A 57671-nucleotide genomic window follows, 5' to 3' on the forward strand; every position below is an offset into this window, starting at 1 on the left:
GCCGGCGGCAAACCGAAGCAGGGCGGTATCACCGGTCTCGCCGAATATTTTCCGCGCATCCGCAAGGCCTATCTGATCGGCGAAGCCGCGCAGGAATTCTCCGGCACGCTCGGCGAGCGCGTGCCGCACGAGATTTCCGAAACGCTGGATGTCGCGGTGGCCAATGCCGCACGCGACGCCGAAGCCTCTGGGATCGCCGATCCGGTCGTGCTGCTGTCGCCGGCCTGTGCCTCGTTCGACCAGTACCGCAATTTCGAAATCCGTGGCGCCAGGTTCCGCGATTTGGTGACGGCATTGCCGGGCGTCAAGCCGGTGGTGTGAGGATGCGGATCGCGTAGATGGGTAGAGCGCAGCGATACCCATCGCTGCGGTGCTGGATTGATGGGTTTCGCTGCGCTCTACCCATCCTACATCCTGCTCCTTCGAGGGCGTCGTAAATGGCAATTCATGCTCCCTCACGTAACCTTGTTCGTTTCGCGGTTGCGGTGCTTTCGGCGACCGTTGCGCTTCATGCCGTCGCAGGTACGGCTTCGCTGGCGTCTGATGGCGTGTCGCTCAGCGAGTCGACGATTTCGTGGAGCACTGTCAAATACGCGACCTCTGCGGAGAACGGATTCGTCGGCGGGTCGCTCGACAAGAAGACCATCGTCGATCGCACGTTCAAGACCCACGTGCTCGAGAATCGTTATCTGAAGGTAACGCTCGTGCCCGAATTCGGCGGTCGCATTCTTTCCATCGTCTACAAGCCGACCGGCCACGAACAACTTTATCGCAACGAGGTCGGCGTCCCCTATGGCATGACAGCCGGCGTCTTTTATTACGACTGGCTGATGGTGTATGGCGGCATCTTCCCAACCTTCCCGGATCCCGAGCACGGCAGGACGTGGCTGAAGCCGTGGGATTTCAAGGTCGTGAAGGAGAGCGCCGGCGAAGTGACGGTGTCGATGTCGATTAAAGATGATTTCGCGTATCCCGCAGCGCCGGCGCAGTTTTTCAAGGAGGTGACGGGTATCGAAGCGACTTACTACGTCACGCTCAAAGCCGACCGCGCCGCGCTCGATGCGCGCGTGGTGCTGAGAAATCCGCAAGCCCGGACGATCGACTACGAGTACTGGACGTGCACGACGCTCGCGCCGGGATCGGACCCGAACAACCCCAAGACGACCGGCGGCGCCGAGATCATCGCGCCGATCCAGGCCTACAGCACGCCCCGCTGGTCGGCCAATCTGTCCGAAGGCGACGAGAGTGCAGGCGCGGGCAGGAGCCGTTTCGAAAAACTGCGCCACTTCAGGAACTGGCCGACGATGGGCATCGCATACGCGGCGCCCGATATGCAGGGCGGGAATTTCTGGGGTGTGATCAACCACGATAACGAAGAGGGGATCATCCGCATCGCCGACAACACGGTCACACCGGGCCTGAAGATGTGGACGTGGGGATTTCCGTCGTTCACGAACGAAACGGATGCACGCAAGGACCCGAACGAAGTGCGGCCTTACGTCGAATTGTGGGCCGGCGTGTCGGACCAGTTTTTCCACCGCGCCCAGCTGCCCGCGCAGGGAGAGGTATCTATCCCGGAGACCTACAGCCCGACCGTCGGCATGAGCAATGTGACGGCCGCGAACGAGAATATCCTGATCAATCTCTCGGCTGAGGCAGCGAGCGTGAATCTTCAGTTCTTCAGTATCGAACCGGCCATGCTGTTGCGCGTCAGGTTGAGACGCGGCGATGCGATATTGTTCAACGACGCCGTGACAGCCGACCCGAAAAACGGAAATCGCATTTCCGTAGGGGTTCCCGCCGGCGGCAGCGGCGAGCAGGTGCGGCTGACGATCACGACCCCGGAAGGCAAAGAGCTGATCGCGGCCGAGACAAAGATAAAGTGAATGGTTGCCAACCGGAAATCGGGCGTTTCGGTGCCGTTGCGAAACCGATCACCTCATAAACGCCAATTGATAGGTTCGCTCGCTCCGTCCAAAGAGCTGTCGTCACCCGCGAAGGCGGGTGATCCAGTATTCCAGAGGCGTCAGCGATAGAACCGAAATGCCGCGGCGTACTGGATACCCGCCTTCGCGGGTATGACGACTACTCGTGAGGAGCCACTACGCTGTCATAAATGATAATGGTCTCATTAACGCTTTCTCGACGCTGGCCATTTCTCAACCAAACTTGATGGGTATCGCTTTCGCTCCACCCATCCTACGCACCGTCGCCCGATCCCTCAAAAGTTACCGTCCCCATTAACCCCCCGTAAACCATCCTGCTCCACCAATGGGCGTTACCTCTGCCATTTTGGGGACGCCCATGCTCGCCCGTGACCAACGCACGCCGTTTTCGGACTGGTGGTGGACCGTGGATAAGCTGCTGCTCGGCGCGATCATGGCGCTGATGCTGGGTGGCGTCATCCTGTCGCTGGCGGCGAGCCCGCCGGTGGCGACGCGGATCGGGCTCGATCCCTTCCATTTCTTCGGCCGGCACGTGCTGTTTCTGCTTCCGTCCTTGATGGTGCTGATCGGGGTGTCGTTCCTGTCGCCGAAGCACATCCGCCGCCTGGCGCTGCTGGTATTCGTGGTCTCGATCCTGCTGATCGTGGCGACGCTTGTCTTCGGCGCAGAGGTGAAGGGATCGCGGCGCTGGATCACGCTGCTTGGCGTCAACATCCAGGCTTCCGAGTCCGCAAAGCCCGCTTTCGTTGTCATGGCGGCGTGGCTGTTTGCGGAATCGACCAAGCGGCCGGAAATGCCGGCGACGTCGATGGCGATCGTGCTGCTGCTGACGCTGGTGGCGCTGCTGGTGATGGAACCGGATTTCGGCCAGACCATGCTGATCCTGATGGTGTGGGGCGCGCTGTTCTTCATCGCGGGCATGCGGATGATCTGGGTGGCCGGCCTTGCCGGCGTCGCGGCGGCCGGATTGTTCGGCGCCTATCTTCTGGTCCCGCACGTCGCGGGCCGCATCAAGCGCTTCATCAATCCGGCCTCCGGCGACACTTTCCAGGTCGACATGGCGATGGAAGCCTTCTGGAACGGCGGCTGGTTCGGGCTCGGACCGGGCGAGGGGATTGCAAAACGCAGCCTGCCGGACAGTCATACCGACTTCGTGTTCGCGGTGGCCGCCGAAGAGTTCGGCATCATTCTCTGTCTGGCGCTGGTTTCGCTGTTTGCCTTCGTCGTGATCCGGACGCTGACACGCGCCTATTCGAGCGAGGACATGTTCGCGCGCTTTGCGGCGTCGGGGCTTGCGATCCTGTTCGGCGTGCAGGCCGCGATCAACATGGCGGTCAATCTGCAACTGATTCCCGCCAAAGGCATGACGCTGCCCTTCATCTCCTATGGCGGCTCGTCGATCATCTCGCTGGCTTACGGCGTCGGCATGATGCTGGCGCTGACACGGCAACGCCCGCGTACCGAGGTGGAATCGATGAACGCGGCCGGCGTGTCGCGCGGTTACGCGTAGAACCTTATCGATTCTGAAAACGCTATGGGGCGTGACTAGCCTCGCCGCGTCGGCTATTTGAAGCCATGGACAACGCACCTCTCATTCTACTCGCCGCCGGCGGCACCGGCGGTCATCTGTTTCCCGCCGAAGCGCTCGGCGTCGAACTCATCAAGCGCGGCCTGCGGGTGCGTCTGGCAACCGACGACCGCGCGCTGCGCTACAGCGGCCTGTTCACCCGGGATAATATCGATGTGGTGCCGAGCGAGACCGTGCGCGGCCGCTCGCTGGTGGCGCTGGCGCGCACCGTCTACACGCTTGGTTACGGCACGCTGGTTGCTGCCAGGCTGGTGCGGCGGCTGAAACCTGCCGCCGTGGTCGGCTTCGGCGGCTATCCGACGCTGCCGCCGCTGATGGCGGCAAGGCTGCTCGGCGTGCCCGGCATCATTCACGACGCCAATGCCGTGCTCGGCCGCGCCAACCGCTTTCTCGCCCGCCGCGTCAACGCCATTGCCACCTCGCTGCCGGGCGTGCTCGATCGCGATCCTGATCTCGCGGGCAAGACGGTGACCGTCGGCACGCCGATGCGGCCCGCGATCCTCACGGCCGCCGCCGTGCCGTTTGCCTCTCCCGAACCGAACGGGCCGCTGCGCCTGCTGGTGGTAGGCGGCAGTCAGGGCGCGCGGGTCATGAGCGATATCGTGCCGGGCGCCATCGAAAAGCTGGAGCCGATGCTGTGGAGCCGCCTGGTTCTCACTCAGCAGGTGCGCAAGGAAGACATGGGGCGGGTGCGCGCGATCTATGAGCGACGCAGGGTCAATGCCGAGCTCGCGCCGTTCTTTTCCGACCTGCCGGCGCGGCTGGCGTCCAGCCACCTCGTGATCTCGCGCTCCGGCGCCGGCACGGTGGCGGAACTCGCCGCGATCGGCCGGCCTTCGATTCTGGTGCCGCTGCCCGGCGCGATCGACCAGGACCAGTTCGCCAACGCCGGCGTGCTGGCCCAGGTGGACGGCGCGCTGCGAATTCCGCAAGCAGAGTTCACGCCGGACCGGCTGGCCGCGGAAATCTCCGCCTTCGCCGCCGAACCCGCTCGGCTGACCGCGATGGCATCAGCCGCACGCAGTGTCGGCAGGCTGGATGCTGCCGAGCGGTTGGCCGATCTGGTGATGAAAGTGGCCGGAATCTAGGCCGTTGCGTGCAAAATTGCCCCTTGTCATGCCACGCGAAAGCGGGGCATCCAGTACCCTGCGGTGCCTGATTTGAGCCTCGGCTTCGCGGGATACTGGATCATCCGCTCCCGCGCGCAATTGCGCACAAGGCGGATGATGACGATAGGGGATACTCCATGAGACTGCCGCGCGAGATCGGACCCATTCACTTCGTCGGGATCGGCGGCATCGGCATGAGCGGCATCGCCGAGGTCTTGAGCAATCTCGGCTATACCGTGCAGGGCTCGGACGCCTCCGAGAGCGGCAATGTCGCGCGGCTGCGGGAGAAGGGGATTACGGTTTCGGTCGGCCACAAGGCCGAGAATGTCGACGGCGCCGACGTGGTGGTGGTCTCGACCGCGATCAAGCGCGACAATCCCGAATTGATGGCGGCCCGCGCCCAGCGCATTCCGGTGGTGCGCCGGGCCGAAATGCTCGCCGAACTGATGCGGCTGAAAAGCTGCGTCGCGATTGCCGGCACCCATGGCAAGACCACGACGACGACGATGGTGGCGACACTGCTCGATGCCGGCGGTCTCGATCCGACCGTGATCAACGGCGGTATCATCAATGCCTATGGCTCCAACGCGCGGCTGGGCGCGGGCGACTGGATGGTGGTCGAGGCCGACGAGAGCGACGGCACGTTCCTGAAGCTGCCGTCCGATGTCGTGATCGTCACCAACATCGATCCCGAACATCTCGATCACTTCAAGACTTTCGAGGCGATCCAGGACGCATTCCGCAATTTCGTCGAGAACGTCCCGTTCTACGGCTTTGCCGTGATGTGCACCGATCATCCCGTGGTGCAGAGCCTCGTCGGCAAGATCGAGGACCGCCGCATCATCACCTATGGCGAGAATCCGCAGGCCGACGCGCGGCTGGTCGACCTGACGCCGACCGGCGGCGGCTCGACATTCAAGGTCGTGTTCCGCAACCGCAAGACCGACGCCACCCATGAGATATCAGACCTCATGCTGCCGATGCCGGGGCGGCATAACGCCTCGAATGCCACGGCGGCGATCGCGGTGGCGCATGAGCTCGGCATGTCCGACGAGGCGATCCGCAAGGCAATGGCAGGTTTTGGCGGCGTCAAGCGGCGCTTTACCCGGACCGGGGAGTGGAACGGCGTCACCGTGATCGACGATTACGGCCATCACCCCGTCGAGATATCAGCCGTCCTTAAAGCGGCGCGTGAATCCACCAACGGCAAGGTCATCGCCGTGGTGCAGCCGCATCGCTTCACCCGCCTGCAATCGCTGTTTGAGGAATTCTGTACCTGCTTCAACGACGCCGATGCGGTCGTGGTCGCCGAGGTCTATCCGGCCGGCGAGGCGCCGATCGAGGGCATCGATCGCGATCATTTCGTGCTCGGTCTGCGCGCCCACGGCCATCGCGAGGTGATCCCGCTGCCGAATGCGGGCGAACTCGCCAAGGTGGTTCACGGTCTCGCCGGCACCGGCGACCTCGTCGTCTGCCTGGGCGCCGGCAACATCACCCAATGGGCCTACGCCCTGCCGGGCGAGCTGAAGGCGTTGGGGTGATGGCCGGTCTGTCAGACAACCGATAATGCCTGGTGCGCGCCGGCATCGACGATCGATTTCAGCGTATTCAGTGCTTGGTCGAGCCGAATGATTGACTCGGCGGCGCCCAAGCATATCCGGACGCCGTTGATAGGATGATGGCCGACGATGACAGCCTCGGTGGGCGTGATCGTAATTCCGTGACGCTTCGCCGCTGCCACGAACTCGGAAGCTCGCCACCGCTCCGGCAAATCGAGCCAGACATGATAGGTCGCCTTCGGCAAAGCGAATATGTTCTTTCCGAACAGCTTGCGCACGAGAGCCACCCGCGCGATGGCTTCCTGCCTTTTTGCCTCGATGAGCGAGTCGGCCGTGCCGTCCTCGATCCACCGGCTGATGATTTCCGCCATCACGGGCGTCGCCATCCATGCGGTCGCCCTTACGCCTGACACCATACGATCCATGTATTGAGGGGGTGGCGACACGAAGCCGATGCGTAAACCCGGCGCCAGGCTCTTCGAGAAGCTCCCGACGTAGAAGGTCCGCTCCCGGGCGTATTCGGCGATCGGATCCAAGCGCTTGTTCAAGAGGAAATCGTACACGTCTCCTTCGATCAGGTGGAGCGCATGCCGCTCCATGATGTCCGCTATCGCTCGCCTGCGGGATTCCGGCAAAACCGTCGCCGACGGATTCTGCAAATTCGGAATGAGATACAACACGCGGGCGCGCGTCTTCTGGACAAGTTCCTCCAGCTTCTCGGGAATGACACCATCACGATCCAGCGGCGCGCCGACCAGACGCAATTGTGCGAAGTTAGCCAAAGCCTTAATCCCGGCATAGCTCATTGACTCGCATATGACGGTATCGCCGGGTTTGGTCAGCGCGGCGATGGCCAAGGCCATTGCGTGTTGTGCGCCCTGCGTCAGAACCAGACAATCCGGGTCAACGTGACTGCCCTTCCACCATTTGGCGATTGCCTGCCTATGTCTCGCGAGCCCGCTGTGAGGCAGATACTGCATGAGCTGGGAAAGATCGTCCGTCTTCGACAAATCGGAAAGCGCCTTCTTCAAGGCGGCCTCGGACCGACCTGTCGGCGGCAGGTTAAGGCTAAGATCGATTGATCCAAGATCGCCGCGCCCATCCCCGTAGAAGCGAGCGTCCGACTTGTCGGGTGTCCGTACAAAACTACCGCGACCGACTTCGCCAGAAATGAGACCACGCTTCTGCGCAGTCTGATAAGCGCGAGTAACGGTCCCAACGCTGATTCCGAGCTGATACGCGAGTTCGCGCATTGGCAAAAGCCGCATACCGGGCTCCGCGCGACCGGTCTGGATGTCCCGCTCCAGCGCATTAACGAGAGCTTCATACCGCGGCCCCTGGGAAGAGATCTGCTTAGGGATCCAAATTGCCATAAGATAATGTCTCTGTTGTCTCGCTAATACAATGTTGCCGGCCCTTGCTGCGCTTTTCAACGGGCGTTGCGCCGGCCACGGTGTTCGCGGTCGAAGCCGAAGCAGCGAGTCCCCGCGCCCCATCGCACGAGATTCATCCTGAGCGCTTCACCATGACCGACGTTGATTCGGGATGCGCCCGTCCGCAGACCGCGCGGGCCGCCGAAATCCAAAACCGTGAATCGTGCGATGCGAACAGGAAGCGGTGCGGTGCGCAGATTGTCCTAGCGCAATGTAACAATTGAATCAAGAAGCAATATGAGCATAGTTCGTGAAGTTCTTTCAGAGAGGGAATTCGAGCATGAATGCACCACAGGCGGACCGGCTGAAATTGCAAATTCAAACCGGCCAATATGGCGGCGTCCAAAAAACCCATCCGAGGACCAATTCGAGGCCCGGCGACCAACTTCCCCCGCTTGAACTGTGCTCGACCGCCGGGAACACGGTTCACCTCGATCAGCAAGCGCGAAGCAGTCACCTGGTTCTGTTCTTCTATCCAGGGGACCTCGAGGGCCTTCGGTATCAGGAGATGTCGGGATGTACGCCCGAGGCCTGCAGCTTCCGCGACAGCGTGACTGATCTGCGCAAACTTGGTGCGGAAATTTTCGGCGTCAACTTCCACGCCACGTCACGCCAAAAAAGTTTTGTTGCAAGAGAGCATCTCAACTTTCCATTGCTGTCGGACGAAGCCGAGCAGTTGACGGTGGCACTGGGGATTCCTGTGTGGACTACGGAACACGGCGAGCGCTTCGTTACGCGGACCACCGTGATCGTGAGGAAGGGAGGCACGATCGCAGAAATCTTCGACGACGTGCGACCAGACGGGCACGTTGCGGCTGTGTTGGCCGCCGTCGAGAAACTCTCGACTGATGGAGCCTGACTCCATGGACGACTCAGCCGTCGAGCGCGTCTTGATTCTGGGGGCGGGGCCCGCCGGCTACACCGCCGCGGTTTACGCCACCCGCGCAAACCTCAGTCCGCTGTTGCTGACGGGTAGTCAGCCCGGTGGTCAGCTGACTACGACAACCGAAGTTGAGAACTGGCCATCGGAAGTCTCCATCTCGGGTCCTGAACTGGTAGAGCGGATGTACAAGCAGGTGGAGCATCTCGGCGCCCGCATTGTCGTGGATTCCGTGACTTCGGTCGACCTGACCCGGCGTCCTTTCATCTGCGTGGGGGAAAGCGGAACGAACTACCGAAGTGACGCGCTGATCATCGCGACGGGCGCGCGGGCCAGGCTGCTCGGGTTGCCAAGTGAGAGCGAATTTTTCGGGTACGGCGTATCCGCATGCGCCACTTGCGACGGCTTCTTTTACCGAGGCAGGCGTGTCGTAGTGATAGGCGGCGGAAGCGCAGCGGTCGAAGAAGCTCTCTATCTCACCAAACATGCCTCGAAGGTGATCCTCGTCCACCGCCGCGGGACGCTGCGAGCGGAAAAGGTGCTGCAGGCGCGGCTGTTCAACCACCCGCAGATCGAGGTCATCTGGAATAGCGTCGTGGAGGAAGTGATTGGCAGGAAGAGTCCTAGTGCCGTCACCCATGTTAGGCTTCGCAATGTCGATACCCAGGCGCGACAGGATATCGCGACGGATGGAGTGTTTGTCGCCATCGGCCACGATCCGGCCACCGACCTGTTTGCAGGCCAACTCGCCCGCGATGACCACGGTTATCTCATCACCAAGCCGGACTCGACTGCAACCGCAATCCCCGGTGTCTTCGCTGCGGGTGATGTCAAGGACAGGATATTCCGACAAGCCGTAACTGCCGCCGGAATGGGATGCATGGCGGCGATCGAAGCCGACCGCTTTTTGTCGGTGGAACGGGAAAGCCGTGATGCGAACTCCGGAAGTGTCGGGTCGCAGTACTGCTTCGTCTGACCACACGGAACGATTTGGATTATCCAACATCTCAACGGAGGCGCGCATGACTGACACGAAAGCAATTGAAGTTCGAGTATCGCCTGTTGGCAAAGCTGAAGATGGCCGGTGGTCCATCTTCGAGCGCGCGCCCGGTCTGTTGAACGGGCTTCGCTCGCTGTCAGGCGACCTGACGATCGGGACTATCGGGCAGGGACTTGTTGCGGGAATATTCGGAACTGCCGTTTCACTCGTTATCCTCAATGGCGCGACCAAGGCTGGTCTCGGTCCAACAGAAGCGACGTCATGGATTTTCGGCGTCTACTTCATCGGAGGACTCGTAACCATTCTCGTTGCGTTGATCTACAGGCAGCCGATTTCCTTCTCGTGGAGTATTCCCGGGACAGCGCTCGTCGTTGCGGCCCTGAAGGACTATTCGTTCGCTCAGCTTATAGGGGCGTATTTGATCGTGGCGGCCCTTGTCACGACGATTGCCTTGACGGGCGTTGTAGGAAGAATCGTCAAATACCTTCCGTTTCCGATCGTCGTGGCCATGATCGGTGGTATCCTCCTGCAATTCGCCATCGGCGTCGTCGGCGCCAGCCAAGCGCAGCCCGTAATCGTTGGTGCTGCGATCATTGGCTATTTTCTGACGGCGAAGGTCCTAAAGAAGGTGCCCGGCGTGCTCGGCGCTCTCGTCTTCGGAGCCGTTGCTGCATTCCTCGCAGGGAAGCTCAATTTCGGATCGATCGAGCTGCATCTCGTGATGCCAACTGCTACTGCTCCGGACTGGTCGTCATCGGTGATTCTCTCAGTTGCCGTTCCTCTCGCGCTTCTTATCATCTGCGCCGAAAACACGAAGGGCGTCGGTATCCTGTTGTCGGCCGGATATGTGCCTCCGACCAACAGCATGCTTTTCGCCAGCGGGATCGGAACGCTTTTCAGCGGAATGTTCGGGGGACATAATCTCAACGTTGCGGGTCCGATGACGGCGATCTGCTCGAGCCCGCAAGCCGGAAACATCGGCACGCGATATGCTGCGTCGGTGGTTCAAGGTGTCATTTACGTCGCGTTCGGACTGGTTGCGAGCATGGCAGTGAGTACCGTCCGGGCGTTGCCTTCAGAACTCGTCGGGGCAGTCGCTGGGCTGGCGATGATCACACCGCTGGTTGTCGCCTTAAATGCTGCATTTGCCGCCGGAAAATTCCAGGTTGGCGCTCTCGTTTCGCTGGTGGTCGCGAGTACAAGCTTGACGATTTTCGGGATTGGATCTCCCTTATGGGCGCTCGCAATCGGGACGCTGGCTTCGTGGATTGTCGAGCCGGAGTCGTTCCGAGCCGAAACTTAGGTTTGTTGCCCGTCGGAGCGGAAGCCCGAGACGCTCGCGCAAGCCATTGAAATCTCGTTTCGATGCGTTCCCTGCCGTAAGGCCGCCATCCTTTGTGGATGGCGGCCAATTTTTGTCGCGCAGAATTTTGACCGTCATCCGTTATTGTCAGGTGCACATCGGTTCGTCACAAAGCGTTATTGTGCTGGAACAGGAGTTCGCTTAAAAAAATCGCGAAAATGGCTCTTCTAAATAGTTGGTGTCGGTGAAGAAATGGGGTCTGAATTTGAGCCGCTACAATGCACCCGGCCTGCAAAGGAAGGGAACGAAGTGGACAGGCCCGGCGGTGACCAAATTGGTAGGCCGCGACATACCGAGGACGTTTAGTTGACCTTCCCCGACATCACACCCGATCTCAAGACCGCGATGCCGCAACTGCGCGGGCGGTTGCTGGCGAACCAGTCGCTGGCGGAGCTGACGTGGTTTCGCGTCGGCGGGCCGGCGCAGGTGCTGTTTACGCCGGCGGATGAAGACGATCTCGCGTACTTCTTAAAGCTGCTTCCGAAGGCATTGCCGGTCTATGTCGTCGGCGTCGGCTCCAACCTGATCGTGCGCGACGGTGGCATGGCGGGGGTGGTGATCCGGCTGTCGCCGCGGGCGTTCGGCGAGACATCTGCGTCGGGCGATATCGTCAGCGCGGGCACGGCCGCGCTCGACAAGCGCGTGGCGGAGACCGCGGCTGCCGCCAACATCGGCGGCATGGAATTTTTCTTCGGCATTCCCGGCACCATCGGCGGCGCGTTGCGGATGAATGCCGGCGCCAATGGCAGCGAGACCAAGGACGTTCTGATCGAAGCTGTCGGCATCGGCCGCGACGGCACCAGGCATGTCTTCAGCAATGCCGACATGAAGTTCGTCTATCGCAACAGCGGCGTCGATCCTTCCGTGATTTTCACCTCTGCGCGTTTCCGCGGCGCCATCACGGACGCTGAAGCCATTCGCGCGCGGATGAACGAGGTGCAGACCCATCGCGAAACCGCTCAGCCGATTCGCGAAAAGACCGGAGGATCGACCTTCAAGAACCCGCCCGGCAACAGCGCCTGGAAACTGATCGACGCCGCCGGCTGCCGGGGCTTGCGCGTCGGCGGGGCGCAGGTCTCGGAAATGCACTGCAATTTCCTCATCAACACCGGTAATGCTACCGGGCATGATATTGAAACGCTGGGTGAAACCGTGCGCGAGCGGGTTAAAGCGAATTCTGGAATCGAGCTACACTGGGAAATCAAGCGGATCGGAATCGAGCGAGGCTGATGCGGACGACCGTTCTCTTTGGCGGCACCAACAAGGAGCGGCTGGTCTCGGTCGCGAGTGGCCAGGCGCTGCATCGGGCGTTGCCGGAAGCCGATCTATGGTTCTGGGACGTTGCTGATACCGTGCATGAGGTCGCGTCGCAGAAACTGCTCTCTCACGCGCGTCCGTTTGAGGATGAATTCAAACCCGGCAACCGCGGCCTGTCGCTCGAAGCCGCGCTCGACAAGGCGAAATCCGAGGATCGCGTGCTGGTGCTCGGCCTGCACGGCGGCCGGGCCGAGAACGGCGAATTGCAGGCAATGTGCGAACTGCGCGGGATTCCCTTCACCGGCTCCGGCTCGGCGTCGTCGAATCTCGCTTTTGACAAGGTGGCGGCAAAACGCTTTGCGGCCTATGCGGGCGTCGCAGCGCCGGCCGGCGTCGCCCTGGAAAACCTCGACGCGGCGTTTGCGGAATACGGCAGGCTGATCGCAAAGCCGGCGCGGGACGGATCGAGCTATGGCCTGATCTTCGTCAATGCGAAGCAGGATCTCGTCGCCGTGCGCAACGCCGCCAAAACAGAGGAATATCTGATCGAGCCGTTCGTGTCGGGCGTGGAGGCGACCTGCGGCGTGCTGGAGCGGCCCGACGGCTCGGTGCTTTCACTGCCGCCGATCGAAATTGTTCCGGCGGAAGGCGCGTTCGACTACACGGCGAAGTACCTGCTCAAATCTACCCAGGAGATCTGTCCGGGACGATTTTCGCCCGAGATCAGCACAGCCCTCATGGACCAGGCGCTGCGGGCGCACCGGGCGCTGTCGTGCAGCGGCTATTCCCGGACCGACTTCATCGTCTCGGCGAAGGGGCTGGTTTACCTGGAAACCAACACGCTGCCGGGCCTGACCGCCGCATCGCTCTACCCGAAGGCGCTGAAGGCGCAGGGGATCGAATTCCCGGATTTTCTGCGCGACCAGATCGCGCTGGCCGAACGGCGCAACCGGGAACGGGTTTGACCGGCCGACCGGCCAGTTAACAGGCCGTTAACCCGGAACTAACCTCGCCACGAGAATTGTTGCTAAAATCCTAAGAATTACCCGGCAAACCACTCAAAAGACGCGTCAAAACGCGTCACCGGTGCCCCGAATTTACACTTTGTTTACCAGGAAGTCCGAAGGTTAACGCTGGCGGCGCATGTGGCGCTTGGCTGCCGGGGCGTGCGCTGTTCCGACTTCAGATCAGCACCAAGTCCGGCAAAACCGAGGCGTCACATGGGCCGGAACCCGCAAAAACGCTTGCGGGAACAACACTTGGACAGGCTCGTGCAATGGATGGTGCAGGACGCCTCGCTCGGTCGCTGAGATCGCTGGGGCCCCAAGCTGACCTGAAAGCGGCTGCTATTGGAGCGGCCGTGCTGCTGCGCGAGCGGATGGGCCTTCGTGCCCGCGTCCCGGCAAGGCCCGTGATCGATCGTGAGCCGTCGAATCGCCTGGTCCTGCTGGTCGAACGTTACCTTCCGAACCGCGCAGGCGTCGCCTTGACCGTGCTGATGCTGCTCGGCAGCGCAGGCCTGGGCATCGTCAAGGGCGGCCATGTCGACGACTTCATGGTGGCGCTTGACGATACCCGCAATGCGCTGGCCAATTCGGCCGGATTCCGCATCACCACGGTTGCCATCAATGGCCGCAAGCAATTGAGCCAGGACGAGGTGCTCGCGATCGGCGGCGTCAACGGCCGTTCCTCGCTGTTGTTTCTCGACGCCGTCACCGTGCGCGACAGGCTCAAGGCCAATCCGTGGATCGCTGATGCGACCATCCTGAAGCTTTATCCCGGTCAGCTGCAGATCGACATCGTCGAGCGTACGGCGTTCGCGCTGTGGCAGCAGGAGGGCCGGCTGTCCGTGATATCGGAGGACGGCGTGGTGCTGGAGCCCTACGTGTCGCGCCGCTTCGTGACGCTGCCGCTGGTGGTGGGCAAGGGCGCCGACGTCAAGGCCCGCGATTTCCTCGCGCTGCTCGACCGTTATCCGCAGGTTCGCATCGCGACCAAGGCTGCGATCCTCGTCGGCGAACGGCGCTGGAATCTGCGGCTGAAGGACGGCCTCGACATCCGCCTGCCGGAGAACGACGTCGGCAATGCGCTTGCCGTGCTGAGCAAGCTGGACAAGGACGACCGGCTGTTCTCGCGCGACATCGTCGCGGTCGACATGCGCCTGCCGGACCGCTTGACGGTGCAATTGTCTGATGACGCGGCCAAGGCCCGCGAAGAATTGTTCAAGGACAAGAAACCCAAGAAGAAGGCCGGTGACGCATGACCGGCCTCGATCGCAACCAGACCCCGAAGACGCGCCCCGTCGATCATAAGCGCACCGCGCTGGTGGCGTCGCTCGATGTCGGCACCAGCAAGATCGCCTGCATGATCGCGCGGCTGAAGCCGTCGCCGGCGAACGACGCGCTGCGCGGCCGTACCCATGCGGTGGAATTGATCGGCTACAGCCAGATCCAGTCGCGCGGCGTCAAGGCCGGCGCCGTGGTCGATCTCGCCGAATGCGAACAGGCGGTGCGGCAGGCGGTGGCGCTGGCCGAGCGCATGGCCAAGGTCCGCGTTGAGTCAGTATTGCTGTCGGTTTCCGGCGGCCGGCTGCAGGGCCAGCTGGTCGAGGCCGCCGCCGATATCAGGGGCGGCGCCGTTACTGCCGATGACGTCACCCGGGTGACCTCCACCGGCATGCGCCACGCCACCGGCGAGGGCCGCACCGTGCTGCACGCGCTGCCGGTCGGCTACGCGCTGGATGGCGTCAAGGGCATCCGCGACCCCCGCGGCATGGTGGCCCGGCAGTTCGGCGTCGACATGAACGTGGTGACGGCGGATGCCACCGTTGCCCGCAATCTGATGCTGGTGGTCGAGCGCTGCCATCTCAATGTCGAAGCCATGTCGGCGAGTCCTTATGTCGCAGGCCTTTCCGTGTTGACCGACGACGAGGCCGATCTCGGCGCCGCCGTGGTCGAAATGGGCGCCGGATCGACCACGATTGCGACCTATTCGGCCGGCCGCTTCGTTCATGCATCAGGATTTGCGCTCGGCGGACAGCACGTGACCATGGATCTTGCACGCGGCGTCGGCGCATGCATTGCAGATGCCGAGCGAATCAAGACTTTATACGGGACCGTGCTGACCGGCGGGTCCGACGCGCGCGAGTTGATGTCTGTTCCGACTGCAGGTGAGGAACACGATGCACCGCAGATCGTCTCGCGCGCCACGATCGCGAACATCGTCCGGCATCGCGCCGAGGAGATTTTTGAAATGGTCCGGGACCGGCTCGCGGATTCCCCCTTTGCGGCAGAGCCGCGTGCGCGGGTTGTCTTGAGCGGCGGCGCGTCCCAGCTCACCGGCACCGTCGAACTCGCCACCCGCATTCTCAACCGGCCGGTCCGGATCGGCCGGCCGCTCGGTTTCGGCCGGCTGCCCAGCGAGGCCAAGAGCGCCTCGTTCGCGGTGCCGACCGGCCTCCTGGTCTATCCGCAATACGCTCATCTGGAACACGTCGAACCGCGGCATACGCGGCAGCTCAGGACAGGGACTGACGGCTATTTCGGAAAGGTCGGACGATGGCTTCGCGAGGGCTTCTGATGACCGATCCAGTGACCAAACGATTTTCACCAAATGCCGCGGCCGCCGGCCGGGGCGAACCAAAGCGCGCGTCGTAAGAGAGGCAACCATGGCACTCAATCTGACCCCCCCTGACATCAGCGAGCTGAAACCGCGGATTACCGTCTTCGGCGTCGGTGGAGCAGGCGGCAATGCCGTCAATAACATGATCACTGCCGGGTTGCAGGGCGTCGATTTCGTCGTCGCCAACACCGACGCGCAGGCGCTGACCATGTCGAAGGCGCAGCGCATCGTGCAGATGGGCACACAGGTGACGCAGGGCCTCGGCGCGGGGTCCCAGCCTGATGTCGGCGCGGCGGCCGCGCAGGAGGTCATCGACGAACTTCGCGACCACCTCTCGGGCGCCAACATGGTGTTCGTCACCGCCGGCATGGGCGGCGGCACCGGCACCGGCGCAGCCCCCGTCATCGCCAAGACCGCGCGCGAAATGGGCATCCTCACCGTCGGCGTGGTGACCAAGCCGTTCCACTTCGAAGGCATGCGCCGCATGCGAACCGCCGAGTCCGGCATCGCCGAACTGCACAAGGTGGTCGATACGCTCTTGATCATCCCGAACCAGAACCTGTTCCGGGTCGCCAACGAAAAGACCACCTTCGCCGACGCCTTCGCGATGGCCGATCAGGTGCTCTATTCGGGCGTTGCCTGCATCACCGACCTGATGGTCAAGGAAGGCCTGATCAACCTCGACTTCGCCGACGTGAGGGCGGTGATGAAGGAGATGGGCAAGGCGATGATGGGCACCGGCGAAGCTACCGGCGAGAAGCGCGCGCTGACCGCGGCCGAAGCTGCGATCGCCAACCCGCTGATCGACGACTCATCGATGAAGGGGGCCCGCGGGCTGCTGATCTCGATCACCGGCGGCAAGGACCTCACCCTGTTCGAAGTCGACGAAGCCGCCACCCGGATTCGCGAGGAAGTCGACCAGGACGCCAACATCATCGTCGGCGCCACCTTCGACGAGACGCTCGACGGCATCATCCGCGTCTCCGTCGTCGCCACCGGCATCGAGCAGGCGCAGATCGCGCGCAATGCCGCCGCCGCCCCGGCGGCCGCGACCACTGCCACTGCCGGCGCCACGTCCTCGCCCGACAACCGTCTGGCCGAACTGACCGCTCGCCTGCGCGCCGACAATGCGCGGCTGGCCGAACGCGCCCAGAAGCTCGAGCCGGCGCCCGCGTCGCAGGGCATTGCTCCGGCTCCCGCGCAGGCCTCTGCCGTCGCGTCGGCGCAACGTCAGGCCAACAACGTCGAGCGTGCAGCGCTTGCTGCGATCGCAGCTGCGGTTGATACGCCGCAACAGGCTCCGATCCAGCCGGCTTCCTATGGCGACGTCACGGTCCGCCCGATCGCGCAGAAGCCGACCCTGTTCCCGGATCATAACGAGGCCGCCCGCATCGAGCCCGAGCAGCCTGCGACCCCCGAAACCTTCATCCCGCAGGCGGCCGAACGAGCGCCGGCCCGCTCGCCGCGGATGCCGAAATTCGAGGATCTGCCGATGCCGGCGCAGGCCGAAATCCGGCAGGCCCGCGGTGAGGCCGAGGAGGAGCACCCGCAGAAGTCCAAGCTCTCGCTGTTGCAGCGGCTCGCCAATGTCGGGCTCGGCCGCCGCGACGAAGAGGCCGAGCCGCCGATCGCGGCCCGCGCCTCCGGTCCGGCGATGGCGCCGCTGCCGCCGCTGCCCGATCGCAAGCCGCAGCGGACCGTCGCCCAGCAAATGGCGGCGAATCATGAACCGGTATCGGAGTACGCAAAACGCCCGGCGCCGCAAGGTTTGGACGTCCATGGCCGCCCGGCACCTGTTGCCTCAACGCCACAGGGCGACGATCATCTTGATATCCCGGCCTTCCTCCGACGCCAGGCCAACTAAGCTTTTGTAACAATTAAGGCGACCCAAGGGGCCCCGGCTGACCCAGCCGGGGCCCCTCTCTTTGGCTGGGTGCCGAGGCGCGGTTGACCAGTCAAGCAACTGATTTTAAATGATTAATTATTCATTCCGTGATCAGCTATTGCAGCTGAAACGGCCTTCGGCCGTGCCGGAATTTGGTTAACCCTTGGCGCGATTGCGGCAGAGATAGGGTAACAATCCGTAAAGAAGCGTGAGTTGGCGCGCTTTGGGAAATAGTTATGGTCTGCCGTGACTTGGGGATGCCTAGAACGCGAATCGCCACTTACGCGCGGTTCCCGTCTTTGGGTTAAGTCAGGGTAGTGGGCAGTTATCGATGAAATTCAGCCGGCAAACCACGCTTCGGTCGCAAGCCACCGTAACGGGCGTTGGCGTTCATTCCGGTTTACCTGTCAGCCTGACGCTTGGACCTGCTCCTGTGGATACGGGTTTTATTTTTGTCCGTACCGGCCTTGATGAGGCCGACCGCGAAGTTCCCGCCATCGCCGAATCCGTAACCGCCACCGATCTTGCAACCGTTCTCGGCGACCGCGAAGGCCCGCTGGTTTCCACTGCGGAACATGTCCTCGCTGCCTTGCGCGGCATGGGCGTCGACAACGCCATCATCGAAGTCGATGGTCCCGAAGTTCCGATCATGGACGGCAGCGCGGCGGCCTTCGTCGCCGCCATCGATCAGGCCGGCATTGTCACCCAGTCGGCCTCCCGCCGCTTCATTCAGGTGCTGAAGCCGGTGCAGGTTGCGATCGGCGACAGCTTCGGCGAGTTGAGGCCGCATGCAGGCGGGTTCCGCGTCGAGATCGAGATCGACTTCGCCAATCCCGTGATCGGCCGCCAGAATTTCTCGCTCGATCTCAATCCTGAAAGCTTCCGCCGCGAGGTGTCCCGGGCCCGGACCTTCGGCTTCATGAACGATGTCGCGCGGCTCTGGAGCGCCGGTTTTGCGCGCGGCGCCTCGTTTGAAAATACAGTGGTGCTCGACGACGCCCGTCTGCTCAACACCGAAGGCCTGCGCTTTTCCGATGAATGCGCCCGCCACAAGGCGCTGGACGCGGTTGGCGATCTGACCCTGGCCGGCTTGCCGCTGCTCGGCGCCTATCGCTCGGTGCGTGGTGGCCACAAGCTGAACCACGCCGTACTGACGGCCCTGTTGGCCGATCCCAGCGCCTGGCGGGTGGTCGAGGCCGAACCGGCACGCCGTACCCGCGGCCATGTTGAGGCCGGCGCAGGCATGGTGGGCGGTTTGATCGCCCCGGCCTATGGTCCGGATGTGTCCTGACTTTCGCTTTGCGAAATGTCCTGACTTTCGCTTGTGAAATCCACTGACCTCGGCTTGCGAAAGGCCGGGCTTTTTGTGCCGTACACAGACGCGTTTTCCGTAGTAACCACAATTGGTAACGATGCCCGTTCCGCCGCCTTAATCCGGGCGAATTGGCTGCGTATTCGGTTGGTTGAGGACCATTTTTCGGCTACAGAGGCTCGCGGTTGCACGACAAGCGCTACGGGCCTCTGAGGAATTACGCATTGGGCACGGGAAATATGGCTTCCATGACCGCGGTTCATGGGCAGGCGGGCTCCAGTCATCAACCGCATCAAAGGCGTCAGGTCACAGATTCAATGTCGGCACAGCGTATGACGCTTGAACCACGCAAATCACTACGGTTGCTGCGGCTGGCGGCGGGCCTGATTGCGCTCACCATTCCCTTAAGCGGATGCGGCACCGGCGCGCTCTGGGACAAGTTCACCGCCAAGGACGACACCTTCAACGAGGAACCGGCGGACAAGCTCTACAATGAGGGCTTGTACCTGATGAACCAGCGCAAGGATAACAAGGCGGCCTCGAAGAAATTCGAGGAAGTCGATCGCCAGCATCCCTATTCGGACTGGGCGCGCAAATCGCTGCTGATGTCGGCCTATTCCTTCTACAATTCCGGCGACTACGACAGCTGCATTGGTGCTGCGACCCGTTACGTCACGCTGCATCCCGGCAGCCCGGATGCGGCTTATGCGCAATATCTGATCGCGGCCTCGCATTACGACCAGATCCCGGACATCTCCCGCGACCAGGGCCGCACCGAAAAGGCGATCGCGGCGCTGGAAGAGGTGATTCGCAAATATCCGACCTCGGAATACGCCAACTCCGCCAAGGCCAAGCTCGAAGGCGCGCGCGACCAGCTCGCCGGCAAGGAATTGGATGTCGGCCGCTATTATTTGGATAAGCGCGACTTCACTCCGGCGATCAACCGTTTCAAGACCGTGGTCACGCGCTATCAGACCACCCGCCACGTCGAGGAAGCGCTCTACCGCCTCACCGAGGCCTATATGGCGATCGGCATCGTCGGCGAGGCGCAGACGGCGGCGGCCGTACTTGGGCACAACTTTCCTGACAGCCGGTGGTACAAGGACGCCTATAATCTTGTAAAGTCGGGCGGTCTCGAGCCGAGCGAGAACAAGGGTTCCTATATTTCCAGGGCCTTCAAGAAGATGGGTCTCGGCTAGGAATTTACTTCGCATGCTGGCGCGTCTGTCGATCCGTGACATCGTCCTGATCGAACGGCTCGATATCGAATTCTCCCGTGGCCTCGCGGTGCTGACCGGTGAAACCGGCGCGGGCAAATCCATCCTGCTCGATGCCTTCGCGCTGGCGCTTGGCGGCCGCGGCGATTCGGGCCTGGTCCGCCACGGCGCGGAGCAGGGCCAGGTGACGGCCACTTTCGACGTCCCCAAGGACCATCCGGCGGCAAAGATTCTGTCCGAGAACGGCCTCGACGATGCGAGTTCTGAAGAATCCTGCGAAATGATTCTGCGCCGTGTGCAGCTCGCCGACGGCCGCACCCGCGCCTTCATCAACGACCAGTCGATCAGCGTGCAGACCCTGAAAGCGGTCGGCGCTGTCCTGGTCGAGATCCATGGCCAGCATGACGAGCGCGCGCTGGTTGACGCCTCGACGCACCGGCAGTTGCTCGATGCCTTTGCCGGGCTGGAGAAAGAGGTCGCGGCGCTGGAAACGCTATGGGAGGCGCGGCGCACTGCGAATCAAGCGCTCGACGCGCATCGCGCCAGCATGGAACGCGCCGCGCGCGAGGCGGACTATCTGCGCCACGCCGCCGACGAGCTGAAGACGTTGAAGCCGAAGGAGGGCGAGGAGACCGCGCTCGCCGGACGCCGCACCACCATGATGCAGGGCGAGAAGATCGCAAGCGACCTGCGCGAGGCGCAGGAGGCGGTCGGCGGCCCCCATTCGCCGGTGCCGGCGCTGGCCGCCGCAGTACGCCGTCTCGAACGCCGCGCCGCCAATTCGCCCGCGCTGGTCGAGCCGGCGGTGAAGGCGATCGATATCGCGATCAACGCGCTGGAAGAGGCCGACCAGCATCTCAGCGCAGCCTTGGTCGCGGCCGATTTCGATCCCGCCGAGCTGGAGCGCATCGAGGAGCGGCTGTTTGCGCTTCGTGCCGCCTCGCGCAAATATTCGACGCCGGTCGATGGGCTGGCGGCGCTTGCCGCCAAATTCGTCGCCGACGTGGCACTGATCGATGCCGGCGCGGATCAGTTGAAGAAGCTGGAAGCCGCCGCTGATGAAGCCGACCAGCGCTACGGCGCGGCGGCGACCAAGCTGTCTGCTGCCCGCAATAAGTCCGCCGAGAAGCTCAACAAGGCGGTTAACGCCGAACTCGCGCCGCTGAAACTCGAGCGCGCAAAATTCACGACGCAGGTTGAAACCGACGCGAATTCGCCGGGGCCGCAGGGCATCGACCGGGTCGAGTTCTGGGTGCAGACCAATCCGGGGACCAAACCGGGGCCGCTGATGAAGGTCGCCTCCGGCGGCGAGCTGTCGCGGTTCCTGCTGGCGCTCAAGGTGGTGCTGTCCGACCGCGGCTCGGCGCCCACGCTGGTGTTCGACGAAATCGATACCGGTGTCGGCGGCGCGGTGGCGGACGCGATCGGCGCGCGGCTTTCGCGGCTGGCCGGCCAGGTCCAGGTGATGGCGGTGACGCATGCGCCGCAGGTCGCCGCACGGGCCAGCACGCACCTGCTCATTTCCAAGGATGCGCTCGACAAGGGCAAGCGCGTCGCCACCCGCGTCAACGCGCTCGCCGCCGACCACCGCCGCGAGGAAATCGCCCGCATGCTGGCCGGCGCCGAGATCACGGCGGAAGCGAGGGCGGCGGCGGAGCGGCTGTTGCGCGCGGCGAGCTAGGCTTTCATGGCCAAGACAGCAAAAACAAAAACCCTGACCGACGTTGCCAAGCTCACCAAGGCGCAGGCCAAGGTCGAGCACATGCGGCTCGCGCTGGAGCTCGAAGGGCACGACAAGCGCTATTATCAGGAGGACGCTCCCAGCGTCAGCGACGCCGAATATGACGCCCTGCGGCAGCGCTACAATGCCATCGAGAAGCGGTTTCCCGAATTCGTCACGGCGGAATCGCCGTCGCAGAAGGTCGGCGCGGCGCCGTCGGGGCGTTTCAAAAAAGTTCGCCATGCGGTGCCGATGCTGTCGCTCGACAACGCGTTCGCCGAACAGGACGTGCTCGACTTCGTCGGCCGAATCGAGCGCTTTCTCAAGCTCAGTGACGACAAGATCAACTTCTCCGCCGAGCCGAAGATCGACGGTCTGTCGATGTCGCTGCGCTATGAGGGCGGTGAACTCGTCACCGCCGCCACCCGCGGCGACGGCGCAGAAGGCGAGGATGTCACCGCCAATATCCGCACGCTCGAAGATGTGCCCGAGAGGCTGAAAGGACGCAGCGTCCCGGACGTCTGCGAGGTGCGCGGCGAGGTCTACATGACCAAGAAGGCCTTTCTCGCACTGAACGAACGCCAGAAGGCCGCGGGCGATACCATCTTCGCCAACCCGCGAAATTCCGCCGCGGGCTCGCTGCGCCAGAAGGACCCTTCCATCACCGCGTCGCGGCCGCTCGGCTTCTTCGCCTATTCCTGGGGTCAGATGAGCGCGATGCCGGAGGGCACGCAAACCGGCATGATCCACTGGTTCGAGCGCTGCGGCTTCAAGACCAACCCGCTGACGAAGCTTTGCCACTCCGTCGAGCATCTGATCGCATTCCATCGCAAGATCGAGGAGCAGCGCGCCGAGCTCGATTACGACATCGACGGGGTCGTCTACAAGATCGACCGGATCGACTGGCAGGAGCGGCTCGGCTTCGTCTCGCGCACGCCGCGATGGGCCATTGCGCACAAATTCCCGGCCGAGCGCGCCATGACGGTGCTCAAGGACATCGAAATCCAGGTCGGCCGCACCGGATCGTTCACGCCGGTCGGCAAGCTGGAGCCGGTCGGCGTCGGCGGCGTCATCGTGCAGAACGTCACGCTGCACAATGAGGATTACATCAAGGGCATCGGCAACAAGGGCGAAGTGCTGCGCGAGGGGCGCGACATCAGGCTTGGCGATACCGTCGTGATCCAGCGCGCCGGCGACGTGATTCCGCAGGTCGTCGACGTCGTGATCGACAAGCGGCCGAAGGGCGCGAAGGAGTTTCACTTCCCGAAGAAATGCCCGTGCCCGCTGCACACCGACGTCGTGCGCGAGGAAACGGCAACCGGCGAGGAAGGCTCGCGCGCCCGCTGTACCGGCGAGTTCGCCTGTCCGTTCCAGAAGATCGAGCACTTAAAGCTGTTCGTGTCGCGCCGCGCCTTCGACATCGACGGACTCGGCGAGAAGCAGCTCCAGTACTTCTTCGATCGCGAATGGGTGCGGGAGCCCGCCGATATCTTCACGCTGCCGAAACGTAACGCCAAGCTGAAGCTCGAAGAGATCGAGGGCTATGGCGAAACTTCGGTGCGCAACCTGTTCGCCGCGATCGAGAACCGCCGCCGCATTTCGTTGGAGCGCTTCATCTATGCGCTCGGCATGCGCCATGTCGGCGAGACCACGGCGCTGGCGCTGGCGCGCGGCTACGGCTCGTGGGATGCCTTCCACGATGCCTGCCTCAAGGTCGCCAAGGGTGACGAGGACACCATCGCCGAGATGGATGCGCTCGACCAGATCGGCGACACCGTAATCAAGAGCGTCGCTGCCTATTTCGGCGAAAGCCATAACCGCGGCATCGTCGAGCGGCTGGTCAAGGAGCTCAACGAGATCATCGACGCGGAAAAGCCCAAGAGCAATTCGGCCGTCGCCGGCAAGACCGTGGTGTTCACCGGCTCGCTGGAAAAGATGACGCGCGACGAAGCCAAGGCGACGGCCGAACGGCTGGGCGCCAAGGCAGCGGGTTCAGTCTCGAAGAAGACGGATTACGTCGTTGCGGGACCGGGCGCCGGTTCCAAGCTCGCCGAAGCGAAGAAACACGGCGTTGCCGTGCTGACCGAGGATGAGTGGCTGAAACTGATCGGGGAGTGAGGCGGGCGCCGCATATTCCGTTGTCGTCACCCGCGAAGGCGGGTGACCCAGTATTCCAGAGGCGGAAGTGGCAGATCGAGAAGCCGCGGCGTACTGGATCGCCCGCCTTCGCGGGCGATGACAGCAGACAATGAGGCGCTGACGTCGTGGATTGCTCTCTCAGCATCCCGACTCTTCCTCCTCCGTCTGCTCGATCAATTCCTCACAAGTGTTCAGCCGTCAGTTGAATTCGAGCTGCTGATATTTCTCCCACGATCGGAAGGGCGAGACCACACGTCCCCTGCGGTCGATGCGTCCCCATTGTCCGCCCACGTACCAGCTACGCTCGCCTTCAGTGACAGTGCGGTCATATTCAATAGTGCAAGCCGTGCAGACAACAGCAACTCCATCCCTGAATGGATAGGCTCCGTCATACCTCGCCGGGATCACGAGATTGAGTTTGCGGTCGATGTATCCAATCTTGCCGCCGACCCGCGACCGCGCGAGACCATCCTCGAAATAGTCCGGGCCGTTGTCCATTGATTCAACCGGCACTGGGATGACGCCACGTCGAACGTAGAACCATTGGGCTTTTCGTTTGTCAGTCCCACCGAACAACAAGACCGAAGCCAGCCCATCACGGTCATATCGAAGTCGAGCCAAATAGGATCGCTTCAAGCGCGGCCGCCCGTCGGGGCCGGTTGCCGCACATTGCTTGAACGTGCGCTCCGGCTCCCAGCAATCGAAGACGCCTGGCGCAACCGTGCCTTGATCCATTGCCACGACCGGTTTTGACGAGAGTGTGAGCAGCGCGCTCAGCGCAAGAATCTTGAGAAAATCAGGCATGATGCATGCGTTCGTTCCAACCGTCATTGCGAGCGTAGCGAAGCAGTCCATTGCGGCGTAACAAAGTATGATTGATTTCCCTTGTGCGGCGAGGTGGATTGCTTCGCTTCGCGCGCAATGACGGGGGCGGCAACTTCGCGCATCTCACAACATTCCCGATTCTTCCTCCTCCGCCTTCTTCACCAGCTCCTCGCTGACCACGACACTTCGCCGCGGCACGATGAAGAACATCACCGAGATGCAGGCGATCGACAGCGCGAAGATCGCCGCCGTCAGCGGCAGCGTCGTGGTGGAGTGGCCGCCGAGATAGGCGCCGAATTGCGAGACCAGCGCGCCGATGCCCTGTTGCAGAAAGCCCATCGCTCCGGAGGCGGTGCCGGCGGCCTCGGGACGCGCGCTGATGGCGCCGGCCGCGGCGTTGTTCATCACGAAGGCGTTGGCGACCATCACGATCATCTGGGTGCCGAACAGCCAGAGCGGCGCCTGGTTGATCCCGGCAATGCTCAAGACGAGGTTCAAGAGGGCGCCGCCGAATTGCACCGCGAGTCCGAACCAGATCAGCTTCTCCAGCGAATGCCGCGGCGCGAAACGGACGCAGAACACATTGCCGATCAGATAGGCAAATCCCGTCGTCGCGAACCACGCGCCATATTCGGCCGTGGTTCGGCCCATCTGCGTCACCACAATGTAAGGTCCGCCGCCGGCAAACATGAAAATAATCTGGGAAGCCAGGACCTGGCACAGCACATAGCCGATGAAGGCGCGGTTGCGGATCAGCTTGCCGACGTCGCCGCGGAAGCTGCTGCTCTCGCTGCGTTCGCCGCGCGTCTCGGGCAGCGCCAGCGCGATCAGGACCGCGACGCTGAGCGAAGCCGCCGTGATGAAATAGAAGATGGCGCGCCAGCCGAACGCGGTCTCCAGGAGGCCGCCGACCAGCGCGCTGAGCATCTGCGCCATCATCATGACGGCAATCACGAGGCTGATCATGGAGCTGATGCGGTCGCGGCTGTAGAGGTCGCGGATGATGGCGCGGCTCACCACCATGCCGGTCGCGCCACCCAGCGCCTGCAGGAAACGCGCGGCAATCAGTTGCGGCAGTGTCTGCGCCAGCGAGCAGCCAACGCTCGCCGCCACCATCAGGGCAAGGCCTGCGAGCAGCACCGGGCGGCGTCCGAACTTGTCCGACAGCGGCCCCATGATGAGCTGCGAGCAGGCGATGCCGACCATGTAGAGCGACACCGTCATCTGCGCGACGGAAATGTCACCACCGAACGTCGTCGCCAGCACGGGAAGCGCCGGCACCAGCATATAGAGCGAGATCGGCGCGACGCCGGTCATCGCCACCAGCATCAGCAGCATGATCTTGGAGGTCGCGACGGCGCTCGCCGCCGCGTCGGGCGGCTTGCCCACGACGCCGTGCATTCAGTTCAGATCCTGTTTTGCTTGGATTGGACTTTTAACCAGATGGTTCAGCACGAACAGGGACGTTTTGGCATGCGGCCATGCTGAATTGGGGAGGCGGGTACGAGACTGGGCCGCTGGATTCTACTTTGCATGGGGTTGTTTTCGCGGTTTTTGTGTCCGGCGCCCGCGCCGTATCGCTCTAGCGGTACCGGATCCTCCGCCGTCGCCGGGGCGACTGGTGGAAAGTAGGATGGGTGGAGCCAACGGGTCGCGCGAATGCGCGCCCGATGACAGGCTCCGCGATACCCATCGTCTCACCACGCGCACCGGCATTGATGGGTATCGCTGCGCTCGACCCATCCTACGGCTTTAGTCAACGATTAAAGCGGCAGCATCGCCGCCGTCGCCTCATCGAGCCACAGCTTCGTGGCGTTGTCGTCGAGATGCGGGCGCACCGCGCGATTGACGCGCTCATGGTAATCGTTCAGCCATTTCAGCTCTGTCGGGCTGAGCATGTTCACATCGATCAGGCGGCGGTCGATCGGCGCCAGCGTCAGCGTCTCGAACGCATTCACCGGCTTGTCGGCACCTGGCACGTCGGTGCCGATGACGAGTTCGAGGTTCTCGATCCGGATGCCAAAGGCGTCGGTCTTGTAATAGCCGGGCTCGTTGGAAAGGATCATGCCGCGCTTGAGCGGCGTGGTGCCGAGTTTTGAAATCCGCGCCGGGCCTTCGTGCACCGAAAGATAGCTGCCGACACCATGGCCGGTGCCGTGCTCGAAATCGAGGCCGGCCTGCCACAAAAATTGCCGTGCAAAGGAATCGATCTGCGCGCCGGTGGTGCCGTCGGGAAAGATCGCGCGTGCGATCGCGATGTGTCCGCGCAGCACGCGGGTGAAGCGGTCGCGCATTTCGTCGGTGGGATTGCCGATCGCGATCGTGCGGGTGACGTCGGTGGTGCCGTCTTCATATTGCGCGCCGGAATCGATCAGCAGGAGATCGCCGGGCGAAATCCGCCGGTTGCTCTTGCGGGTGACGCGGTAATGCACGATCGCGCCGTTCGGCCCGGTCCCGGCGATGGTCGGAAACGAAACATCCTTCAGCGCGCAGGTCTGGCGCCGAAAGGTTTCCAGCGCCTCGACGGTGTCGATCTCCGTCAGCGCGCCGGATGGCGCCTCGCGGTCGATCCAGGCGAGGAAGCGTGTCAGCGCCACCGCGTCGCGCTGGTGCGCGGTCCGCGTGCCCTCGATTTCGGTGCTGTTCTTCACCGCCTTCAGCAGGCTCACCGGATCGTTGCCGCTCACCGGTTTTCCGCCGGCGCCCGCGATCAGGCGGCTGAGCGCATCGGCGGCCGTGGCGCTGTCGAGGGCGATCGCGGCGCCGCTGCGCGCGAGTTCGGTCAGATCGGGCACCAGCGCATCGGGATCCCGGACGTCGGCTGATTGTTCGAGATGGTCGCGCGTCAGGTTGGAAAGCTTGCGGTGGTCGATGAAGATGGTGGGGCGGCCGTCCTTCGGCACCAGCGCGTAGGACAAAGGCAGCGGCGTGTGCGAGACGTCGGCGCCGCGGATGTTGAAGGTCCAGGCCACCGCGTGGCTATCAGACAGAACCAGCGCCTCGGCCCCGAGCTTGCTGATCTCAAGCCGGATCCGCCTGAGTTTTTCGGCTTCGATCTCGCCGGAAAACTGCACGCCATGAACGGAAACGGGGCCGAGCGGCGGCGCCGGGCGTTCGGTCCACACCTGGTCCAGCGGGTTGCTGTCGACCGCGATCAGCTCCGCGCCCGCCTTGGTACAGGCAGCGGCCAGACGCTCGGCTGCCGCGGAAGTGTGCAGCCACGGGTCAAAACCGAGGCGGTCGCCGGCCGCAAGGTGCTTGGCCAGCCAATGTTCCGGCGGCGGATCGGCCAGCGGCGCGATATGCCAGGCCTTGCGGTCGACCTGTTTGGCGGCCTGCAGCGTATAGCGGCCGTCGACGAAAACGGCGGCCTCGCGCGTCAGGACGATCGCCATGCCGGCCGAACCGGTGAAGCCGCTCAGCCAGGCCAGCCGCTCTTCGGAGGCTGCGACATACTCGTTTTGCTGCTGATCGGCGCGGGGAATGACGAATCCCGTCAACTTCCGCCGTGCCAGCTCCTCGCGAAAGCGGGCCAGCCGTGCGGTCAGCGCCACGCCGCCTTCGGGTTCTTCGAATGTCTGGAAATGGGCTTCGAACATCGCCTTGTCACTTTAGGGTTCGGTGGAGCGGTCCGCAATGCAGCGCGGCTGGCCACAATTTGGCATAATCCGTGCTTCATTATATCCGTCCGTGTTAGTCGGATGGAACGGTTTTGCGGTGCTGTTCGGCTCAGGATACCGGGAGGCCCGAGGAGTGTTTCAACTCAACGAAGAGGGGATACACCATGCCTGCTTTCACGTTTGAGAAGATTTCGCCGCCGGCCGACCGCGGCCCGGTTCCGCCGGTGGCTAACAAGAAACAGCGCGGCGTCATCGTCCAGATGCTGGACCGGTTCGCGGAAGCGCGGGTCAAACGGACGTTGAAGGCAGAGAAGGGCGTGATCGCCCGCAACCCGCGTCCCAAACCACCCGAGTAGAGTTTTCAATTCACCTTGCGCAGCAAGAGGCTGCTCCAGCCCTCGATGCGAAGGTGCCGCACCGGCACCAGCCCGCGGGCGCGGTAGGCGGCGATGACCGCGGGCGCCTGAGGCGTCAGCAGGCCCGACAGTATGACCAGCGCCGATGGCGCCAGATGTCGCGTCATGGGCGCTGCCAGTTGCCGCAACGGATTGGCAAGAATATTCGCCAGCACCAGGTCGAACGGCGCGGCATCAGCAAATTGCGGCGCCGCGAAGCCGGTGGCGCGGATCGCCTGCACCAGATGCCCTGACACGTTCAGCCGCGCATTTTCGCGGGCGACCTGCACCGAGGGCGGATCGATATCGCTCGCCAGCACCTTGTCATGCAGCGCCTTGGCGGCGGCGATCGCCAGCACGCCGGTGCCAGTGCCGAGATCGAGCACGCGGCGTGGACGCCAGGCTTTCAGGACATGGTCGAGCAGCAGCAGGCAGCCGCGCGTGGTGCCGTGGTGGCCGGTGCCGAACGCCAGCGCCGCCTCGATTTCGATGCCGATCTTGTTGGGTGCGATCCGCTCGCGATCATGCTGGCCGTGGACGATGAAGCGTCCGGCCGGCACGGGAACGAGGTCTTCGAGGCTGGCCTTGACCCAATCCTTGGCCTCGACCGTGTCGAAGGCGATGCCCTCGGCGATATCAGCGCCTGCGGCATTGGCCACGAGTTCGCGCACCAGCGGCTGATCGGGCGGCTCGGCGAAATGCACCGTGACGTCCCATCGGCCATCCGGCCGCTCGAACGCGGCGATCGCGGCCTGGCCCTCAAAAAAAACTTCGGTCAGGGCATCGACGACGCTCTTGGCTGCGTGCTCGTCACCGATGGCAAAGCTGACGCGGTGCGTAGGGGCGATGGAAGTCATTGAAGAACCTGGAGAAAGTGGAGCGAGGCGAACGAGAAGGAAATGACGCTTGATTCAAATTTGAGCAAATTTCATGTCGTACTACTCGTAAAAGCTGCACCATTACCATTAGGACAACCTTAGATTCATCTTCGTAGGTTCCCGGACGGGAACTGCAGAGGCATCCTCAGTTCCAGGAACACAAACCCAGGTCGGAACCAGCCAATGTCGATCATTAGGTCATTTCTTAGGGACGAATCCGGAGCCACCGCCATCGAGTATGGCCTGATTGCAGCCGGGATTGCGATCGCAATCATTACCGCCGTGCAGGGTGTCGGTAGCAAGCTCAGCAGCAACTTCAACGACATCAGCACGTCGCTGAAATAACCGCCCTCAGTGGGGCATTCTGGGGACCAGGCGCGCCAAGCGCCTGGTCCTTTTTTTGGGCGGATTGGTCTGCGCGTAATTTGCACCGGCCATCCACAGGCGAACGGGAGTGTTGCCAACCCGGTTATTCGCGGAAGCACATGGTGTCTTCCACAGCCGCTGCGGCGAGTTTTCGACAACTAGTCCACGGGCTTTTCCCGTCGTTGCCCACCGGCTTTACACACATTGTCCACACCCGGCGCGCGCACGAGTGCCCAATGCGAGCGGGAGGGAGCTGGTTAAGATGACGTGAGCAGCGTCATGCTGGCGTTGCGCCTTTGCTCTCAGCCTATCCAAATAGCGCGCGGTGATCGCCCAGGATTGTCCGCGCGGCGTTGTGGCCGGGGGCGCCGGTGACGCCGCCGCCGGGGTGGGCGCCTGAGCCGCAATGGTAGAGGCCCTTCAGCGGCCCGCGATAGTCGGCATGGCCCAGCATCGGCCGCGCCGAGAACAATTGGTTGAGCGTCAAGGCGCCATGGAAGATGTCGCCGCCGAGCAGGCCGAACTGCCGCTCGAGATCGAGCGGCGACAGCACCTGGCGGCCGATTACGCTTATCCCAAAGCCCGGCGCGAATTTATCCACCGTCGCGATCATGAGGTCGGCGACCTCCTCGCGATGGTCGTCCCACGATTTTCCATCCGGCAATTCCGGCGCGACATGCTGGCAGAACAGGCTCGCGACATGCCGGCCTTCCGGCGCGAGCGAGGAGTCGAGTGTCGAGGGGATCAGCACTTCCACCACGGGCTCGCGGCTCCAGCCGTAGCTGCGCGCATCCTGCCAGGCGCGATCCATGTAGCCTAAGCTCGGCGCGAGGATGATGCCGGCGGTGAGATGGTCGCCGGCGCCCGGCAATGCGGTGAAGGAGGGCAGGGCGCTCAACGCGACGTTCATCCGAAAAGTACCGGAGGCGTTGCGCCAGCGCGAGATCCGTTCGAGGAATTCCGGCGCCAGCGCGCCCGACGGCACGAGCCGCGTATAAAGCAATTTCGGATTGACGCCGGAGACGACGTATTTCGCGCGGATCGTCTCGCCATTGTCGAGGATGACGCCCGCGGCGCGGTCGCCTTCGACGATCACCTCGCGCACGCCGGCCTCGGTTTCGATTTCGGCGCCATGCCCGCGCGCCGCGCGCGCCATCGCTTGCGTGATCGCGCCCATGCCGCCGATCGCGTGGCCCCACACGCCCTTCTTGCCGTTCACCTCGCCAAACGCATGGTGCAGCATGACGTAGGCCGAGCCGGCGGCGTAGGGGCTGGCGTAATTGCCGACGATGGCGTCGAAGCCGAACAGCGCCTTCACCAGGTCGTTCTCGAAACGCTCGTCCAGCATCTCGCCGGCCGAGCGCGTGAACAGGTCGAGCAGATTGCGCTGCTGCTCCAGTGAAAGCTTGCGCAGGATGCCGGCGGTGCCTACCGCATTGAAGGCTTCGCGGATCGCGCCGATCCCAAATCCCTCGACGATGTTCGGCGGCGCGCGCAGCACGAACTGCCGCAGCACGTCGGCGATGGCCTCCAGCTCGCGCGAGAAGGCATCAATAGCGGCCGCATCGTGCTGGCTGAGTTTCTCGACCGATTGCGTTGTGCGGCCCTCGCCGGTCAGGAGATAGCTACCGTCGGGCGCGGGCAGGAAATTTTGCGCACGGCGCTCGACGATGCGCAGGCCGTGATCGGCGAGCTTCAGGTCGGCCATGATCTGCGGGTTGAGCAGGCTGACAGTGTAGGCGGCCACCGAGTTGCGGAAGCCGGGGTGGAATTCCTCGGTCACCGCGGCGCCGCCGACCGCCTTGCGGCGCTCGACCACCTTTACGCGAAGGCCGGCCATCGCGAGATAGGCGGCGCAGGTGAGGCCGTTATGCCCCGCCCCAATGATGACAACGTCGGTCTCGTTCATGCCAGCTTCAGCTTCAAAAAGGTTTGATCGGGATGGGCGCGGCGCGCCCTATCCGTGCTTTCTTATCCCGCATTGCTCGCCGTGTCGCCCTATGCTCCATTGCGGCCCTCCGGCGGCCCTGCCGGGCATCCCGCCACCGGCGCCCGCCGGTTTCCAGCCGGAGTTTTGATGACTTCTCCCGATCTGTTCGTTTCAGCGGACCAGCCTTCCGAAAGCCGGAACCGGCTGGTCCTGGTCGTCTACACCGCCGCGATCTTCGTCAGCGCGCTGCTGCTGTTTTCGGTGCAGCCATTATTCACCAAGATGGTGCTGCCGCGGCTCGGCGGCTCGCCGGCGGTGTGGTCGGTGGCGATGGTGTTCTTCCAGTCGCTGCTTCTCGGCGGCTATGGCTATGCGCATTTTCTGATGCAGGTCCGCAACCGCACGATTCCCGTGGCGGTCCATCTGCTGCTGCTCGCTTGTGCGATGCTGACGCTGCCGCTGTCGATTTCGAGCGGATGGGGCGATCCGCCGACGTCAGGCTATGCGCCTTGGCTGCTCGGCCTGTTTGCGGTGTCGATCGGGTTGCCGTTCTTTGCGCTCGCGGCCAACAATCCGCTGCTGCAGGCCTGGTTCGTCCGCACCGGCCACCCCAACGGCCCCGACCCGTACTTCCTCTACGCTTCCTCGAATATCGGCAGCTTCCTGGCGCTGTTGTCCTATCCGGTGCTGCTGGAGCCGATGTTCACGCTGCGCACGCAAAACCTGATCTGGACCGGCGGCTATGGCCTGCTGATCTTGCTGATCGCAAGCTGTGGCGTGCTGCTGCTGCGCTCGCCGGCGAAGGCGGCAGAGCTGAACATGCCGGCCGACGATGCCAACGCGCCAGCACCGTCATGGATGCTGCGCGCCCGCTGGATATTCCTCGCCGCCGTTCCGTCAGGTCTGCTGATCGCGGTGACCGCGCATATTTCCACCGACGTCGCCGCTGCGCCCTTACTTTGGGTGCTGCCGCTGTCGCTCTATCTCCTGACATGGGTGCTGGTGTTCCAGTCGCGGCCATTGCTCCCTCATAAATGGATGCTGCTGGCGCAACCGCTGGCAATTGCGGGTGTCGTGGTGCTGCTTGCGTTTGGCGGCGAACAGAACCTGCTGCTGACGCTCGGCGGGCATCAGCTGTGCTTCTTCGTCATCGCGATGGCTTGCCACGGCGAACTGGCGCGCACCCGTCCGGCGGCGACGTATCTCACCGGTTTCTATGTCGCGCTGTCGTTCGGCGGCATGGTCGGCGGATTGTTCGCCGGCCTGATCGCGCCGTTCACATTCTCATGGGTCGCGGAATATCCGATCCTGCTGGCGCTGGCTGCGCTGTGCCGTCCGACCGGCAACGAGCGGTTACCGCGCTGGAGCCACTGGTACTGGCCGTTCCTCGCCGCGTTGGCGGTGGCGCTGATCGCACCGACCTGGTCGACCGGCAAACTGTTCACTTGGCTCGACACCAACAGGGTCTGGGTGATCGGCGCGGTCGGCGTGCTCTCGGCGCTACTGGCGCTTGCGCTCAACGCCAACCGCTGGAAGATATTTGCGACCGTCGCTGTGGCGCTGGTGCTGCTGCGCGCCTACCCCTCCGACGAAGGACGGGTGGAGACCGTGCGCAGCTTCTTCGGCGTCCACAAGATCGTGGTGACGCCGAACGGCCAGTATCACGTGCTGATGCACGGCACCACGATTCATGGCGCCGAGAAATTCAAGAACGACGACGGCACGCCGGTCACCGGCCAGCCGGAGCCGATCACCTACTACCACAAGGACGGCGGCATCGGTCAGGCGATCGCCGCGATCCGCGAGCGCAAGGGCGCGCCGCTGCGGGTGGCGGTGATCGGGCTCGGCTCCGGCACGCTTGTGTGTGCTTCGGAGCCCGGCGAGGACTGGAAGTTCTTTGAGATCGACCAATCGATGGTCGATACGGCGCGCGACCCGAAATACTTCACCTACATCGACGTCTGTGAGCCGAATCTCGAACCCGTGATCGGCGATGCGCGGCTGACTTTCGCGCGCGAGCCCGATGGCGTCTACGATCTGATCATCGTCGACGCCTATTCCTCGGATGCGATCCCGATTCATCTGGCGACCGAAGAGGCGATGGAAATCTACAAGTCCAAGCTGGCGCCGCAGGGGGCTGTGGTGATGCATGTCTCCAACCGGCATCTGGAACTGTCGAGCGTCGTCGTCGGCATCGCCGACGCCAACGACTTGAAGAGCTGGGTCTACAGCGAAGATTCCGGCCGCGACAATGAATACATCTTCTCGACCTCGGTCGTGGTCTCGGCGCGCGAAGAGGCCGACGTCGGCAAGCTGGCGTCGTCGGATAAATGGACGCTGACCGAGGCGGAGGATCACCAGCGGGTCTGGACCGACGATTATTCCAACGTGCTGGGCGCGGTATGGCGACGGCTCAGGAATGGCGAGGAATAGACGGGTTGCGGTCAGGCAAGGCGCGCCTATGATTGAGCGCGCCCAACGAATGGAAATCCGTCATGGCTAATTTCACTCCCGTATCGGCCGCGATCGGCGGTGTGCTGATCGGGCTTTCCGCTGTCCTGCTGATGTTGTCGACCGGCCGGATCGCAGGGATCAGCGGCATCTTCAGTGGCCTGTTGAATTTGCGCGGCGAGGACAAGGGCTGGCGCATCGTCTTCGTCGCCGGGCTCATTCTCGCGCCCATCCTCGCCGGCCTGATTGGTTACGGCATGGCGCAGCCGAAATTGCCATCGAGTTGGGCCGTCATTATCGCAGCAGGACTGCTGGTCGGATTCGGCACCCGGCTTGGCGGCGGCTGCACCTCCGGCCACGGCATTTGCGGAGTAGCCCGGCTGTCGCCGCGCTCCATCGCGGCCACCGTCGTCTTCATGGTGACGGCGGTCATTACGGTCGCGGTCACCCACCATGTGTTGGGAGGTTGAGCCATGTGGATCATCGCTCCCCTGTTGTGCGGCCTGATCTTCGGCGCGGGCCTGCTGATTTCAGGCATGGTGCAGCCGACCAAGGTTTTGGGCTTTCTGGATATCTTCGGCGCGTGGGATCCGAGCCTCGCGGTGGTGATGGCCGCGGCGCTCGCGGTATCGGTGCCGGGCTTTATGCTGGCTGATCGCGGTGCGCGGCCCTGGTTTGCCGGAGAGTATTTCCGGCCGGGCAAGTCGGGGATCGATCTGCCGCTGGTGGCGGGCGCCGCACTGTTCGGAATCGGGTGGGGTCTTGTCGGCTTGTGCCCGGGACCGGCGCTGGAAAGCCTTGCGACCCTGTCGCCCGGGATCATCGTCTTTGTCGTCGCAATGGCCGCCGGGATGATTGCGCACGACGCCTGGCAACAGGCGCGGCTGACGGCGCACCGCGACCGCATGCTGGCGAGCGCGACGGACGGTTAGAATCGCGGCCGCGGACAACGCCGCGGCCGCGAAAAATTCGCCCAGCTATTCCTGATAGGTGAACAGCCCGCGCGGCTGATACGACTGCCGCGGCTGATAGTAGTAGCCCTGCGGCGCCGGCGCATAGCCGCGGTTGCCGTAATATTGCTGCTGTTGCTGATAGGCCTCGGTGTCGTAAGCGCGGCGGCCGGGCGCGGGGTAGCGGGCTTCGTTGGAAGAGCCGTCGGCGGGATAGATATAACCATCGTCGGCTCGCGCCTGCGCCTGCGGTGCCACGCGCTGCTGCGGCGGCGTGATCACGACGGGATCGCCGGCGGAGTCGTATTGCTGCTGCTCATATTGCGGCAGTGGCGCGCGGCGAGCGACGGCGGTATTGGCGCGCCGCGGATTGCGCGCCAGCGCCACCTGGGAGGAGCCGGTCAGCGTCACCGTGGTATTGAGCACACCTTCCTGCTTCACCAGATCCCAGAGCTTTGAGGCATTCTCGCGCGACAGTCGCACGCAGCCATGCGAGGCCGGGCTGCCGAGACGGTTGACGGAATCGGTGCCGTGAATGGCGTGGCCGATCTTCGTGAAGAAGATCGAATGCGGCATCGGTGCGTCGTCGAATTCCTTGGAGTAGTGGTCTTCTTCCATCCGGAAGGCGCGGAAGCTGCCGTTCGGCGTCTCATAGGAGGGAATACCTGACGATACCGGCCAGCGGTAGCGTTCGACGCCGTCGACGGCGACGGTCATCTGCTGGTTATCCTTGTCGACGGTGATGGCGACTTTGGCTTGGGCGGCGCCCGAGGCAAACAGCGTCAGCGCGGCGACGGCAATGAGGAAGGAACGCATTTTACCTTTGGCCTCCAGGCCCCTGTACTAAACGCCGGCTCTCCGTCTCCCGGCACCCAATATGCCCGGAAACCGGCACTGGTTCCAGTGGCCTGCGCCCGCAATCGTTAACGTCCGCCGCGGCGCAAACAAGGCGACGGGACGGCGCAGACCTGCTGTGGCGCTGACTTTTTCGCGAGCGGGAAACGGAGGTGCTTATTGATCGGCCGTCATTCCGGGATGGTCCGTTAGGACCAGACCTCAGGTGCGCAATTGCGCACCGGGGAATCTCGAGATTCTCAGGCGCGCAATTGCGCGCCATAGTTCGGCTCTGCGAGCCGCCCCGGAATGACCTTCCCGTCAATTCTTCAGCCGGTAACCGGTCCGGAAAATCCACCACACCAGGGCCATGCAGATGGCGAGGAAGCCGAGCGTCATGCCAAGGCTCAAAGCTACGCTGACGTCGGCGATCTCGTAGAAACTCCAGCGGAAGCCCGAGATCAGATAGACCACGGGATTGAGCAGCGTGATGGTGCGCCAGCCCGAGGGCAGCATGTTCACCGAGTAGAAGCTGCCGCCGAGGAAGGTCAGCGGCGTCACCACCAGCATCGGGATCATCTGTAGTTTCTCGAAACCGTCGGCCCAGATGCCGATGATGAAGCCGAACAGGCTGAAGGTCACCGCCGTCAGCACCAGGAAGGTCAGCATCCACCAGGGATGCATGATGTGCAGCGGCACGAACAGCGCCGCGGTGGCGAGAATAATCAGGCCGAGGATGATCGATTTGGTCGCCGCCGCCCCGACATAGCCGATCACGATCTCGATATACGAAACCGGCGCCGACAATATTTCATAGATGGTGCCGACGAATTTAGGAAAATAGATCCCGAACGAGGCGTTGGCGATGCTCTGCGTCAGGACCGACAGCATCACCAGCCCCGGTACGATGAAGGTGCCGTAGCTGACGCCCTCGACCTCGGTGATGCGCGAGCCGATCGCAGCGCCGAACACCACGAAATAGAGCGAGGTGGAAACCACCGGCGAGACGATGCTCTGCAGCAGCGTGCGCCAGGTGCGGGCCATTTCGAACAAATAGATGGCGCGGATCGCACGATAATTCATGGCGCCCTCACCAGGCTGACGAAGATGTCTTCCAGCGACGACTGTCTTGTGTCGAGGTCCGAGATCCGGATACCCGCGCTGCGGAGGTCGCCGAGCAGGCTGGTGATGCCGGTGCGGTCGCCCTTGGTGTCGTAGTCATAGATCACGGCGTGGCCGTCGTCGCACAGTTCGAGATTGTAGGCGGCGAGCGAGGCGGGGATCGCATCGATCTTGCCTTGCAAATGCACTTTCAATTCCTTCTTGCCGAGCTTCTGCATCAGCCCGGCCTTGTCCTCGACCAGGATGATCTCGCCCTTGTTGATGACGCCGATGCGGTCGGCCATCTCCTCGGCTTCCTGGATGTAATGCGTGGTCAGGATGATGGTGACTCCGGAGGCTTGGAGCGCGCGCACCACATCCCACATGCCTTTGCGCAGTTCGACGTCGACGCCCGCGGTCGGCTCGTCCAGGAACAGAATCTGCGGCTCGTGCGACAGCGCTTTTGCGATCATCACGCGGCGCTTCATGCCGCCGGACAGCGTGATGATCTTGGAATCCTTCTTGTCCCACAGCGACAGGTCCTTCAGCACCTTTTCGATATGGGCCGGGTTCTTCGGCTTGCCGAACAGGCCGCGGCTGAAGCTGACGGTCGCCCATACGGTTTCAAAGGAATCGGTATGCAGTTCCTGCGGCACCAGCCCGATCAGCGACCGCGCTGCGCGATAATCCCGGTTGATGTCATGCCCGCCGACGGTGACGCTGCCCTCGCTCAGATTGGCGATGCCGCAAACGATGCTGATCAGCGTCGTCTTGCCGGCGCCGTTCGGCCCGAGCAGCGCAAAAATCTCGCCGCGTTTGATGTCGAGATTGATGCCGTTCAGCGCCTTGAAACCGGAGCTGTAGGTCTTTGAAAGATTTGAGACGGATATGATGGGGGGCATCGCGAGCATGGCAGTCTGAAACGGAAATGGGCGAACGACACAGCGGCGCTTCGGCTGGAATCGACGCGGGGAAGGGGTGGGAACCGGGAGATAGGGACGAACGTCTCATTCCGCAATAGTAGAATCTACTTTGCGGAAACGAAGCCTTCGCAATGCATTTATTCTCGGCCAACCTCGAAACGTCGACGGTCTCCAAACCGCATGTTCTTATGACGCGGGCAACAGCCATTTGCCTTGTGCGGCTTGCACAACAGGCAGCCGGCCCGGGCGGACTTCGGGCGTTTGCGCTTGTGGTTCATGGGGTGATTTACACCCGCTCGACGAAACTATCGACCACCTTCTTCTCGCCGGCCTTCTCGAACGCAATGGTCAGCTTGTTGCCGTCGATTTTCACCACGTTGCCGTAGCCGAATTTCTGGTGAAACACGCGGTCGTCGAGTGTGAACTCCGAAACCGTGCCGGTGGATTTTGCGACCAGCTCGCCTTCGATCACCATCGGGCCGCGCTTGTTGCGCGAAAAGCCGCCGCCCGAGAAGGTATCGCTGCGCGAACCTGAGGTATCGCCGCGCGGGCCTGAAAATGGCGACTGGTTTTCCTCAAAACCGCCGCGGGCCTGTCCGCGACCGCCCTGGCTACGGTTGCGATTGGCCTGCGCGCGCTGCCAGCCCGGGGTGCTGTAGCTGGAGCCGAAGGATTCGACATTGTCGAAGCGCGACGGGCCGTAGCCGCTGCTGCCGCCCCAGCCGGAGCCGCCCTTGGATTCCGTGATCTCGACATTGGCCGCCGGCAATTCATCGAGGAAGCGCGACGGGATCGTGGTCGACCACGTGCCGTGGATGCGCCGGTTGGTGGCGAAATAGAGCTTGGCGCGGCGGCGCGCGCGGGTCAGGCCGACATGAGCGAGGCGCCGTTCTTCTTCGAGGCCGGCGCGGCCCTGTTCGTCGAGCGTGCGCTGGCTCGGAAACAGGCCTTCTTCCCAGCCGGGCAGGAACACGTTGTCGAATTCCAGTCCCTTGGCCGAATGCAGTGTCATCAGCGACGCGGCTTCATCCTCGGCGCCGCCGTCGCGGTCCATCACCAGCGAGATGTGTTCGAGGAACCCTTGCAGGTTCTCGAACTCTTCCATCGAGCGCACCAGTTCCTTCAAGTTATCCAGCCGGCCCGCGGCGTCGGCGGAGCGGTCCTTTTGCCACATCTCGGTGTAGCCGCTCTCGTCGAGCACGATTTCGGCCAACTCCGTATGCGAGGTGACCTCGCGCTGGGCGCGCCAGCGGTCGAATTGTGCGACCAGCTCGCGCAGGCTCCCGCGCGCCTTCGGTTTCAGCTCGTCGGTCTCGACCACGGCGCGTGCCGCCTCGAACAGCGGAATGCGGCGCTTGCGGGCGTGGTCGTGCAGCATCTGCACGGTGGCGTCGCCAAGGCCGCGCTTCGGCACGTTGATGATGCGCTCAAAGGCGAGATCGTCGGCGGGCGAATTGATCGTGCGCAGATAGGCCAGCGCGTCGCGGATTTCGGCCCGCTCATAGAATCGCGGACCGCCGATCACGCGATAGGGCAGGCCGAGGGTGACGAAACGATCTTCGAACTCGCGCATCTGGAATGAGGCCCGCACCAGGATCGCGACCTCGTTGAGGTTTTCGCCCGCGCGCTGCAGCTCCTCGATCTCCTCGCCGATGGCGCGGGCTTCCTCTTCCGAATCCCAGGAGCCGGTGACGGTGACTTTCTCGCCGTCGACATCCTCGGTGCGCAGCGTCTTGCCGAGCCGGCCCTCATTGTGCGCGATGAGATGCGAGGCGGCGGCGAGGATATGGCCGGTGGAACGGTAATTGCGTTCGAGGCGGATGACTTTTGCGCCGGGAAAGTCGTGCTCGAAGCGCAGGATGTTGTCGACCTCCGCGCCGCGCCAGCCATAGATCGACTGGTCGTCGTCGCCGACGCAGCAGATATTTTTGAAGGGGGCGGCGGGCGCCGCGGCCGCGCTCGCCGTCATTCCGGGATGCGCTGAAAGCGCAGACCCGGAATCTCGAAGTGAGTCTTCGCCTGCTCGAGATTCCGGGTTCACGCCTTCGGCGTGCCCCGGAATGACAGGAGAATCGGTGCGCCCCGGAATGACGGAGGGCTCCGTCGCTCCCGGAATGATCGCCGAGAGCGGCGCCCCCGGGCGTGACGGCGCCTGCGACAGCAGCCGCAGCCAGAGATACTGCGCGACGTTGGTGTCCTGGTATTCGTCGACCAGAATGAACTTGAACCGGTTCTGGTACTGCCGCAGCACATCGGGGTTTTCGCGGAACAGCCGGATGTTCTCCAGCAGGAGATCGCCGAAATCGGCGGCGTTGAGGATCTTCAGCCGCTCCTGATAGCTGGCGTAGAGTTTGCCGCCCTTGCCGTTGCCGAACATCGCGGCCTCGCCCGCCGGCACCTGGCCAGGCGTCAGGCCGCGGTTCTTCCAGCCATCGATCAGTCCGGCCAGCATGCGCGCCGGCCAGCGCTTGTCGTCGATGTTCTCGGCCTGCAGCAATTGCTTCAAGAGCCGCACCTGATCGTCGACATCGAGCACGGTGAAATTGGATTTGAGCTGCACCAGTTCGGCGTGGATGCGCAGGATGCGGCCGCCGATCGAGTGGAAGGTGCCAAGCCACGGCATGCCTTCCACGGCCTGGCCGAGCATCTGGCCGAGCCGCAGCTTCATCTCGCGCGCGGCCTTGTTGGTGAAGGTCACCGACAGGATTTCATGCGGCCGCGCCCGGCCCTGACTGAGGATGTGGGCAATCCGCGTGGTCAGCACCCGCGTCTTGCCGGTGCCGGCGCCGGCCAGCACCAGAACCGGCCCGTCCAGCGTCACGACCGCGTCGCGCTGTTCGGGATTGAGGCCGTTGAGATATTGCGGACCGGCCGCGGCCCGCGCACGCGCGGCGATGCCGCCAGCCGCAGGCTGGTGCTCGGGGACGCCGTGATGGGGCAGTTTGCTCGGCTCGGTCATGCTCGAATCGCGTTGGCCCCACGATGGCACCGTGAGGCGGTAAAGGGGAGCCTTCTTAGCAGGGATTGAGGGGCATATAGGGCCCGTCCGGTCGTTTTGACAGGTTTTATCTGGTCGCGTTTTCAGGCCCTGATCTCAGGGCTTTGCGGCGATTTTGTTCCGCTTAAATCGTCAAATTTCGGGGTTTTGCGGCCCGGAACCATCATTCCCGGCCCGGATTGGTCCCGCAGGCGATGCGCGACGCGTCAGCCGCTGCCATCGCGAGAGCAACAGCCAATCGAGGTCGTGTCATGCTGAGCTGGGTCGTTACGTTTCTGATCATTGCGTTGATCGCGGGTGTTCTGGGCTTCGGCGGCATCGCCGGCGCCTCCGTCGAGATCGCCAAGGCGATCTTCTTTATCGCCGTGATCCTGTTCCTGATCTCGGCCGTGGTCGGACTGGTGCGCGGACGCAGCAACGTCTAGCGACCCGGAATGGGCTATCCTGAAGGCATCGCGACCTTGCGGCCGACGCCTTCGGGCCGCGGCACGGCTGCATGCGAATCCACCACCGCCTGGATGCGGGCGCGAATGTCCGGCGGGAAAGGCGCAACTTTCCGCGCATTCAAATCCATGTGGAGCGTCATGTTTTCCGAGGTGGCGGAGAGCCAGCCTTCGGTCGCGTGGCGCAGTTCCTCGAACGTATGCAGCCGCTTCTCATCATGACCTAACAGATAAACCGAAATCTGAACGGGATCGCCGAGGTGAATCTCGCGTATGTAGCGTACATGGCATTCGGCGGTGAAGGTCGAGCTGTGGCGCTCCCTCATGTAGGCCGGCCCGATCCCGAGTTGCAGCCACATCTCGTCGATCGCGCGGTCCATCATCACGTTGTAATAGGCCATGTTGAGATGGCCGTTATAGTCGATCCATTGCGGCTCGATCTGCATCACCGAGGACAGGAACGGAGCCGGCGGCAGCGGCATATTCTTCAGGCGGTCGCCGGCGGCGGCAGCGGTCGTCATCATCCATCCCTTTGTTTTTGCGGGTCTCTTGACCCCCCTTATATCCTTTGCCACGGTCCGCTCAAATCCGGAGGAATTTGGCGTGGCGATGACGATAACAGGTAGTGTGAAGCGGCCGGAGCCGGAGGCGCTGGCAAGCGCGGTCGAGGCGCTGGCGGCGCGATTCGGCAACCGGCTGATTACCTCGCAGGCGGTGCGCGAGCAGCACGCCCATACCACCACATGGCTTCCGACGCAGCCGCCCGACGCGGTGGTGATGGCGCAGGAAACGTCTGATATCCAGGACGTGGTGCGGATCTGTGCCAAGCACGGCGTTCCCGTGATCGCGTTCGGTACGGGTACGTCGCTGGAGGGCCAGGTCAACGCGCCGGCCGGCGGCGTCTGCATCGATTTGCGCGACATGAACCGGATTCTCGAAGTTCATGCCGAGGATCTGGATTGCGTGATCCAGCCGGGCGTCACCCGCAAGGCGCTGAACGAGCATCTGCGCGACCAGGGATTGTTCTTCCCGATCGATCCCGGCGCCGACGCCTCGCTCGGCGGCATGGCTTCGACGCGGGCCTCAGGGACCAATGCGGTGCGTTACGGCACCATCCGCGACAACGTGCTGGCGCTCAAAGTGGTGCGCGGCGACGGCGAGATCATCACGACCGGCACGCGGGCGAAAAAATCAGCGGCCGGTTACGACCTGACGCATCTGTTCGTCGGCGCCGAGGGTACACTCGGCATCATCTCCGAACTCACCATCAAGCTGCGCGGCATCCCCGAGACGATCGCCGCCGCTGCCTGTTCGTTCGAGACCGTGCGCGGCGCCTGTCAGGCCACGATCCTCGCCATCCAGACCGGGATTCCGCTCGCGCGGATCGAACTGCTCAACGCCGAGCAGGTTCGCGCCTGCAATGCCTATTCGAAGCTGACCTTGCCGGAGACGCCGCTGCTGCTGCTGGAATTCCATGGCAGCGAGGTCGAGGTGGCCGAGCAGTCGAGGAATTTCAGCGAGATCGCCAAGGAATGCGGCGGCGGCGATTTCACCTGGACCACCAAGCCGGAGGACCGCACCAAGCTGTGGCAGGCGCGGCATGACGCCTATTGGTCGGTGAAGGCGCTGCGTCCCGGCGCGGGCGTGGTGGCGACCGATGTCTGCGTGCCGATCTCGAGGCTTGCCGATTGTGTCACCGAGACCGAGGACGATCTGAAGCGGCTCAATCTGCTGTCGCCGATCGTCGGCCATGTCGGCGACGGCAACTTCCACTGCTCGCTGGTCTGCGACATCGACAATTCGGAGGAAATGGCCCGCGGTGAGGACTTCATGCATCGCCTGGTCGAGCGCGCGCAGGCGATGGGCGGCACATGCACCGGCGAACACGGCATCGGGCAGGGCAAGCAGAAATACCTCGAGGCCGAGCTCGGCCCCGAGGCGATCGACGCCATGCGCGCGCTGAAGCTGGCGCTCGATCCGCAGAACATTTTCAATCCCGGCAAGATCGTGCCGGTGAACTAGATTCTCGTTTTGACGCGTTTTCTTTACGCGAACCGGTATCCACTTCGCTCGAAAACGCGATAGCCGCGCCTGGGGCCCACCACCTTCTCGTTGAAACCGCAGGTGGCGGGCGAACACTCGCAACGACGTTCTTCACTCAAAGGTTGTACATTGTGGCGGCCGTCGCAGTTTGGTTCCAAACATAGCCTCGTTTCAACACAGCGCCGCCCGACTTAAACATCGTCGCGCCCGAAGTTCCCTCTTCAGCTTGGTTCCGCAACATGTGTTGCGTGTGCGTGCGTGATGAGGTGCGTTGATGCGTTTTCTTTCCTCGGGGATTGTTGCCGCTTGTGGCTTTTTACTGGCAGGTCCGGCGGCGAAGGCTGCCGAAATCCGTATTCCGGACCTGCCTTCGCCTCAATACAACTGGACCGGGTTCTATGCGGGCGTTTACGGCGGTGGCGCGTATGCCGCGTGGGCGGCCGATTACTGCCGAAATGGTGCTTGTCGTCATGCGGAGGGGCAGGCCGGCGGCTTCGCCGTCGGCGTCTATGGCGGCTACAACTATCAATTCGCCAACCGCTTTGTGATCGGCGGCGAACTCGATTGGGGCAAGTCCACGTCGTCACGGGACGAGCACGTCTTTGGCGACAGCGCGTTGCTGTCGAGCTTCGGCGCATTCGGCTCCGCCCGCCTGCGCGCAGGCTACGCGTTCGACCGCCTGCTGGCGTTTGGTGCAGTCGGTGTCGGCGTGGCCAGCATCGGCAACGGCTACCGCTACACCGTTCAGAAGGGGTGTGACACCATAGAGCAGGTTATCTGGGATGAACAGGTCAAGGCCGGGCTGATCGCGGGCGGCGGCTTCGAGTATGCTTTCACCAAGCATTTCGTCGGGCGCGGTGAATATCTCTACGCTAATTATGGCAGCGTCACGCTGTCCAGCCGGGACCGCACCCGCACTGAATTCCGCAACGAGATGCATCTCGTGCGCGTCGGCGCCAGCTACCGGTTCTGATACTCCGCTTGGGCTTGAACGTGATCCGTCACCCCGGGATGAACGCAATTGCGTTCACCCTGAGGTGGCCGCGCGCAGTGCGGCCCTCGAAGGGCGACGGCCACAGCTCGGGCCGCTCATCCTTCGAGGCTCGCTTCGCTCGCGCCTCCAGCGACAACGGCGAAGCCGTTGCGCGGGGATGACGGAGATAGTGAGAACGCATTACCTCGATCTAATAGCGCGTTGACGCAGAAACAAAATTTGGTCGAGCGCATTTTTCTGTATGAGCAGAGATTGGTTCAATATCTTCGCTTTGACAGTCGGGGCGCTGCTGCCCATTGCGCTCGTTGTTGTCGTGTTCGCTCTACGTTAGGGCCTGACAAATCATTTCCGACGCCGCATGAGCTATGCAGGTGCCTCCACAAATCAATCAGTAGTGCTGACCAGTCGACGACGTCTGAGAAGCCGCGCGCGGCATGTCATGCTGGTAACATTTTGTCTCAGTAGCTTTCGAACCGTCTTCTCGAACTCATTTAAGGACTTCCAATCATCCAGGATCTCCAGTCATCGACAAGGGAGGTCAACCATGAAGATCGTCGTGATCGGCGGCACCGGCCTGATCGGCTCGAAGACCGTCGCCATTCTGCGCCAAGGTGGCCACGAAGTCCTCGCCGCCTCGCCCAACGGCGGCGTCAACACCATCACCGGCGAGGGGCTCAAAGAGGCCCTGGCCGGCGCGCAGGTCGTGATCGACCTGGCCAATTCGCCCTCATTTGAAGACAAGGCGGTGCTGGAGTTCTTCGAGACCTCCGGCCGCAACCTTCTCGCGGCGGAGGCCGCAGCCGGAGTCCGACACCATGTCGCGCTCTCCATCGTCGCAATCGACCGAACAGACAATGGCTATTTCCGCGCCAAGGTCGCCCAAGAGAAACTGATCGAGACCTCCGGCATCCCATACACCATCGTCCGCTCAACCCAGTTCCTGGAATTCCTCCGCGGCGTCGCCGATTCAAGTGCGGACGGAAGCCTGGTCAGGCTCCCGCCCATCCTGTTCCAGCCGATCGCGGCAGACGACGTTGCTGCCATCGTTGCCGATGTGGCACTCGCGACGCCGCGAAGCGGCATCGTGGAGATCGCCGGCCCGGAACGAGCGCCGTTCAACGAAATCGTCGCCCGTTATCTGAAGGCGGTTGGCGACCCGCGTGAGGTAGTGAGCGATCCCGAGGCCCGATACTGGGGCGGCCGGGTCGAGGAGCACTCGCTCGTGCCGATGGGCGAAGCACGCCTCGGCCGCATCGGTTTCGACGAATGGTTCCGCCGCTCACAGGCAGCAACCTGACCCCGATCGGAGGTACGCCCTGTCCGTCACGAGCGTGTCCCGGGCAACGAACGAAGGAGGCGACCATGACGATCAAACTCGTTGCGTTGGTTCTTCTGTGCCTCATGACGGGCACGGCGGCGGCACAGGAGCCCAAGGTCACGTCACTCATGTCTAAGGATTTTCCGGAGAATCCCGGCAGGGAAGCTCTGATGATCACAGTCGAGCATGCGCCCGGCGGGTCGAGCGCTATCCACCGACACAATGCACATGCGTTTGTTTATGTGCTGGAGGGCTCCGTCGTGATGCAGCTGAAGGGTGGACAACAGGTGACACTGACACCAGGACAGTCCTTCTATGAAGGCCCTGACGATGTTCATGTCGTCGACCGGAACGCAAGCGGCACCCAGCCGGCGAAATTCCTGGTGCTCTTGATCAAGGACAAGGGCGCCCCGGCACTCGTGCCCGCACAGTGACTGTTACGGCAACCCAAGTACACGAAAGGTAAGGCAATCAGCAGGGACGGACCCGAACTTGAACTTGCCGCGGGCCGGGCGGTTGGCCCTGCGACTGGAGGCCGCCGGCATCGATTTTTCGTCCGTGACCGACGTGGCGCTTACCCGCTAATGAGTTCACGCCCTAACTAAATCATCGCGCTTTAGTCGTTCGACCGCGGCGCCGTGATTGCCTTGCGGATCGTTGCGAGCGGCGCGGCGTCGTCGAATTCGAGATCCTCGCCAACCCGCTTCAATCCGAGGTCGCGCCACAGCGCAGCAAGGTCTGGCGTCACCGGCTTCGGTCCCATCTCGTTGTGGAGCCGGGTCAGCACGTCGACGCCGACGGCCTTGTCGGCGGCTGCGAGAATGCGCTCGATCGACCAGTCCTGCTCATGACTACCGCCGGCGGCAAGCACGCCGCGCATCGCGTCCTGTAGCCCGCGGCGATTATTCGTCGCTTTGCGGATTTCGATATCGGCCAGCAGGCAGAACATCGCGCCGCCCCAGTATCTGCGCCCCCAGGTGGGCGTGTTGTCGAGGCCCTGGTCGCCGGCCTGCGGCAAACCTTTCGGCATGTCGCGCATCATCGCCTGCCAGATTTCCCGCTCGTTAAGGTCTCCGGCCTGCACCCGCGCGACCGGCTCGACATAGACGGCCAGTCCCTCCGACAGCCATGCGTAGCGATCGGGCATGTCGGGCAGGGCGGTATGCACCATCTCGTGCACCATTACCCAGTCGCGCTGCAAGACATCCTCGGTGGAATCGCGGCCGAGCGGAATGCGAATGGCGGCGCCGCGATAGCCCCATGTCGTGCCGCCGCGGATACGCGCGCCATCGACGGGCACCAATAATAGCCGCAGCGAGGCGACGGGAAACCGCCCGTAATAGGTCGTGACGGCCCGTGCCGACATCCTGATCCAGCCGAGCAGTTTTTCCCTGGGGAGTGCGATGTCGCCCGGCGCGAACACGACATGGATGGTGCCGCCAGGCACTTCAAGATCGGTCCTGGGCAGCCGGTCGAACGCATCGTAGGGCATGCGGTCGCCGCGCATATATTCCGATTGCGCGTCGGCGCGGAACGATAGGGCGCTTGCCAGCATTGCGGCGAGAACAGCGGCGGCAACGGTCCAGCGAAAGGCGCCGGCGGCTTTCATCGCAGCACGCTTTGCACTACGGCCGGTCGGTGCTGCTCGGTGCCTTGCGCGATGAAGGCAGCGGCCTGTTCGTGGAGATCGTCAAGCATGGCGGCGAGCAAGGCTTCGCCCTTGGCCAATGTCGCCCGCGTCGGATCGCCATAGCTGCCGGAGCGGCTGTAGTTCGGTGAATTCGGGTCCGACGGTGTCAATGCGCCCGGCGTCCCCTGTTTCAGCTCAGGGCTGGCTTCGGCGCGCGTCATGTCGACCACGTGCGGCGCCAACGCCAGCATCAGCGACGTTTCCAGTTCGTCGGCATGGCTGCCGTGGCTCTGCTCGGCCAATTGCCTGGCCACGCGGGGATAGCGCGGACCTTCGTGGATCCACAAATGCTTGACCCGCTCGCTGGCGAGGCGCGCCAGGGCGCGGTCGACCGGCGCCAGCGTGCTGATCCCGGTATTGAGCACGAGCAGCTTTGGGCATGCGCTGCCGAGAATCTGCCCCGCCACCTCGCGCACGAGCGCCTCGAAGGTCGAAATCGAAAGGCTGCTGCTGCCGGCATATTCGACGAAGGCGGGGTAATGGCCATAGGTCAGCGTCGGCCAGATCAGCGCGTCGATTTTTTCCGCCATCCGGCCGGCGAGCCATTCGGCCTGAATGCGGTCGGTATTGAGGGGGAGGTGGAAGCCGTGCTGCTTGGCCGCGGCGCCGATCGGCAATATGGCCACCGCGCCATCATTGATGCGCTGCGCGACTTCGTCCCAATGCATGCGCTCGATGAAATGGCGATCGGTGTCTATTCCCATTCGCCGGGCGCCCCTCTTTATGAACCGACGGAAACATCCGTCAAAAGTCCTGCCGTGATCCAGCCGTGCAGATAGCCCGCGCCGCGGCCCGCCGCGCTGTCGGGATCGTCATAGGTAGCTAGCATTTCGCAGAGCACGCCGAACGGAATGCCGTTCGCGGCCTCGTCCCACATCATCGCTTCCTCCGCCGAAAGTTCGCGGAACATCGGCGTGACGTCCTGGCGCCAGATCAGGAGATGCGCGGGCTGCTCCAGCCCGGTCGCGTCCGGCGGCGCCTCGTCGTTTTTGAGCGCAAGCCAGATCGCAGCCGCATTGGTCGCGACGTCGAGCCGGAATGCAGTGGGATGCGGCCGGAATCGGAGGCCCGACCATGCTTCGGGCGCAAAGCCCGCCATGTCGGTCAACGCGACGATCTTGCCTTCCGCGGCGTCGAAGGCGTCGTTGAGCGCCTTTTCGAGGGCTGCGAGATCGGACAGCTCGGGATGGTCGGCGTAGGGGGCGGTCGATTTGAGGAACGCCGGCAGGCCTTGCGAGAACCAGCGCATGTTCGGATGCCCGGACGGGCGCGCCTTGACGTAAGCGTGGCCCATCTCATCGAACATCTCGTCGCCGAGATAAAGATGCAGCAGCTCATGGTCGTTGCGCATGGCCTCGACCAGCCGCGAGCCATAGGCATAGCGATAGACGCCGAACAGCACCTCGCGCTTCTCCCGCGGGCTGTCCAGAATTTCAGCCAGCACCTTTTCGTCGCCATCAAGGATGCCGCGCTGAAACTCGGCCTGCTGTCGCGCGAAGTCGCTCATCCCGTCTGCTTGCCTGCCGGCAGAATTTTTTCGGCCATCTCGCGGGTCCTGGCAATCTCGATCAGCAGTTCGTCGAGCGGCGGAATGTTGTCGTCGCGCTCGATCATGGTCGAGACCCGGCCAAAGCGTTTCAGGGCTGCGGCATAGAGCTCCCAGACATCCTCGCACACCGGGTGGTCGTGGGTGTCGATGATATGGGTGCCCATGTGGCTGTGGCCGGCCATGTGAAACTGCACCACGCGATCCGCCGGAATTCCATTGAGGAAGGTCATGGGATCGTAGCCGTGGTTGAAGGCGCTGACATAGACGTTGTTGACGTCGAACAACAGCCAGCATCCGGCGCGTCGCGACAACTCGGACAGGAATTCCCACTCCGTCATTTCGGAATTGTTGAACTGAACGTAGGTCGAGACATTCTCCAGCACGATGGCGCGGCCGAGGAAGTCCTGCACCAGCTGGACGCGGCTGACGACGTGATCGAGCGCTTCCTTCGTGTAAGGAATCGGCAAGAGATCATGCAGGTTCTTGCCGTGGACGCCGGTCCAGCACAGATGGTCCGACACCCATTTCGGTTCGACGCGCTTGGCGAGATCCTTCAAGGCTTGCAGATATTCGAAATTCGGCGGCGCGGTGGAGGCGATCGACATCGACACGCCGTGCATCACCACGGGATAGCGTTCGCAAATGCGATCGAGCGTGCGCAGCGGTTGGCCGCCGGGCAGCATGTAATTTTCGCTGATGACCTCGAACCAGTCGATCGGCGGATTGCCGCCCAGGATTTCGTCGTAATGCTGGTGGCGCAGGCCGAGCCCGAAACCGAGGAAGGGCGGCTTGGCCGATGTCGCCGGACGGTCTGCAAGCGCGGCCGCCGAAGTGTCTGGCAATCTGCTCGCGACGTTCATCTCGTCTCCGCTCGAACGGCACCGCCATACAATGCGTGTCCCAAACTGTGCCGTCAACCTAGCATGGATGCGAGGCCCGGCCTACACCGGGCCCCGATGGGACCGCCGCTAGGACGGCATGAACTTGCCCTTGGCGGCGTCGCACTTTTCCTTGGTCATGGCCGAGAAGCCCTGGCCCTTGCAGGCGTTCTGGCCCTTGCAGGCATTTGCCCCGCCCTTGCATGCGCTCTGGCCCTTGCAGGCGTTGGCGCCGACGCACTTGCCTTCGCCGGCTGCGTAGGTAGGGCTCGACATGGTGGCGCCCGCCAGGAACAGGGTGGCTGCGGCGGCGGCAATGGCGGTGCCGGACTTGGATGTCATCTTCATGGGTATCCTCCAAAAGAAGTGAGAGGGTGCATCGCCCGCAAGCCGCGACAGTTCCAGCCGACAAACGGCACCCGAAGGTAGTTACGCGGTGGATCTGGCCCTGGTTACGCGCGGGGCCGAATTTATTTCAGCCGCCGGGTCGAAACAACGAGGGCCCGGCAGCAGCGCCGAGCCCTCCCTCGCACCTGGTGCGCCGATCAACCCTTGACGAACTTGGCACCCTTGGCGGCGCACTCCTTTTCGGAGGCCATCGAGAAGCCGGTGCCCTTGCAGGCGTTCTGGCCCTTGCAGGCATTGGCCCCGCCCTTGCAAGCGCTCTGGCCCTTGCAGGCGTTGCCGGCCATGCACTTGCCCGCGGCGGCGTTCGCTGATGTCGACACTGTCGACACCACCGAGCCGGCGAGGAACAGGGTGGCAGCGGCAGCGGCAAGCGTCGCACCGGACTTGGAATTCAACTTCATGACGATCTCCTCGATGATTGTTTGAAGACAATACGCCGTGCACACCCGTTGATCTCTCGATCACGGACCCCACAACGCAAGCGATGTGACGGATGGCAATCGGGTCGCGGAGGCCTGCCGTAAACGGTGGGTCTCCGTGACCTTGGTGCTCATCCAGAGCCAGCTACGGGGCATCGGGCGATTTGGTTACAAAGTTTCAAAAGAAAATTTTCTTTTTTTCATTTGGACATCCCGCCCATATCTAACCCCGGCGGTTCCAAAGTATTTCGTTGCGCATGACAGAGACCTTCGCGGCACGTGCGCCGTGCGGAAAGCGCAGCGCTTCAACGGATTAGCCGGGATGCGGCGGTCGGTTGCATTGCACAACGAGATTCAATCAAGCTATCCACGCACAGGTTTCAGCCTTGCCATCTGCGCAACCGTGGCCCGCAACTCCTCGGCATTGAAGGAGGGAAACGAACAGATGCGGTTGCTGCAGGCGAACGCCGCGGGTTCGCCAAGGTCGGGATATTCGACGTCGGAGTTGGGCAGCTTGCCCTCGCGCAGATCGAGCCACTCCAGCCGCTTGTAGCGGGCCGGCAGCGCGCGGGCGAGTGCGTGCAAGCTTTTCGCGCGGGGGTCGTCCTTGTGTCCGACGATTGTCATGTGGGTGGGCTCGACCGCGAGCTCTTCGTCGGCGAGCAGGACGCCGGGTACGGGACGCATCATTCCGGCCGCGGCGCTGGCGAGATAGCGCATCGCGTGCGCGGCCTGCTCGCGATAGAACTCATTGCCGAAGTAGCGGTTGAGCAGGTTCATGAACCTTGCGACCTGCACCTGGTCGTCGATCAGCTTGGCGGGTTTTGCGAGCACGCCGGTCTTGCCTTCCGCGGTCTTCGAGGTCACGAAGCCGCCGGCCTCATCCCGGAAGGTCGCGACGAAATCGCCGGCCTTGGCGGCGGCGGTGAGCCAGTCGCGGTTTCCTGTGGCGGCATAGAGATCGAGGAAGGCCTGCCCCATCAAGAGCGTATCGCCCAGAAATGGTCCACCGCGATCCTTCCCGCCATGACGGAAACCGCCATCCGGCAGCGCGCGGTTGTCGATCACCCATTTCGCAGCGCGTTCCGCGACCGCCAGCACCTTGGGATCATTGGTGACGTTGTAGTACGCGGCAAGTCCTGAAATGGCCCAGCCATTTTCGCGCGCGTATAAATTCTTGTCGATGCGCGGCATGCCCAGTTTGCGGCGCTCGCCGTCCGGCAGCGCGTAATATTTGTGCCCATCGGTATCGTGATCGAGATCGGCGTCCTGGCTGACATAGAATGCACCGTCAGGGCTCGTCAGAAACGCCGCGAGATAGCGTTCGATGTTGCGTGCGGCGGCCAGATATTTCGGATCCTTCCACAGCGCATAGGCCTGGCTATACTGCCGGAGATATTGCGCCTGGAACGACATGATCTTTTCGAAATGCGCGCGGGTCCAGGAGCCGCCTTCGGAATACTGGTACACGCCGCCCCACACCGGATCGATCAGCGCAATAGCGGCATCCAGGGTCTGCCGGACGCGCTTGATTGCCACGGCGTCGCCGGCCTCGGCGCGGGTGATCGCAAGATCCATGCTGTCGGCGTCGATGAATTTCTGGTTCTCGCCCCAGCCGCCGAGTTTTTCCTCGTAGGATTCGTCGACATTCTTCGTCAACGCGGCGCGCTGCGCCTTGTCGAGGAAGGCCGAGGTCGACGGCTTCACCTCAAAGGCTTCGCCGACCGACGGTCCGGGTGAGGGATCGTCGATGATCGCCTTGAGAAGCGCCTGCATCCGCTCCGGCTCGATATAGCCCCTGATCTTGGCGATCTCGGTGCCGTCGGGGCCGAACACGATGGTCGCCGGCCAGCCCCAGTCACCATAGCGGCTCGACAGATCCGGGTTGGCGTCCTGATCGACCTGCACCGGCAGATATTTCGCGGCGAGCAATTCCCTGACCTCGGGATTGGCGTAGGTCGTCTTCTCCATGACATGGCACCAGTGGCACCACACCGCCTCGAGATCGAGGATGACGAAGCGCTGCTCGGCCTGCGCGCGGGCGAACAGATCGTCGCTCCATTCACTCCATTTCGGCCCGTCCGAAGCGAACGACGGAGACGCGGCAAAGGCTGCGAGGGCGAAGGCGGCAAGGCGGACGAGTTTCATGACGGCTCCCGGAAACGCTGGCGTTTCGCCAGCTACGCGGCAGGCGAAATCCGGGCTCAGCTTTTCGGGCGCTGTCACAGCATTGTGAGATCAGGTCGATTTCTCACTGCGGCCGGCCGCATTCACCAGCAGCCGGTCCAGTGACACGGCGCCGGGACCGCAGATCGCCAACCACATGAAGCCGGCGAAGTAGACTGCCTCCTCGAAGCCGAGCAGCGTCTCCAGCGAATCGACGTCGCCCCATTTCGCCGCCTTGATGGCAACGACCATGACCACCGCCAGCATCGCGGCCGGGATTCGCGTGAACAGGCCGAGGATCAGCATGGTGCCGCCGAAGAATTCGACGCCGGCTACGAAGGGGGTGAGGATGTTCGGGAATGGAATGCCCCAGCCGACAAAATTCTCGGTCACCTGCTCAAGATGGGTGAGCTTGCCCCAGCCGGACAGCATGAAAGTGTAGCCGACGATGATCCGCATGATCAGCGGCCCGGCCCAGGAAAAATACGATGCGATTTGCGCGGGCAGCAGGATGAGCAGATTGACGATGAAATACATGCGAACCCCCCTTTGATTATTGGCGATGCCGCAACCTGCGGCTTCTTTCAATCCAGTGCGCGCAAAAAGCCACGGCCGCGAGTGCCGCGATCTGGTCCTGACAGGAATTTCGTAATGGCCCGGCCGCTTGTTACGGCGTCTAACCGAAATTTTGCAGTGCGGGGAAAGTCTCCAGCAGCCAGATGCTGATGCTGGTGACGGAACCGGTCAGGAAGCCGATGCCGGTGATCACCATCAGGATGCCCATGGCATGCTCGACCTTGCCGAGGTGCCGCTTCATCCGCGCGAACAGCGAGGAGAACTGCTCGATCATGAAGGCTGCCAGCAGGAACGGAATTCCGAGCCCGGCGGAATAGACCGCGAGCAGGCCGGCGCCCTTGGTGACGGTGGCCTCAGCGGCTGCGATCGACAGGATCGCTGCCAGAATGGGGCCGATGCAGGGCGTCCAGCCGAAGGCGAAGGCGAGGCCCATGGCATAGGCGCCCCACAGGCCGACCGGCTTCGGCATCGTCATCCGTCCCTCGCGCATCAACAGCCCGATCCGGGTCAGGCCGAGGAAATGCAGGCCCATGATGATGATCACGATGCCGGCCAGGATCGAGAGTTCTGCCGACCAGGCGCGGATCAGGCCGCCGATCAGGGAAGCGCTGGCGCCGAGCGCCACGAAGACGGTGGAAAAGCCCAGCACGAACATCAGCGCCGAAGCCATGACCGCCCGCCTGGAGGTCTTCGCGGTCTCCTCATTGGCGACATGTTCGATGGTCGCGCCGGTGAGATAGATCAGATAGGGCGGCACCAGCGGCAGCACGCAGGGGGACAGGAAGCTGACGAGACCGGCAATCAGGGCCGCCGGGATGGAAACATCGTGCATTGCATGACCTTCGAGAATTGCCATAAGGCATAGCGCCGTACTGGCTGGTACGGAACAGACAATCGATAAGTTTCGTCGCCATTACGGCTCACGTTCGGTCACAGAGGCGTGTCCGGGGTGCCGAAATTGCCTCGCGGCTGAAACAGACGCTGGTATTGTCGCGTAAGGCCCATAACGGCCCCGCGAAACAGGACCCTGCATGCGCCTCGGCATCCGCACCGCCATTTCCGCCCTCGTGCTGACGTCCATCGTCGTCAGCGCGGTGGGCGTGCATCTGTTGTGGTGGCGCACCGCCCATCAGGTGAGCCAGACGCTGGCCAACACCATCAACGACCAGATCGTTTCGGCAGTGGGTGACGAACTGCAATCGGTCACGACGGAGGCGCGCTCGTCGATGATGGCGGTGCGAACGCTACTCGCCGAAAAAGTGTTCGATCCGCGCGATGCCCGAAAACGCGAAGTCGTTTTCCGGTCGCAATTGCTGTCGCAGCCGACCATCTCCTGGGTGGCGTTCGGATGGCCGGATGGATCGTTCTTTGCCGGCCACAAGGCCGGCGACGGTGTGATCGAAATGCTGGAGATCGCGCCCGACCGCAACATGCGCATCAATCGCTACGAATTCGTCGGCAACGATCTTCGGCTCAAGGCCGGCTGGTTCGAAGAAACCGACTATTCCGTGACAGAGCAAGAATGGTTTCGGGTCGCCAAAGAGACCAACGATGAATACTGGTCGACGCTGACGACGCATCCGCGCGGCGAACGGCTGGCAGCGGCTTTTTCGGCCCCTCTCGACATCGATAAGAAGCCGGCCGGCGTCATCGCCATCATCATCGAACTGACGCGGGTGTCGAATTTCCTGTCGCAGCTCACGGTCGGGAAATCCGCCGGCGCCTTCATCCTCGAGCGGAACGGCAAGGTGGTGGCCTCACCCGATCCGAACGCCAACGAGGCGGTGGCGCTGAAAACCGATCATCCGCTGTTTCCCATCGCGGTCGAGGCGATACAGAACGCCAGTGCTTACGAACCGGGTGAAGGGCAGCCGTTCAACACCAAGGTGGTTCGCGACGGCAAGGCCTATCAGGCGGTGCTGACGCCGATTTCGTTTCCGGGCTGGTCGCTGGTGACGGTGGTGCCGGAATCGGAATTTCTCGGACCGGTGCAGATGACGATCCGGAATTTGCTGATCGGGCTGGCGGTGTTGATCGTTTTCGCCGGGCTCTTGTCGGCATGGCTCGCCCAGCGCCTGATCGCCGCGCCGCTGATCAAGGTGGTCAACGAGATCAGGCATGTCGAGCGTTTTGATCTCGACAAGGTGCAGCGGCATCCGTCGCGGCTGACCGAGATCGGGAATCTTTCAGGCGCCATCGGCGACATGGCGCAGGGGCTTGCCGCGTTCCGTAAATACATTCCGGCCGACCTGGTGAGGCGGCTGATCAGCGACGGCAATGGTGCGCGCCTCGGTGGTGCGATACGGCCGATGAGCGTGATGTTCATCGATCTCGCCGGCTTTACTGGCATGTCGGAGCGTCTCGGCGACCGCATCATTCCGCTGCTGTCGCGCTATTTCGACAGCGTCTCGGTGCAGATTCAAAACCAGAACGGCACCATCGACAAATTCATCGGCGATGCCGTGATGGCGTTCTGGGGCGCGCCGGCGCCCAATCCCGATCATGCCGTCGATTGCTGCCGGGCGGCCCTGGCATGCCGGCACGCGGTGGAAGAGGCCGGCCTCGTCGACGACCACGGCGAGAGCGTCAAGATTCGCATCGGCATCAATTCCGGCGACATGCTGGTCGGCAATATCGGATCGGAAGTCCGGCTGAATTACACCGTGATCGGCGATGCCGTGAATATTGCGAGCCGGCTGGAGAGCACCAACAAGGCGTACGGCTCCACGATCATCATCGGCCCCGAAACGCGCCGGCTGGCGGGGAAAAGCATCGTGGTTCGCGAACTCGACCGGCTGGCGGTCTATGGCCGCGCCGGCGGACTGCAGATCTATGAATTATTGGGCATGGCCGGTGAGTTCGGCGGCGCCCCCGACTGGGTGGCCTCGTATGAATCCGGCCTCGCCGCCTTCCGCGCGCGTGATTTCAAGGCCGCGATCGCTGCGTTCGAGAGCGTGCTGGAAATCCGTAACGATGCTGCGTCATCGGCGATGATCGAACGCTGCCGGCAGCAGCTCGAAAATCCCGCCGGTGAAGATTGGGACGGTACGACGGTCGCCCGATCCAAGTAGCCCGACGCGGCCGCCGCAGCCTTGCGCGAGGCGGCGGCTTTGCCATAGATGTGCCGGCCGTGACGCCACATGTCATGGCGATCGACAGGGAAGCCGCCAGCGTTGAAAATCCTGCTGACCCATACGCCCCAGTCTCGCGCCCAGTATTATGGCGAGCGCAGCCTCGAGGGGCTGCAAGCCATCGCACAGGTGAAGCTGCATGAATCGAACGACGCGCTCGACGCCACCGGGCTGATCGAGGCCGCACGCGAGGTCGATATCATCGTGGCCGACCGGCTCACGGCGGGGCCACGCGAGATATTTCCGGCGCTACCAAACTTGCGCGCTTTCGTTCGCTGCGCGGTCGATATCCGCAATATCGATGTCGAAGCCGCGTCCGCGGCGGGCGTGCTGGTGACGCGGGCCGGGCCGGGCTTCGTCCAATCGGTCGCCGAACTCGCGGTCGGCTTCATGGTCGATCTGTCGCGCGGTGTCTCGCGCGCGACCGCCGACTACCATTCGGAGCGCAAGCCCGAGATCATCATGGGCCGGCAACTGGCCGGCAGCCGCCTCGGCATCATCGGCTACGGCAGCATCGGCCGTTACCTGGCTGACATCGCGAAGGTGCTGAGGATGGAGGTGCTGGTCGCTGATCCCTTTGCAACCGTGAGCGATGCCACGATCCGGCATGTGCCGCTCGACGATCTGCTGGCGCGCGCTGACTTTGTCGTCTGTCTCGCGGTCGCCAACGAGCAAACCGAAAACCTGATCGGGCAGGCGGCGCTGGCGCGCATGCAGAGCCATGCCTTCTTCATCAACCTGTCGCGCGGCAATCTC

At 63.1% G+C, this 57671-nt stretch carries 49 protein-coding genes and 2 pseudogenes (2 of these 51 only partly in view); 31 read left to right on the plus strand and 20 right to left on the minus strand.

Going from position 1 to position 57671, the window contains the following annotated elements:
* The 5 genes from murD to murC form a co-directional block, all read left to right on the plus strand.
* On the plus strand, positions 1-321 hold the end of the coding sequence (murD, locus tag V1294_RS11900; RefSeq protein WP_334497260.1) for a UDP-N-acetylmuramoyl-L-alanine--D-glutamate ligase. The gene continues 1080 nt to the left of window position 1, outside the view; the window shows 321 of its 1401 coding nt (coding positions 1081-1401); its start codon lies off the left edge, out of view; the stop codon is at positions 319-321.
* A gap of 227 nt (positions 322-548) precedes the next feature.
* Positions 549-1886: a DUF5107 domain-containing protein gene (locus V1294_RS11905; RefSeq protein ID WP_334497262.1), complete on the plus strand. Its 1338-nt coding sequence runs from the start codon at positions 549-551 to the stop codon at positions 1884-1886.
* A gap of 418 nt (positions 1887-2304) precedes the next feature.
* Entirely contained in the window at positions 2305-3456 is a 1152-nt protein-coding gene (ftsW, locus tag V1294_RS11910) for a putative lipid II flippase FtsW (RefSeq protein WP_334477948.1), read from the plus strand.
* A 65-nt stretch (positions 3457-3521) separates the two neighbouring features.
* Complete coding sequence (murG, locus tag V1294_RS11915; RefSeq protein WP_334497264.1) at positions 3522-4622, plus strand: undecaprenyldiphospho-muramoylpentapeptide beta-N-acetylglucosaminyltransferase; 1101 nt, start codon at positions 3522-3524, stop codon at positions 4620-4622.
* A 158-nt stretch (positions 4623-4780) separates the two neighbouring features.
* The gene (murC, locus tag V1294_RS11920; protein WP_334477950.1) at positions 4781-6184 is read left to right on the plus strand and encodes a UDP-N-acetylmuramate--L-alanine ligase; all 1404 of its coding nucleotides are present in this window, start codon (positions 4781-4783) and stop codon (positions 6182-6184) included.
* An 11-nt stretch (positions 6185-6195) separates the two neighbouring features.
* Here the strand turns inward: murC and V1294_RS11925 are convergent, their stop codons facing one another.
* On the minus strand, positions 6196-7575 hold the full coding sequence (locus V1294_RS11925; protein WP_334497266.1) for an aminotransferase-like domain-containing protein: 1380 nt from the start codon (positions 7573-7575) through the stop codon (positions 6196-6198).
* Positions 7576-7915: 340 nt separating this feature from the next.
* On the opposite strand from V1294_RS11925, the gene V1294_RS11930 reads away from it, so the two are divergent.
* The 13 genes and pseudogenes from V1294_RS11930 to ligA all read left to right on the plus strand — a co-directional run bounded on the left by V1294_RS11930 (position 7916) and on the right by ligA (position 24008).
* Complete coding sequence (locus tag V1294_RS11930) at positions 7916-8494, plus strand: peroxiredoxin (protein ID WP_334497268.1); 579 nt, start codon at positions 7916-7918, stop codon at positions 8492-8494.
* Between the two features lie 4 nt (positions 8495-8498).
* A complete protein-coding gene (trxB, locus tag V1294_RS11935; protein ID WP_334497270.1) occupies positions 8499-9491 on the plus strand; it encodes a thioredoxin-disulfide reductase in 993 nt (330 codons plus the stop codon).
* A 46-nt stretch (positions 9492-9537) separates the two neighbouring features.
* Positions 9538-10818 (plus strand): benzoate/H(+) symporter BenE family transporter, encoded by a 1281-nt coding sequence (locus V1294_RS11940; protein WP_334497272.1) that lies wholly within the window; start codon positions 9538-9540, stop codon positions 10816-10818.
* 366 nt (positions 10819-11184) lie between these two features.
* A complete protein-coding gene (murB, locus tag V1294_RS11945) occupies positions 11185-12108 on the plus strand; it encodes a UDP-N-acetylmuramate dehydrogenase (RefSeq protein WP_334497275.1) in 924 nt (307 codons plus the stop codon).
* The gene (locus tag V1294_RS11950; RefSeq protein WP_334497277.1) at positions 12108-13100 is read left to right on the plus strand and encodes a D-alanine--D-alanine ligase family protein; all 993 of its coding nucleotides are present in this window, start codon (positions 12108-12110) and stop codon (positions 13098-13100) included. The genes murB and V1294_RS11950 overlap by 1 nt, the downstream gene beginning before the upstream one ends.
* 75 nt (positions 13101-13175) lie before the next feature.
* A pseudogene (locus V1294_RS37950) lies at positions 13176-13445 on the plus strand (D-alanine--D-alanine ligase); the annotation flags it as partial.
* Positions 13412-14398, plus strand: a complete 987-nt coding sequence (locus tag V1294_RS11955; protein WP_334497279.1) for a cell division protein FtsQ/DivIB — start codon at positions 13412-13414, stop codon at positions 14396-14398. The pseudogene V1294_RS37950 and the gene V1294_RS11955, both read left to right, overlap by 34 nt.
* Positions 14395-15714, plus strand: coding sequence for a cell division protein FtsA (gene ftsA, locus V1294_RS11960; protein WP_334497282.1), 1320 nt, complete (start codon positions 14395-14397; stop codon positions 15712-15714). The genes V1294_RS11955 and ftsA overlap by 4 nt, the downstream gene beginning before the upstream one ends.
* 88 nt (positions 15715-15802) lie before the next feature.
* Complete coding sequence (gene ftsZ, locus V1294_RS11965) at positions 15803-17620, plus strand: cell division protein FtsZ (protein WP_334497284.1); 1818 nt, start codon at positions 15803-15805, stop codon at positions 17618-17620.
* A 352-nt stretch (positions 17621-17972) separates the two neighbouring features.
* Positions 17973-18932, plus strand: a complete 960-nt coding sequence (gene lpxC / locus V1294_RS11970) for a UDP-3-O-acyl-N-acetylglucosamine deacetylase (protein ID WP_334497286.1) — start codon at positions 17973-17975, stop codon at positions 18930-18932.
* 338 nt (positions 18933-19270) lie between these two features.
* Positions 19271-20152: an outer membrane protein assembly factor BamD gene (locus V1294_RS11975; protein ID WP_334477965.1), complete on the plus strand. Its 882-nt coding sequence runs from the start codon at positions 19271-19273 to the stop codon at positions 20150-20152.
* Positions 20153-20165: 13 nt separating this feature from the next.
* Positions 20166-21851, plus strand: a complete 1686-nt coding sequence (recN, locus tag V1294_RS11980) for a DNA repair protein RecN (protein WP_334497288.1) — start codon at positions 20166-20168, stop codon at positions 21849-21851.
* Between the two features lie 6 nt (positions 21852-21857).
* Entirely contained in the window at positions 21858-24008 is a 2151-nt protein-coding gene (gene ligA / locus V1294_RS11985) for an NAD-dependent DNA ligase LigA (RefSeq protein WP_334497290.1), read from the plus strand.
* Positions 24009-24227: 219 nt separating this feature from the next.
* Here ligA and V1294_RS11990 read toward each other — a convergent pair whose 3' ends face one another.
* The 3 genes from V1294_RS11990 to V1294_RS12000 form a co-directional block, all read right to left on the minus strand.
* Positions 24228-24833 (minus strand): WG repeat-containing protein, encoded by a 606-nt coding sequence (locus V1294_RS11990; protein WP_334497292.1) that lies wholly within the window; start codon positions 24831-24833, stop codon positions 24228-24230.
* A gap of 144 nt (positions 24834-24977) precedes the next feature.
* On the minus strand, positions 24978-26255 hold the full coding sequence (locus tag V1294_RS11995) for a multidrug effflux MFS transporter (protein WP_334477972.1): 1278 nt from the start codon (positions 26253-26255) through the stop codon (positions 24978-24980).
* 362 nt (positions 26256-26617) lie between these two features.
* A complete protein-coding gene (locus tag V1294_RS12000) occupies positions 26618-28453 on the minus strand; it encodes an aminopeptidase P family protein (protein ID WP_334497294.1) in 1836 nt (611 codons plus the stop codon).
* A gap of 185 nt (positions 28454-28638) precedes the next feature.
* Between V1294_RS12000 and V1294_RS12005 the strand changes: the two genes are divergently transcribed.
* Complete coding sequence (locus V1294_RS12005) at positions 28639-28830, plus strand: hypothetical protein (protein ID WP_334497296.1); 192 nt, start codon at positions 28639-28641, stop codon at positions 28828-28830.
* Between the two features lie 5 nt (positions 28831-28835).
* Here the strand turns inward: V1294_RS12005 and V1294_RS12010 are convergent, their stop codons facing one another.
* Complete coding sequence (locus tag V1294_RS12010) at positions 28836-29726, minus strand: 50S ribosomal protein L11 methyltransferase (protein WP_334477976.1); 891 nt, start codon at positions 29724-29726, stop codon at positions 28836-28838.
* 204 nt (positions 29727-29930) lie between these two features.
* Between V1294_RS12010 and V1294_RS12015 the strand changes: the two genes are divergently transcribed.
* Positions 29931-30092, plus strand: coding sequence for a Flp family type IVb pilin (locus tag V1294_RS12015; RefSeq protein ID WP_334477978.1), 162 nt, complete (start codon positions 29931-29933; stop codon positions 30090-30092).
* 328 nt (positions 30093-30420) lie between these two features.
* Here the strand turns inward: V1294_RS12015 and V1294_RS12020 are convergent, their stop codons facing one another.
* Complete coding sequence (locus tag V1294_RS12020; RefSeq protein ID WP_334497298.1) at positions 30421-32022, minus strand: phytoene desaturase family protein; 1602 nt, start codon at positions 32020-32022, stop codon at positions 30421-30423.
* Positions 32023-32190: 168 nt separating this feature from the next.
* Here V1294_RS12020 and V1294_RS12025 point away from each other — a divergent pair, with 168 nt between their 5' ends.
* The 3 genes from V1294_RS12025 (at position 32191) to V1294_RS12035 (ending at position 35426) form a co-directional block, all read left to right on the plus strand.
* Complete coding sequence (locus tag V1294_RS12025; RefSeq protein WP_334497300.1) at positions 32191-34476, plus strand: spermidine synthase; 2286 nt, start codon at positions 32191-32193, stop codon at positions 34474-34476.
* 62 nt (positions 34477-34538) lie between these two features.
* Positions 34539-34964, plus strand: coding sequence for a YeeE/YedE family protein (locus tag V1294_RS12030; protein ID WP_334497302.1), 426 nt, complete (start codon positions 34539-34541; stop codon positions 34962-34964).
* Positions 34965-34967: 3 nt separating this feature from the next.
* Positions 34968-35426: a DUF6691 family protein gene (locus tag V1294_RS12035; protein WP_334497304.1), complete on the plus strand. Its 459-nt coding sequence runs from the start codon at positions 34968-34970 to the stop codon at positions 35424-35426.
* A 45-nt stretch (positions 35427-35471) separates the two neighbouring features.
* On the opposite strand, the gene V1294_RS12040 is transcribed toward V1294_RS12035, so the two are convergent.
* The 4 genes from V1294_RS12040 to V1294_RS12055 all read right to left on the minus strand — a co-directional run bounded on the left by V1294_RS12040 (position 35472) and on the right by V1294_RS12055 (position 41261).
* Positions 35472-36260 carry a L,D-transpeptidase gene (locus V1294_RS12040; protein WP_334497306.1) on the minus strand — a complete coding sequence of 263 codons (789 nt, stop codon included), beginning with the start codon at positions 36258-36260 and terminating at the stop codon, positions 35472-35474.
* A 339-nt stretch (positions 36261-36599) separates the two neighbouring features.
* A complete protein-coding gene (locus V1294_RS12045; RefSeq protein WP_334477987.1) occupies positions 36600-37361 on the minus strand; it encodes an ABC transporter permease in 762 nt (253 codons plus the stop codon).
* Complete coding sequence (locus tag V1294_RS12050) at positions 37358-38281, minus strand: ABC transporter ATP-binding protein (protein WP_334489536.1); 924 nt, start codon at positions 38279-38281, stop codon at positions 37358-37360. The genes V1294_RS12045 and V1294_RS12050 overlap by 4 nt, the downstream gene beginning before the upstream one ends.
* A gap of 307 nt (positions 38282-38588) precedes the next feature.
* Entirely contained in the window at positions 38589-41261 is a 2673-nt protein-coding gene (locus tag V1294_RS12055) for an ATP-dependent helicase (protein ID WP_334497307.1), read from the minus strand.
* Between the two features lie 290 nt (positions 41262-41551).
* Here V1294_RS12055 and V1294_RS12060 point away from each other — a divergent pair, with 290 nt between their 5' ends.
* Entirely contained in the window at positions 41552-41725 is a 174-nt protein-coding gene (locus V1294_RS12060) for a DUF1328 domain-containing protein (RefSeq protein WP_028350352.1), read from the plus strand.
* Between the two features lie 14 nt (positions 41726-41739).
* Here V1294_RS12060 and V1294_RS12065 read toward each other — a convergent pair whose 3' ends face one another.
* Positions 41740-42264, minus strand: coding sequence for a thioesterase family protein (locus V1294_RS12065; protein ID WP_334497308.1), 525 nt, complete (start codon positions 42262-42264; stop codon positions 41740-41742).
* 82 nt (positions 42265-42346) lie between these two features.
* Between V1294_RS12065 and V1294_RS12070 the strand changes: the two genes are divergently transcribed.
* From V1294_RS12070 to V1294_RS12090, 5 genes and pseudogenes are all read left to right on the plus strand, one after another.
* Positions 42347-43765: an FAD-binding oxidoreductase gene (locus V1294_RS12070; RefSeq protein WP_334497309.1), complete on the plus strand. Its 1419-nt coding sequence runs from the start codon at positions 42347-42349 to the stop codon at positions 43763-43765.
* Positions 43766-44060: 295 nt separating this feature from the next.
* Positions 44061-44759 (plus strand): outer membrane protein, encoded by a 699-nt coding sequence (locus V1294_RS12075; protein ID WP_334497310.1) that lies wholly within the window; start codon positions 44061-44063, stop codon positions 44757-44759.
* A gap of 565 nt (positions 44760-45324) precedes the next feature.
* The gene (locus V1294_RS12080) at positions 45325-46077 is read left to right on the plus strand and encodes an SDR family oxidoreductase (RefSeq protein WP_334497311.1); all 753 of its coding nucleotides are present in this window, start codon (positions 45325-45327) and stop codon (positions 46075-46077) included.
* Between the two features lie 65 nt (positions 46078-46142).
* The gene (locus tag V1294_RS12085; RefSeq protein WP_334497312.1) at positions 46143-46532 is read left to right on the plus strand and encodes a cupin domain-containing protein; all 390 of its coding nucleotides are present in this window, start codon (positions 46143-46145) and stop codon (positions 46530-46532) included.
* 43 nt (positions 46533-46575) lie between these two features.
* Positions 46576-46677 (plus strand): annotated as a pseudogene (locus V1294_RS12090) (MBL fold metallo-hydrolase); the annotation flags it as partial.
* Positions 46678-46714: 37 nt separating this feature from the next.
* Here V1294_RS12090 and V1294_RS12095 read toward each other — a convergent pair.
* From V1294_RS12095 to V1294_RS12135, 9 genes are all read right to left on the minus strand, one after another.
* The gene (locus V1294_RS12095; protein WP_334497313.1) at positions 46715-47707 is read right to left on the minus strand and encodes a hypothetical protein; all 993 of its coding nucleotides are present in this window, start codon (positions 47705-47707) and stop codon (positions 46715-46717) included.
* Entirely contained in the window at positions 47704-48492 is a 789-nt protein-coding gene (locus tag V1294_RS12100) for a creatininase family protein (protein ID WP_334497314.1), read from the minus strand. The genes V1294_RS12095 and V1294_RS12100 overlap by 4 nt, the downstream gene beginning before the upstream one ends.
* A gap of 17 nt (positions 48493-48509) precedes the next feature.
* Positions 48510-49295, minus strand: coding sequence for a DNA-binding domain-containing protein (locus V1294_RS12105; protein ID WP_334497315.1), 786 nt, complete (start codon positions 49293-49295; stop codon positions 48510-48512).
* Positions 49292-50197 carry an MNIO family bufferin maturase gene (gene bufB, locus V1294_RS12110; RefSeq protein ID WP_334497316.1) on the minus strand — a complete coding sequence of 302 codons (906 nt, stop codon included), beginning with the start codon at positions 50195-50197 and terminating at the stop codon, positions 49292-49294. Before bufB ends, V1294_RS12105 begins: the two co-directional genes overlap by 4 nt.
* Positions 50198-50305: 108 nt before the next feature.
* Positions 50306-50563 (minus strand): BufA2 family periplasmic bufferin-type metallophore, encoded by a 258-nt coding sequence (bufA2, locus tag V1294_RS12115; protein ID WP_244608308.1) that lies wholly within the window; start codon positions 50561-50563, stop codon positions 50306-50308.
* Between the two features lie 197 nt (positions 50564-50760).
* Positions 50761-51024: a BufA2 family periplasmic bufferin-type metallophore gene (gene bufA2, locus V1294_RS12120; protein ID WP_190241832.1), complete on the minus strand. Its 264-nt coding sequence runs from the start codon at positions 51022-51024 to the stop codon at positions 50761-50763.
* A gap of 381 nt (positions 51025-51405) precedes the next feature.
* On the minus strand, positions 51406-53190 hold the full coding sequence (locus tag V1294_RS12125; protein WP_334497317.1) for a thioredoxin domain-containing protein: 1785 nt from the start codon (positions 53188-53190) through the stop codon (positions 51406-51408).
* 90 nt (positions 53191-53280) lie between these two features.
* Complete coding sequence (locus V1294_RS12130; RefSeq protein WP_334497318.1) at positions 53281-53745, minus strand: DoxX family protein; 465 nt, start codon at positions 53743-53745, stop codon at positions 53281-53283.
* Positions 53746-53884: 139 nt separating this feature from the next.
* Positions 53885-54616, minus strand: coding sequence for a cytochrome c biogenesis CcdA family protein (locus tag V1294_RS12135; RefSeq protein ID WP_334478005.1), 732 nt, complete (start codon positions 54614-54616; stop codon positions 53885-53887).
* A 199-nt stretch (positions 54617-54815) separates the two neighbouring features.
* Between V1294_RS12135 and V1294_RS12140 the strand changes: the two genes are divergently transcribed.
* The gene (locus tag V1294_RS12140; RefSeq protein ID WP_334497319.1) at positions 54816-56855 is read left to right on the plus strand and encodes an adenylate/guanylate cyclase domain-containing protein; all 2040 of its coding nucleotides are present in this window, start codon (positions 54816-54818) and stop codon (positions 56853-56855) included.
* Positions 56856-56957: 102 nt separating this feature from the next.
* Positions 56958-57671: the 5' portion of a hydroxyacid dehydrogenase gene (locus V1294_RS12145; protein WP_334497320.1), read on the plus strand. 264 nt of this gene lie beyond the right edge of the window; only the first 714 of its 978 coding nucleotides appear in the window; the start codon lies at positions 56958-56960; its stop codon lies beyond the right edge, outside the window.

It is taken from the genome of Bradyrhizobium sp. AZCC 1678 (assembly GCF_036924765.1).
Lineage (GTDB): Bacteria > Pseudomonadota > Alphaproteobacteria > Rhizobiales > Xanthobacteraceae > Bradyrhizobium > Bradyrhizobium algeriense.

Excerpts from the sequence above, each read along its gene's own strand:
- lpxC (WP_334497286.1), top strand. The coding sequence starts at position 17,973 with ATGAAATTCAGCCGGCAAACCACGCTTCGGTCGCAAGCCACCGTAACG.
- V1294_RS12045 (WP_334477987.1), bottom strand. The coding sequence starts at position 37,361 with ATGAATTATCGTGCGATCCGCGCCATCTATTTGTTCGAAATGGCCCGC.
- V1294_RS12125 (WP_334497317.1), bottom strand. The coding sequence starts at position 53,190 with ATGAAACTCGTCCGCCTTGCCGCCTTCGCCCTCGCAGCCTTTGCCGCG.
- bufA2 (WP_190241832.1), bottom strand. The coding sequence starts at position 51,024 with ATGAAGTTGAATTCCAAGTCCGGTGCGACGCTTGCCGCTGCCGCTGCC.
- V1294_RS11995 (WP_334477972.1), bottom strand. The coding sequence starts at position 26,255 with ATGCACGGCGTCGTGGGCAAGCCGCCCGACGCGGCGGCGAGCGCCGTC.
- V1294_RS11955 (WP_334497279.1), top strand. The coding sequence starts at position 13,412 with ATGGATGGTGCAGGACGCCTCGCTCGGTCGCTGAGATCGCTGGGGCCC.
- bufB (WP_334497316.1), bottom strand. The coding sequence starts at position 50,197 with ATGAACGTCGCGAGCAGATTGCCAGACACTTCGGCGGCCGCGCTTGCA.
- ftsW (WP_334477948.1), top strand. The coding sequence starts at position 2,305 with ATGCTCGCCCGTGACCAACGCACGCCGTTTTCGGACTGGTGGTGGACC.
- V1294_RS12030 (WP_334497302.1), top strand. The coding sequence starts at position 34,539 with ATGGCTAATTTCACTCCCGTATCGGCCGCGATCGGCGGTGTGCTGATC.
- V1294_RS12005 (WP_334497296.1), top strand. The coding sequence starts at position 28,639 with ATGCCTGCTTTCACGTTTGAGAAGATTTCGCCGCCGGCCGACCGCGGC.
- V1294_RS12055 (WP_334497307.1), bottom strand. The coding sequence starts at position 41,261 with ATGACCGAGCCGAGCAAACTGCCCCATCACGGCGTCCCCGAGCACCAG.
- V1294_RS12085 (WP_334497312.1), top strand. The coding sequence starts at position 46,143 with ATGACGATCAAACTCGTTGCGTTGGTTCTTCTGTGCCTCATGACGGGC.
- murC (WP_334477950.1), top strand. The coding sequence starts at position 4,781 with ATGAGACTGCCGCGCGAGATCGGACCCATTCACTTCGTCGGGATCGGC.
- V1294_RS11950 (WP_334497277.1), top strand. The coding sequence starts at position 12,108 with ATGCGGACGACCGTTCTCTTTGGCGGCACCAACAAGGAGCGGCTGGTC.
- trxB (WP_334497270.1), top strand. The coding sequence starts at position 8,499 with ATGGACGACTCAGCCGTCGAGCGCGTCTTGATTCTGGGGGCGGGGCCC.
- V1294_RS12060 (WP_028350352.1), top strand. The coding sequence starts at position 41,552 with ATGCTGAGCTGGGTCGTTACGTTTCTGATCATTGCGTTGATCGCGGGT.
- bufA2 (WP_244608308.1), bottom strand. The coding sequence starts at position 50,563 with ATGAAGATGACATCCAAGTCCGGCACCGCCATTGCCGCCGCCGCAGCC.
- V1294_RS12065 (WP_334497308.1), bottom strand. The coding sequence starts at position 42,264 with ATGACGACCGCTGCCGCCGCCGGCGACCGCCTGAAGAATATGCCGCTG.
- V1294_RS12015 (WP_334477978.1), top strand. The coding sequence starts at position 29,931 with ATGTCGATCATTAGGTCATTTCTTAGGGACGAATCCGGAGCCACCGCC.
- V1294_RS12130 (WP_334497318.1), bottom strand. The coding sequence starts at position 53,745 with ATGTATTTCATCGTCAATCTGCTCATCCTGCTGCCCGCGCAAATCGCA.
- V1294_RS12050 (WP_334489536.1), bottom strand. The coding sequence starts at position 38,281 with ATGCCCCCCATCATATCCGTCTCAAATCTTTCAAAGACCTACAGCTCC.
- V1294_RS12140 (WP_334497319.1), top strand. The coding sequence starts at position 54,816 with ATGCGCCTCGGCATCCGCACCGCCATTTCCGCCCTCGTGCTGACGTCC.
- V1294_RS11990 (WP_334497292.1), bottom strand. The coding sequence starts at position 24,833 with ATGCCTGATTTTCTCAAGATTCTTGCGCTGAGCGCGCTGCTCACACTC.
- V1294_RS12020 (WP_334497298.1), bottom strand. The coding sequence starts at position 32,022 with ATGAACGAGACCGACGTTGTCATCATTGGGGCGGGGCATAACGGCCTC.
- V1294_RS12025 (WP_334497300.1), top strand. The coding sequence starts at position 32,191 with ATGACTTCTCCCGATCTGTTCGTTTCAGCGGACCAGCCTTCCGAAAGC.
- V1294_RS12010 (WP_334477976.1), bottom strand. The coding sequence starts at position 29,726 with ATGACTTCCATCGCCCCTACGCACCGCGTCAGCTTTGCCATCGGTGAC.
- V1294_RS12080 (WP_334497311.1), top strand. The coding sequence starts at position 45,325 with ATGAAGATCGTCGTGATCGGCGGCACCGGCCTGATCGGCTCGAAGACC.
- V1294_RS12095 (WP_334497313.1), bottom strand. The coding sequence starts at position 47,707 with ATGAAAGCCGCCGGCGCCTTTCGCTGGACCGTTGCCGCCGCTGTTCTC.
- V1294_RS12040 (WP_334497306.1), bottom strand. The coding sequence starts at position 36,260 with ATGCGTTCCTTCCTCATTGCCGTCGCCGCGCTGACGCTGTTTGCCTCG.
- V1294_RS12035 (WP_334497304.1), top strand. The coding sequence starts at position 34,968 with ATGTGGATCATCGCTCCCCTGTTGTGCGGCCTGATCTTCGGCGCGGGC.
- V1294_RS12100 (WP_334497314.1), bottom strand. The coding sequence starts at position 48,492 with ATGGGAATAGACACCGATCGCCATTTCATCGAGCGCATGCATTGGGAC.
- V1294_RS11940 (WP_334497272.1), top strand. The coding sequence starts at position 9,538 with ATGACTGACACGAAAGCAATTGAAGTTCGAGTATCGCCTGTTGGCAAA.
- V1294_RS11975 (WP_334477965.1), top strand. The coding sequence starts at position 19,271 with ATGTCGGCACAGCGTATGACGCTTGAACCACGCAAATCACTACGGTTG.
- ftsZ (WP_334497284.1), top strand. The coding sequence starts at position 15,803 with ATGGCACTCAATCTGACCCCCCCTGACATCAGCGAGCTGAAACCGCGG.
- V1294_RS11925 (WP_334497266.1), bottom strand. The coding sequence starts at position 7,575 with ATGGCAATTTGGATCCCTAAGCAGATCTCTTCCCAGGGGCCGCGGTAT.
- V1294_RS11930 (WP_334497268.1), top strand. The coding sequence starts at position 7,916 with ATGAATGCACCACAGGCGGACCGGCTGAAATTGCAAATTCAAACCGGC.
- murG (WP_334497264.1), top strand. The coding sequence starts at position 3,522 with ATGGACAACGCACCTCTCATTCTACTCGCCGCCGGCGGCACCGGCGGT.
- recN (WP_334497288.1), top strand. The coding sequence starts at position 20,166 with ATGCTGGCGCGTCTGTCGATCCGTGACATCGTCCTGATCGAACGGCTC.
- ftsA (WP_334497282.1), top strand. The coding sequence starts at position 14,395 with ATGACCGGCCTCGATCGCAACCAGACCCCGAAGACGCGCCCCGTCGAT.
- V1294_RS12000 (WP_334497294.1), bottom strand. The coding sequence starts at position 28,453 with ATGTTCGAAGCCCATTTCCAGACATTCGAAGAACCCGAAGGCGGCGTG.
- V1294_RS12075 (WP_334497310.1), top strand. The coding sequence starts at position 44,061 with ATGCGTTTTCTTTCCTCGGGGATTGTTGCCGCTTGTGGCTTTTTACTG.
- V1294_RS12135 (WP_334478005.1), bottom strand. The coding sequence starts at position 54,616 with ATGCACGATGTTTCCATCCCGGCGGCCCTGATTGCCGGTCTCGTCAGC.
- ligA (WP_334497290.1), top strand. The coding sequence starts at position 21,858 with ATGGCCAAGACAGCAAAAACAAAAACCCTGACCGACGTTGCCAAGCTC.
- V1294_RS12105 (WP_334497315.1), bottom strand. The coding sequence starts at position 49,295 with ATGAGCGACTTCGCGCGACAGCAGGCCGAGTTTCAGCGCGGCATCCTT.